General features: G+C 72.8%; 53 protein-coding genes (1 of these 53 only partly in view). 38 read left to right on the top strand and 15 right to left on the bottom strand.

Annotated elements, in window-relative coordinates; all coding sequences use genetic code 11:
* Positions 1-26: 26 nt before the first annotated feature.
* From V6V16_RS18600 to V6V16_RS18610, 3 genes are all read right to left on the bottom strand, one after another.
* Complete coding sequence (locus V6V16_RS18600; RefSeq protein WP_334563725.1) at positions 27-1,538, bottom strand: PH domain-containing protein; 1,512 nt, start codon at positions 1,536-1,538, stop codon at positions 27-29.
* Positions 1,539-1,606: 68 nt separating this feature from the next.
* The gene (locus tag V6V16_RS18605; protein WP_334563727.1) at positions 1,607-2,146 is read right to left on the bottom strand and encodes a PH domain-containing protein; all 540 of its coding nucleotides are present in this window, start codon (positions 2,144-2,146) and stop codon (positions 1,607-1,609) included.
* Between the two features lie 22 nt (positions 2,147-2,168).
* The gene (locus tag V6V16_RS18610) at positions 2,169-2,399 is read right to left on the bottom strand and encodes a hypothetical protein (protein WP_334563729.1); all 231 of its coding nucleotides are present in this window, start codon (positions 2,397-2,399) and stop codon (positions 2,169-2,171) included.
* A 277-nt stretch (positions 2,400-2,676) separates the two neighbouring features.
* Between V6V16_RS18610 and V6V16_RS18615 the strand changes: the two genes are divergently transcribed.
* The 5 genes from V6V16_RS18615 to fabI all read left to right on the top strand — a co-directional run bounded on the left by V6V16_RS18615 (position 2,677) and on the right by fabI (position 7,855).
* Positions 2,677-3,783 (top strand): AAA family ATPase, encoded by a 1,107-nt coding sequence (locus V6V16_RS18615; protein WP_334563732.1) that lies wholly within the window; start codon positions 2,677-2,679, stop codon positions 3,781-3,783.
* Positions 3,762-4,766: a DUF58 domain-containing protein gene (locus tag V6V16_RS18620; RefSeq protein WP_334563734.1), complete on the top strand. Its 1,005-nt coding sequence runs from the start codon at positions 3,762-3,764 to the stop codon at positions 4,764-4,766. Before V6V16_RS18615 ends, V6V16_RS18620 begins: the two co-directional genes overlap by 22 nt.
* Positions 4,763-5,713, top strand: coding sequence for a VWA domain-containing protein (locus V6V16_RS18625; RefSeq protein WP_334563736.1), 951 nt, complete (start codon positions 4,763-4,765; stop codon positions 5,711-5,713). Before V6V16_RS18620 ends, V6V16_RS18625 begins: the two co-directional genes overlap by 4 nt.
* Before the next feature lie 636 nt (positions 5,714-6,349).
* Positions 6,350-7,054: a 3-oxoacyl-ACP reductase FabG gene (gene fabG, locus V6V16_RS18630; protein ID WP_334563739.1), complete on the top strand. Its 705-nt coding sequence runs from the start codon at positions 6,350-6,352 to the stop codon at positions 7,052-7,054.
* A 33-nt stretch (positions 7,055-7,087) separates the two neighbouring features.
* Complete coding sequence (fabI, locus tag V6V16_RS18635; protein WP_334563741.1) at positions 7,088-7,855, top strand: enoyl-ACP reductase FabI; 768 nt, start codon at positions 7,088-7,090, stop codon at positions 7,853-7,855.
* A gap of 199 nt (positions 7,856-8,054) precedes the next feature.
* Here the strand turns inward: fabI and V6V16_RS18640 are convergent, their stop codons facing one another.
* The gene (locus V6V16_RS18640) at positions 8,055-9,293 is read right to left on the bottom strand and encodes an MFS transporter (RefSeq protein ID WP_334563743.1); all 1,239 of its coding nucleotides are present in this window, start codon (positions 9,291-9,293) and stop codon (positions 8,055-8,057) included.
* A 283-nt stretch (positions 9,294-9,576) separates the two neighbouring features.
* Here V6V16_RS18640 and V6V16_RS18645 point away from each other — a divergent pair, with 283 nt between their 5' ends.
* The 3 genes from V6V16_RS18645 (at position 9,577) to V6V16_RS18655 (ending at position 12,574) form a co-directional block, all read left to right on the top strand.
* Positions 9,577-10,539, top strand: a complete 963-nt coding sequence (locus V6V16_RS18645) for an ArsR/SmtB family transcription factor (RefSeq protein WP_334563745.1) — start codon at positions 9,577-9,579, stop codon at positions 10,537-10,539.
* A 144-nt stretch (positions 10,540-10,683) separates the two neighbouring features.
* Positions 10,684-11,745: a ferrochelatase gene (locus V6V16_RS18650; RefSeq protein ID WP_334563747.1), complete on the top strand. Its 1,062-nt coding sequence runs from the start codon at positions 10,684-10,686 to the stop codon at positions 11,743-11,745.
* 49 nt (positions 11,746-11,794) lie between these two features.
* On the top strand, positions 11,795-12,574 hold the full coding sequence (locus V6V16_RS18655) for an HAD-IIA family hydrolase (RefSeq protein WP_334563749.1): 780 nt from the start codon (positions 11,795-11,797) through the stop codon (positions 12,572-12,574).
* 7 nt (positions 12,575-12,581) lie between these two features.
* Here V6V16_RS18655 and V6V16_RS18660 read toward each other — a convergent pair whose 3' ends face one another.
* Complete coding sequence (locus V6V16_RS18660; protein WP_334563751.1) at positions 12,582-13,376, bottom strand: hypothetical protein; 795 nt, start codon at positions 13,374-13,376, stop codon at positions 12,582-12,584.
* Positions 13,377-13,599: 223 nt separating this feature from the next.
* On the opposite strand from V6V16_RS18660, the gene V6V16_RS18665 reads away from it, so the two are divergent.
* Positions 13,600-14,412 (top strand): DUF3097 domain-containing protein, encoded by an 813-nt coding sequence (locus V6V16_RS18665; RefSeq protein ID WP_334563753.1) that lies wholly within the window; start codon positions 13,600-13,602, stop codon positions 14,410-14,412.
* A gap of 64 nt (positions 14,413-14,476) precedes the next feature.
* Here V6V16_RS18665 and V6V16_RS18670 read toward each other — a convergent pair whose 3' ends face one another.
* Positions 14,477-15,793: a serine hydrolase domain-containing protein gene (locus V6V16_RS18670; protein WP_334563755.1), complete on the bottom strand. Its 1,317-nt coding sequence runs from the start codon at positions 15,791-15,793 to the stop codon at positions 14,477-14,479.
* Positions 15,794-15,905: 112 nt separating this feature from the next.
* Here V6V16_RS18670 and V6V16_RS18675 point away from each other — a divergent pair, with 112 nt between their 5' ends.
* The 6 genes from V6V16_RS18675 to argG all read left to right on the top strand — a co-directional run bounded on the left by V6V16_RS18675 (position 15,906) and on the right by argG (position 23,230).
* Positions 15,906-16,379 carry an NfeD family protein gene (locus V6V16_RS18675; RefSeq protein ID WP_334563757.1) on the top strand — a complete coding sequence of 158 codons (474 nt, stop codon included), beginning with the start codon at positions 15,906-15,908 and terminating at the stop codon, positions 16,377-16,379.
* A gap of 4 nt (positions 16,380-16,383) precedes the next feature.
* Positions 16,384-17,490, top strand: a complete 1,107-nt coding sequence (locus V6V16_RS18680; RefSeq protein ID WP_334563759.1) for an SPFH domain-containing protein — start codon at positions 16,384-16,386, stop codon at positions 17,488-17,490.
* A gap of 148 nt (positions 17,491-17,638) precedes the next feature.
* Positions 17,639-18,436, top strand: coding sequence for a hypothetical protein (locus tag V6V16_RS18685; RefSeq protein ID WP_334563761.1), 798 nt, complete (start codon positions 17,639-17,641; stop codon positions 18,434-18,436).
* Positions 18,437-18,586: 150 nt separating this feature from the next.
* Positions 18,587-20,803, top strand: a complete 2,217-nt coding sequence (locus V6V16_RS18690; RefSeq protein WP_334563763.1) for a transglycosylase domain-containing protein — start codon at positions 18,587-18,589, stop codon at positions 20,801-20,803.
* A 99-nt stretch (positions 20,804-20,902) separates the two neighbouring features.
* On the top strand, positions 20,903-21,715 hold the full coding sequence (locus V6V16_RS18695; RefSeq protein ID WP_334563765.1) for a TrmH family RNA methyltransferase: 813 nt from the start codon (positions 20,903-20,905) through the stop codon (positions 21,713-21,715).
* Positions 21,716-21,778: 63 nt separating this feature from the next.
* On the top strand, positions 21,779-23,230 hold the full coding sequence (gene argG / locus V6V16_RS18700) for an argininosuccinate synthase (RefSeq protein WP_334563767.1): 1,452 nt from the start codon (positions 21,779-21,781) through the stop codon (positions 23,228-23,230).
* A gap of 119 nt (positions 23,231-23,349) precedes the next feature.
* On the opposite strand, the gene V6V16_RS18705 is transcribed toward argG, so the two are convergent.
* Positions 23,350-24,345 (bottom strand): quinone oxidoreductase family protein, encoded by a 996-nt coding sequence (locus tag V6V16_RS18705; protein ID WP_334563769.1) that lies wholly within the window; start codon positions 24,343-24,345, stop codon positions 23,350-23,352.
* An 85-nt stretch (positions 24,346-24,430) separates the two neighbouring features.
* Between V6V16_RS18705 and V6V16_RS18710 the strand changes: the two genes are divergently transcribed.
* Together V6V16_RS18710 and V6V16_RS18715 are read left to right on the top strand one after the other, a co-directional pair.
* The gene (locus tag V6V16_RS18710; RefSeq protein ID WP_334563771.1) at positions 24,431-24,853 is read left to right on the top strand and encodes a MarR family winged helix-turn-helix transcriptional regulator; all 423 of its coding nucleotides are present in this window, start codon (positions 24,431-24,433) and stop codon (positions 24,851-24,853) included.
* A gap of 126 nt (positions 24,854-24,979) precedes the next feature.
* The gene (locus tag V6V16_RS18715) at positions 24,980-26,788 is read left to right on the top strand and encodes a PucR family transcriptional regulator (protein WP_442934107.1); all 1,809 of its coding nucleotides are present in this window, start codon (positions 24,980-24,982) and stop codon (positions 26,786-26,788) included.
* Positions 26,789-26,811: 23 nt separating this feature from the next.
* Here the strand turns inward: V6V16_RS18715 and V6V16_RS18720 are convergent, their stop codons facing one another.
* Positions 26,812-28,161 carry a hypothetical protein gene (locus V6V16_RS18720; protein WP_334563773.1) on the bottom strand — a complete coding sequence of 450 codons (1,350 nt, stop codon included), beginning with the start codon at positions 28,159-28,161 and terminating at the stop codon, positions 26,812-26,814.
* 89 nt (positions 28,162-28,250) lie between these two features.
* Here V6V16_RS18720 and murD point away from each other — a divergent pair, with 89 nt between their 5' ends.
* The gene (gene murD, locus V6V16_RS18725) at positions 28,251-29,597 is read left to right on the top strand and encodes a UDP-N-acetylmuramoyl-L-alanine--D-glutamate ligase (RefSeq protein WP_334563775.1); all 1,347 of its coding nucleotides are present in this window, start codon (positions 28,251-28,253) and stop codon (positions 29,595-29,597) included.
* Between the two features lie 26 nt (positions 29,598-29,623).
* Here the strand turns inward: murD and V6V16_RS18730 are convergent, their stop codons facing one another.
* Positions 29,624-30,598 carry a hypothetical protein gene (locus tag V6V16_RS18730; protein WP_334563776.1) on the bottom strand — a complete coding sequence of 325 codons (975 nt, stop codon included), beginning with the start codon at positions 30,596-30,598 and terminating at the stop codon, positions 29,624-29,626.
* 101 nt (positions 30,599-30,699) lie between these two features.
* On the opposite strand from V6V16_RS18730, the gene V6V16_RS18735 reads away from it, so the two are divergent.
* Together V6V16_RS18735 and V6V16_RS18740 are read left to right on the top strand one after the other, a co-directional pair.
* On the top strand, positions 30,700-31,569 hold the full coding sequence (locus tag V6V16_RS18735) for a hypothetical protein (RefSeq protein WP_334563778.1): 870 nt from the start codon (positions 30,700-30,702) through the stop codon (positions 31,567-31,569).
* A 31-nt stretch (positions 31,570-31,600) separates the two neighbouring features.
* Complete coding sequence (locus V6V16_RS18740) at positions 31,601-32,407, top strand: hypothetical protein (RefSeq protein ID WP_334563780.1); 807 nt, start codon at positions 31,601-31,603, stop codon at positions 32,405-32,407.
* A gap of 87 nt (positions 32,408-32,494) precedes the next feature.
* On the opposite strand, the gene V6V16_RS18745 is transcribed toward V6V16_RS18740, so the two are convergent.
* The gene (locus V6V16_RS18745; RefSeq protein WP_334563782.1) at positions 32,495-33,934 is read right to left on the bottom strand and encodes an acyltransferase family protein; all 1,440 of its coding nucleotides are present in this window, start codon (positions 33,932-33,934) and stop codon (positions 32,495-32,497) included.
* A 195-nt stretch (positions 33,935-34,129) separates the two neighbouring features.
* Here V6V16_RS18745 and ngcE (V6V16_RS18750) point away from each other — a divergent pair, with 195 nt between their 5' ends.
* The 13 genes from ngcE (V6V16_RS18750) (at position 34,130) to V6V16_RS18810 (ending at position 47,444) form a co-directional block, all read left to right on the top strand.
* Positions 34,130-35,545, top strand: a complete 1,416-nt coding sequence (gene ngcE, locus V6V16_RS18750) for an N-acetylglucosamine/diacetylchitobiose ABC transporter substrate-binding protein (protein WP_334563785.1) — start codon at positions 34,130-34,132, stop codon at positions 35,543-35,545.
* Positions 35,546-35,618: 73 nt separating this feature from the next.
* Positions 35,619-36,527, top strand: coding sequence for a carbohydrate ABC transporter permease (locus tag V6V16_RS18755; RefSeq protein ID WP_334563787.1), 909 nt, complete (start codon positions 35,619-35,621; stop codon positions 36,525-36,527).
* Positions 36,524-37,429: a carbohydrate ABC transporter permease gene (locus V6V16_RS18760; protein WP_442934108.1), complete on the top strand. Its 906-nt coding sequence runs from the start codon at positions 36,524-36,526 to the stop codon at positions 37,427-37,429. Before V6V16_RS18755 ends, V6V16_RS18760 begins: the two co-directional genes overlap by 4 nt.
* Positions 37,430-37,935: 506 nt before the next feature.
* The gene (locus V6V16_RS18765) at positions 37,936-38,076 is read left to right on the top strand and encodes a hypothetical protein (protein WP_192581290.1); all 141 of its coding nucleotides are present in this window, start codon (positions 37,936-37,938) and stop codon (positions 38,074-38,076) included.
* 78 nt (positions 38,077-38,154) lie between these two features.
* Positions 38,155-39,615: an MBL fold metallo-hydrolase gene (locus V6V16_RS18770; protein WP_334563789.1), complete on the top strand. Its 1,461-nt coding sequence runs from the start codon at positions 38,155-38,157 to the stop codon at positions 39,613-39,615.
* Positions 39,615-41,066, top strand: coding sequence for an MBL fold metallo-hydrolase (locus tag V6V16_RS18775; protein ID WP_334563790.1), 1,452 nt, complete (start codon positions 39,615-39,617; stop codon positions 41,064-41,066). The genes V6V16_RS18770 and V6V16_RS18775 overlap by 1 nt, the downstream gene beginning before the upstream one ends.
* The gene (locus V6V16_RS18780; protein ID WP_334563791.1) at positions 41,057-41,641 is read left to right on the top strand and encodes a hypothetical protein; all 585 of its coding nucleotides are present in this window, start codon (positions 41,057-41,059) and stop codon (positions 41,639-41,641) included. The genes V6V16_RS18775 and V6V16_RS18780 overlap by 10 nt, the downstream gene beginning before the upstream one ends.
* Positions 41,641-42,879 (top strand): MFS transporter, encoded by a 1,239-nt coding sequence (locus V6V16_RS18785; protein ID WP_334563792.1) that lies wholly within the window; start codon positions 41,641-41,643, stop codon positions 42,877-42,879. Before V6V16_RS18780 ends, V6V16_RS18785 begins: the two co-directional genes overlap by 1 nt.
* A complete protein-coding gene (locus V6V16_RS18790; RefSeq protein ID WP_334563794.1) occupies positions 42,876-43,106 on the top strand; it encodes a hypothetical protein in 231 nt (76 codons plus the stop codon). The genes V6V16_RS18785 and V6V16_RS18790 overlap by 4 nt, the downstream gene beginning before the upstream one ends.
* 62 nt (positions 43,107-43,168) lie before the next feature.
* Entirely contained in the window at positions 43,169-44,410 is a 1,242-nt protein-coding gene (locus V6V16_RS18795; protein ID WP_334563797.1) for a hypothetical protein, read from the top strand.
* Positions 44,407-44,826: a VOC family protein gene (locus V6V16_RS18800; RefSeq protein ID WP_334563798.1), complete on the top strand. Its 420-nt coding sequence runs from the start codon at positions 44,407-44,409 to the stop codon at positions 44,824-44,826. Before V6V16_RS18795 ends, V6V16_RS18800 begins: the two co-directional genes overlap by 4 nt.
* Positions 44,819-46,912 (top strand): prolyl oligopeptidase family serine peptidase, encoded by a 2,094-nt coding sequence (locus V6V16_RS18805; protein WP_334563799.1) that lies wholly within the window; start codon positions 44,819-44,821, stop codon positions 46,910-46,912. Before V6V16_RS18800 ends, V6V16_RS18805 begins: the two co-directional genes overlap by 8 nt.
* Before the next feature lie 25 nt (positions 46,913-46,937).
* On the top strand, positions 46,938-47,444 hold the full coding sequence (locus V6V16_RS18810) for a hypothetical protein (RefSeq protein WP_334563800.1): 507 nt from the start codon (positions 46,938-46,940) through the stop codon (positions 47,442-47,444).
* Here V6V16_RS18810 and V6V16_RS18815 read toward each other — a convergent pair whose 3' ends face one another.
* The 4 genes from V6V16_RS18815 to V6V16_RS18830 form a co-directional block, all read right to left on the bottom strand.
* Positions 47,445-48,371 (bottom strand): aldo/keto reductase, encoded by a 927-nt coding sequence (locus tag V6V16_RS18815; protein WP_334563801.1) that lies wholly within the window; start codon positions 48,369-48,371, stop codon positions 47,445-47,447. It abuts the gene before it with no gap.
* A gap of 10 nt (positions 48,372-48,381) precedes the next feature.
* A complete protein-coding gene (locus V6V16_RS18820; RefSeq protein WP_334563803.1) occupies positions 48,382-49,179 on the bottom strand; it encodes a Stf0 family sulfotransferase in 798 nt (265 codons plus the stop codon).
* A gap of 7 nt (positions 49,180-49,186) precedes the next feature.
* Complete coding sequence (locus V6V16_RS18825) at positions 49,187-49,807, bottom strand: class I SAM-dependent methyltransferase (RefSeq protein ID WP_334563804.1); 621 nt, start codon at positions 49,805-49,807, stop codon at positions 49,187-49,189.
* Between the two features lie 360 nt (positions 49,808-50,167).
* Complete coding sequence (locus V6V16_RS18830) at positions 50,168-51,154, bottom strand: N-acetylglucosamine kinase (RefSeq protein WP_334563805.1); 987 nt, start codon at positions 51,152-51,154, stop codon at positions 50,168-50,170.
* Positions 51,155-51,345: 191 nt separating this feature from the next.
* On the opposite strand from V6V16_RS18830, the gene V6V16_RS18835 reads away from it, so the two are divergent.
* From V6V16_RS18835 to V6V16_RS18855, 5 genes are read left to right on the top strand one after another with little or no spacing between them, the layout of a single operon-like run.
* Complete coding sequence (locus V6V16_RS18835) at positions 51,346-52,308, top strand: MurR/RpiR family transcriptional regulator (RefSeq protein WP_334563806.1); 963 nt, start codon at positions 51,346-51,348, stop codon at positions 52,306-52,308.
* Entirely contained in the window at positions 52,305-53,054 is a 750-nt protein-coding gene (locus tag V6V16_RS18840) for an SIS domain-containing protein (RefSeq protein WP_334563807.1), read from the top strand. The genes V6V16_RS18835 and V6V16_RS18840 overlap by 4 nt, the downstream gene beginning before the upstream one ends.
* Positions 53,055-53,080: 26 nt before the next feature.
* Positions 53,081-54,517 (top strand): N-acetylglucosamine/diacetylchitobiose ABC transporter substrate-binding protein, encoded by a 1,437-nt coding sequence (gene ngcE, locus V6V16_RS18845; RefSeq protein WP_334563808.1) that lies wholly within the window; start codon positions 53,081-53,083, stop codon positions 54,515-54,517.
* Positions 54,518-54,530: 13 nt separating this feature from the next.
* Complete coding sequence (locus tag V6V16_RS18850) at positions 54,531-55,439, top strand: carbohydrate ABC transporter permease (RefSeq protein WP_334563809.1); 909 nt, start codon at positions 54,531-54,533, stop codon at positions 55,437-55,439.
* Complete coding sequence (locus V6V16_RS18855) at positions 55,439-56,368, top strand: carbohydrate ABC transporter permease (protein ID WP_334563811.1); 930 nt, start codon at positions 55,439-55,441, stop codon at positions 56,366-56,368. Before V6V16_RS18850 ends, V6V16_RS18855 begins: the two co-directional genes overlap by 1 nt.
* 10 nt (positions 56,369-56,378) lie before the next feature.
* Here V6V16_RS18855 and V6V16_RS18860 read toward each other — a convergent pair whose 3' ends face one another.
* Positions 56,379-56,481, bottom strand: the end of a protein-coding gene (locus tag V6V16_RS18860) for an ABC transporter ATP-binding protein (protein WP_334563812.1). Its footprint extends 1,628 nt past the window's final position; 103 of the gene's 1,731 nt are visible here — the last part of the coding sequence; its start codon lies beyond the right edge, outside the window — the gene reads right to left on this strand; it ends in the stop codon at positions 56,379-56,381.

Genomic DNA, 56,481 nt, shown 5'->3' on the forward strand with positions numbered 1-56,481 from the left:
GGCCCGCTGACCGGCCCGGGGCGCGCTCAGCCCGCCCGGCGGGCGGCCTGCGCGCGGGCCGTCAGCTCCGCCGCCAGCACCCACGCCTCGGCCAGGTCGCGGTCCCGCGCGGCCGCGCCGGCGCCGCCGGCGGTGTCCGCGTGCACCGTCGCCAGCCCCAGCCGCCGCTGCACCGGCCCCTGCACCACCCGCACGCTCTGGATCCTCGCGTACGGCACGAGGGCCAGCCGCCGGGCGAGCAGGCCGGAGCGGACGGCGAAGACCCGGGGGTCGAGCCCGGCGCCGAGCACACCCCGGCTGAGCGGGTTGAGCCAGCGGGCCCGAGTCGGCGGCGCGCTCAGCGGCAGCGCGGCCAGCCGCACCCCGGGCAGCACCTCGGCGACGATCGCCTCGCCGGTCGGCAGGTCGCCCACGGGTAGCAGTCGGTCCGGCCGGTTGCGCTCGTCGGCCTCGCCGGCGGAGTAGCCGGCCACCTCCAGCCGCAGCCGCAGCCAGCCCTTGACCCGCCACAGCAGCGGCCAGGTGACGCCGACGGCCTGCACCCGGTCCAGCGGCACCGTCTGCGCGCGGGTCTCCAGCAGCCCGTTGCGGATCCGCAGCGTGCCCCCGTCCCGGGCGAGCCGGAAGTTCCAGTCGTCGAGCACCCGGCGCACCGGTTGCAGCAGCACGCCCGCCATGGCGGTGAGGGTGCTCGCCACCGCGACGAACGACCAGGAGTCCTCGGAGAGGAACTGTGCCACCACGAACGCCACGCCGAACGGGATCATGAACGCCTGCGGGGTCAGCAGCTGGCTGACCAGCAGGTCGTTGTTGCCGACGGTGTGCAGCGGCCGGCCGGGCGGCGGTTCCGGCGACTCCGCGGGGCCCGCGTCCACCCCGGCCGGCGACGGCGCGGTGACCTCGGCCGCCGTCCGCCCGGCGAGGGCGAGCAGCCGCCGGCGCAGCGCGGCGGCGTCGGCGACGCCGAGGTACGCCAGCGGCGCCTCGGTCTTGCCCCCGCCCACGACCTCCAGCCGCAGCTCGGCCAGACCGGTGAGCTGGGCGAGCAGTGGGCGGACCACCTCGACGGCCTGGAGCCGCTCCAACGGGATCGCCCGGGTACGCCGCCAGAGGAGGCCCTCGTACACCCGCAGCTCGCGGCCCACCACGTGGTAACCGGTGTAGTACCAGCTCACCACGGCCAGCACGGTGGCGCCCAGGGCGAGCACCGCCGCCATCACGGCGAACCAGCCGAAGCCGACCCGCGACAGCGTCGACCAGGAGAGGCCGGCGATGACCACGACCAGGGACTTGGCGCCGTGCAGGGCGGGGCTGAGCGGATGCAGCCGCTGGCGGGGCTCGACGCCCTGCGGGGCCGTCGACGCCGGCGATCCCGCCGCGCCGGCCGGGGCTGCCGTTCCCGCCGCACCGAGCGGGGCCACCGGTTCGACCGGGCCGGTGCGGGCGGTCGGCTCGACCGGGCCCGTGCCGGCGGTCGGTTCCGCCGGGCCGGTGCGGGCGGTCGGTAACGCCGAATCGGCTCCGGCGGTCGGTTCCATCGGGTCGGCTCGGAGGCCCTGCTCCGCCGGGGGCCCCGGTCGGTCCGGGGCCCGGCCGGCCGGGTCGCTCACAGTCCCTCCGCCCGGTCCTCGCCCAGGGCGGTGAGCCGGTCGCGCAGTCGGGACGCCTCCGCCGGGCGCAGCCCCGGCACCCGGGCGTCGCTCGCCGCCGCCGCCGTGTGCAACTGCACCGTGGCCAGCTTGAACGCGCGCTCCAGCGGCCCCGCGCTGACGTCCACGAACTGCATCCGGGAGTAGGGCACGATGGAGAGCCGCCGCACCAGCAGCCCGTGCCGGACCAGCAGGTCGTCCTCGCGCTCGGCGTAGCCCCAGGCGCGTACCGCGCGGACGATCGTCGCGACGCGCAGGGCGCCCAGCAGGAGCACCGCGCCGAGCGCCACGCCGAGCAGGCCGCTGCCGCTGAGCGCCCAGCCGACGCCCAGCCCGAGGGCGAGGACGCCCAGCACCATCGCCAGGCGGATCAGCTCCACCCAGATCAGGTCGGACGAGATCGACTGCCAGCGGACGGTGTCCGGCCACGGCTCCAGAGGGCCCGCCGGCGGGAGGGGTGGCGCCGGCGGCGGGCCGGCGGACCCGTCACCGCTCACCGGGGAAATCCGTTGTGCGCGCTCACCCTTCGAGCGTAGGCGATCCGGGCGCCGGTACGACCTCCCGGAGGAAGCCGCGGGCGTCGAGAAAGCTCCCCAGGGTCGAGCGGTGCTCGGCGCACGCGAGCCAGATCTTGCGCCGGTCGGCGTCGTGCAGCCGGGGATTGTTCCACCGCAGCGCCCACCGGGCGGGGGCGCGACATCCGCGGGACGAGCAGATCAACGGCTCGTCGGCGGGGAGGGGGGAGCTCATCGGCCCCAGTCTAGGGCGGGCGGCGCCGGAGGTTTGAGCGCCGGGCGGCCACGGGGGGAGCCGCCCGGCGACGGGGTGAATGGTACACGCGCCGCACCCGTCCCTGTCCAGCCGCGAGCGGCGATTTCGAGACGCGGCGCGGCGTGGCGGGTCCACGATCCGGCCCCCGGGGACGGCGCGGCGAAAATCGGCTTCTCCCCACCTCGGCACTCAGCCGGGCATGCGAGTCTTGATACGCATCACGCCGCGCGACACCCGATCATGCTGTGGAGGACCGGTGGCCCAGCCGACCACGCCCGACGCCCCGACCCCGAACGGGACGGGCCCGGAGACATCCGAGCCGGTGACCACACCGGCCGAGGACGCGACCCTGCTGGAGCGGGCGCTGTTCGAGATCAAGCGGGTGATCGTCGGGCAGGACCGGATGGTGGAGCGGATGTTCGTCGCGCTGCTCGCCCGGGGCCACTGCCTGCTGGAGGGCGTGCCGGGGGTGGCGAAGACCCTCGCGGTGGAGACGCTGGCGAAGGTGGTCGGCGGCTCCTTCGCCCGCGTGCAGTTCACCCCCGACCTGGTGCCGGCCGACATCATGGGCACCCGCATCTACCGGCAGTCGAGCGAGAAGTTCGACGTGGAGCTGGGCCCGGTCTTCGTCAACTTCCTGCTCGCCGACGAGATCAACCGGGCGCCTGCCAAGGTGCAGTCGGCGCTGCTGGAGGTGATGAGCGAGCGGCAGGTCTCCATCGGCGGCGAGAGCCACCGGGTGCCCGAGCCGTTCCTCGTGATGGCGACGCAGAACCCGATCGAGCAGGAGGGCGTCTACCCGCTGCCGGAGGCCCAGCGGGACCGCTTCCTCATGAAGATCGTCGTCGGCTACCCCACCGACGCCGAGGAGCGGGAGATCGTCTACCGGATGGGGGTCGCCCCGCCGGAACCGTCGCCGGTCTTCACCACTCCCGAGCTGATCGCCCTGCAACGCAAGGCCGACCAGGTCTTCGTGCACAACGCCCTGGTCGACTACGCGGTCCGGCTGGTGCTGGCCACCCGGGCCCCGGCGGAGCACGGGATGCCGGACGTCGCCCAGCTCATCCAGTACGGCGCCAGCCCGCGCGCCTCGCTCGGGCTGGTCCGGGCCACCCGCGCGCTGGCGTTGCTGCGCGGCCGGGACTACGCCCTGCCGCAGGACGTGCAGGACATCGCGCCGGACATCCTGCGCCACCGGCTGGTACTCAGCTACGACGCGCTCGCCGACGACGTGCCCGCCGACCACGTCGTGCACCGGGTGATGTCCACCATCCCGCTGCCCTCGGTCGCGCCCCGGCAGCAGGCCACCGCAACGCCGACCGCCGCGCCGCCCGGCGCCGGTTGGCCCGGGCACCGCCCGTGACCTCACCCGCCCGTCGGCCCGCCGACGTCCCCTCCGACCGTAACGAGGCCGTCCTGTCGCGGCTGCAACTGATGGTCACCCGCAAACTCGACGGCCTGCTCCAGGGCGACTACGCCGGCCTGCTGCCCGGGCCCGGCAGCGAGGCGGGGGAGTCCCGGGAGTACCGGCCCGGCGACGACGTACGCCGGATGGACTGGCCCGTCACCGCCCGCACGACGACGCCGCACGTCCGGCGTACGGTGGCCGACCGGGAACTGGAGACGTGGCTGGCGGTGGACCTCTCGGCCAGCCTGGACTTCGGCACCGGCCGGTGGCTCAAGCGCGACGTCGTGGTGGCGGCCGCGGCGGCGCTGGCCCACCTGACCGTCCGGGGCGGCAACCGGATCGGCGCGGTGATCGGCAGCGGCGGCGGCACGAGCGCGCCGGCCCGGCGGTGGCGCGCCGCGGCGCCGGTCGCCGGCCCGGACGTGTTCACCCGGCTGCCCGCGCGTTCCGGGCGCAAGGAGGCCCAGGGGCTGCTGCGGGCGATCGCCGGCACCGAGATCCGCCCCGGGCGCAGCGACCTCGGCACCCTGGTCGACATGCTCAACCGGCCGCCCCGGCGGCGCGGCGTGGCGGTGGTGATCTCCGACTTCCTCGCCCCCGCCGACGGGTGGGCCCGGCCGCTGCGCAAGCTGCGCGTGCGGCACGACGTGCTGGCGATCGAGGTGGTCGACCCCCGGGAACTGGAGCTGCCCGACGTCGGGGTGCTGCCGGTGGTCGACCCGGAGACCGGGGAGCTGCACGAGGTGCAGACCGCCGACCCGCGGCTGCGGCAGCGCTACGCCGAGGCGGCGGCCGCCCAGCGCGCGGAGATCTCCGCCGCGCTGCGCGGCGCGGGCGCGGCCCACCTGCGGCTGCGTACGGACCGAGACTGGCTGCTCGACATGGTGCGTTTCGTGGCCGCGCAGCGGCACGCCCGCACCAGGGGGACGACACGATGATCCGCTTCATGCAACCGTGGTGGCTGCTGGCCGTGCTGCCGGTGCTCGCCCTCGCCGCGCTCTACGTCTGGCGGCAGCTGCACCGCCGGGCGTACGCCGTGCGGTTCACCAACGTGGACCTGCTGCGCACCCTGGCGCCGAAGGGGCTGGGCTGGCGCCGGCACGTGCCGGCCACGGCGTTCCTGCTCTGCCTGCTGGTGCTGGCGACCGCGCTGGCCCGTCCGTCGATCGACACCCGGGAGCCGCTGGAGCGGGCCACCGTCATGCTCGCGATCGACGTGTCGCTCTCCATGCAGGCCGACGACGTGGCGCCGAACCGGCTGGAGGCGGCGCAGGAGGCCGCCAAGCAGTTCGTCGGGGAACTGCCGGAGAGCTACAACCTGGGGCTGGTCTCCTTCGCCAAGTCGGCGAACGTGCTGGTGCCGCCGGGCAAGGACCGGGCGGCGGTGACCAGCGCGATCGACGGGCTGGTGCTGGCCGAGGCGACGGCGACCGGGGAGGCGGTCTTCACCTGCCTGGAGGCGATCCGGTCGGTGCCGGCCGACGGCGCGGCGGGGATCCCGCCGGCCCGTATCGTGCTGCTCTCCGACGGCTACCGCACCTCGGGGCGTTCGGTGGAGGAGGCGGCCACGGCCGCGCAGGCGGCGAACGTGCCGGTCTCCACCATCGCGTTCGGCACCGACTCCGGCCAGGTGGACATCGGCGGCCAGCTGCAACGGGTGCCGGTGGACCGGCTGGCGCTGGCCGACCTGGCCGAGGCCACCGAGGGTTACTTCTACGAGGCGGCCTCGGTGACCGAGCTGAAGCAGGTCTACCAGGACATGGGCAGCTCGATCGGGTTCCGCACGGAGCCCCGCGAGGTCACCCACTGGTACGCGGGGGTCGCCCTGCTGCTGGCGCTCTGCGCGGGCGCGCTCAACCTGCTGTGGTCCTCGCGGATGCTCTGAGCCGCGGGGGGGGGGCGGGGCGGGCGGCGGCGGGCAGTGGGCGCCGCCGCCGGGGGGGACGAAGACGACGGCCACCCCGACGGCCGCGAGGGGGGAGGCCAGCCGGGCCACGGGGCGGCTCATGGGCGGCTCCGGGTGGCGGCTGGACGGTCCGCGTGCGGGGGGCGGACCGCAGGGGGTGGATCAGGACGCGCACACGAAGTCGTGACCGGGCGGCTCCCGGCGGGCCGCCCGGGCGGCGGGCGGCGCGGCCCGGTCACCCGGCGCGGGGGCCGGTCGACGGGGCGGAGGCGGGGAGCGGAGCTGGGTCAGCTCACCTGCTGAGTCGTGGCTCAGCGGGGCTGACGTTCGGCCCGGCCACGACTGGGAGGATCGCTATCTCGCACAGCGATCACCTCCTGCGGTCGGCGGGGCCCGGAGCGCGGGCCAGGGGGCCCGCGAACGCGGATCATCGTACACCCGCCGGTCGCCGCGGCCGCACTCGGCCGAGCGGTCGGACGGGCCTCCTCCGACGGGCGGGGCCGCCGCCGGCGGGCGGCGACACCCACCGGCCCGGTCCTGCCCGGCGTTAGCGCTTACCTGCCGGTAACGCCTAGGCTCCGACCGACCGGAGATCACTGATCAGAGGGGGAACCTGTGGCCCGTACCGTCCTGGTGACCGGCGGCAACCGGGGGATCGGCCTGGCCATCGCGCGGGCCTTCGCCGCGCAGGGCGACCGGGTGGCGGTGACCCACCGCGGCGGCGAGGCGCCCGAAGGGCTCTTCGGGGTCCGCTGCGACGTGACCGACACCGCGTCGGTCGACGCCGCGTTCACCGCGATCGAGGCCGAGCTGGGGCCGGTGGAGGTGCTGGTCGCCAACGCCGGGATCACCGACGACACGCTGCTGCTGCGGATGTCCGAGGAGCAGTTCACCCGGGTGCTCGACACCAACCTGACCGGCGCGTTCCGGTGTGCCAAGCGCGCCTCGGGCAAGATGCTCCGGGCGAAGTGGGGCCGGATGATCTTCATCTCCTCGGTGGTCGGCCTCTACGGGGGACCCGGCCAGGTCAACTACGCGGCGAGCAAGGCCGGCCTGGTGGGCGTGGCCCGCTCGATCACCCGCGAGCTGGGCAGCCGGAACATCACGGCCAACGTGGTGGCGCCGGGCTACGTGGAGACCGACATGACCGCCGGCCTGCCCGAGGACCGCAAGACCGAGTACCGCAAGGTCATCCCCGCCGGCCGGTTCGCCCAGCCGGACGAGGTCGCGGCCGCGGTCACCTGGCTGGCCGGGGAGACCGCCGGCTACGTCTCCGGCGCCGTCATCCCGGTCGACGGCGGCCTCGGCATGGGTCACTGACAAACGGTCACCGATATTACGGAGGAATCCCGCATGTCCGGACTGCTCGCTGGTAAGCGGTTGCTGGTCACCGGCGTCATCACCGACGCCTCGATCGCCTTCTCCGTGGCGAAGCTCGCCCAGGAGAACGGGGCGCAGGTCCTGCTCACCGGCTACGGCCGGCTCTCCCTGGTGGAGCGGATCGCCAGGCGGCTGCCCGAGCCCGCCCCGGTGATCGAGCTGGACGTGACCAGCGCCGAGCACCTCGCCGGGCTCGAAGGGCGCGTGCGCGAGCACGTGGACGGCCTGGACGGCGTCGTGCACTCGATCGGCTTCGCCCCGCAGAGCTGCCTCGGCGGCGGTTTCCTCGACGCCCCCTGGGAGGACGTGGCGACCGCGCTGCACGTCTCCACGTACTCCTACAAGTCGCTGGCCATGGCCGCGCTGCCGCTGATGTCCGCCGGCGGCGCGGTCGTCGGCCTGACCTTCGACGCCACCAAGGCGTGGCCCGTCTACGACTGGATGGGCGTGGCCAAGGCCGGGCTGGAGTCCGCCTCCCGGTACCTGGCGCTGCACCTGGGCGAGCGGGGCATCCGCAGCAACCTGGTCGCCGCCGGGCCGCTGCGCACCATGGCCGCCAAGTCGATCCCCGGCTTCGAGCAGTTCGAGCAGGCCTGGTCCGAGCGCGCGCCGCTGGGCTGGGACCTGACCGACCAGGAGCCGGCCGCACGGGCCTGCCTGGCGCTGCTCTCCGACTGGTTCCCGGCCACCACGGGCGAGATCGTGCACGTCGACGGCGGCTACCACGCCCTCGGCGCCTGATCCGCGGCGAGGGTCCCTGGCCGACACCTCCCGAGCGCCGGGGACCGTCGCGGCACCCGCCACCGCCGCGTCCGCGCCGGCCCTCGGCGGACCCGCGTAACAGCGACCGCGCGGATGAGCGGATCCTCTCCGGACGCCGCGTCACCGGCGGGTGGCCGCACCGCCCGGCCGCGGTCGTCCGTGCAGGCGGCGCGGCCCGCTACGAACGGATGTCCCGCGCCGCCTCGCCTGCCGGGTCGGCCCGGCCGGTCTGTACGGCGATCGCGCTCCGCTCGGCGGCGACCGGCACGAGCAGCGCCGCGACGAGGGGGAACGCGGCCACCACGGCGAAACTCGGTGCGAAGCCCGCCGTGCCGACCGCCAGGGCCAGAACCGGCGGAGTGGCGGCCGTCAGCACGTTCTGGCCGGTGGCCTGGACGCCGAGGGCGCGGCCGGCCCACGCGGATCCCGCGTACTCGGCCACGGCGGTGAAGGACAGGCCGTTGCTGCTCACCGCCACCACCCCCACGAACAGCAGGACGGGTACGGCCAGGCCCGACCCGGCCGCCGCGGCGGCGGCCAGCGCCAGCATCGCCGCACCGGTCGTGACCGCGATGATCCGCATGGGCCTCAGCCGGCTGTCGGTGCGATCAGACCAGTAGCCCGCCCCGAGGCGGCCGAGGGCGCCGCACAGCTGCGCGCCGGCCAGCAGGTGCCCGGCGGCGAGGGGAGCCCAGCCGCGGGCGTCGGTGAGAAACACCAGCGCGAAGGTGGTGATCGTGAACTGGGGGACCACGAGAAGCGCGCTGGCGGCGTGGATGCGCCACAGGCTGGAGGTGCGGTAGGGCGACGCCGAGGTCGACCGCTGGCCGCGTGCCTGTTGGCCGGTGGCGGACGCCCGCGGCTCCGGATCGCGTACGAACACGACTGCCGCGGTCGCCGCCACCAGGAACAACGCGGCGAGGAACGACAGTGGCCCGCCGATGCCACCGGCGGCGAGCGCGGGCAGCGTGGCCGCGGCGAGCGCGAGGCCCATCGGCTGCGCGCTCTGCCTGATCCCCATCGCCAGGGCGCGCTCGTGTCGGGCGAACCAGCCGAGGATCAACCGCCCGCTCGCCAGCACCGAGCCGCCCGCCGCACCGGCCAGCGCCAGGCAGACGGCCAGGCTCGCCGTGCCGTGCGCCCACTGGGCGGCGACGAGGATGAGACCGGCCGTCCCGAGGCCCGCGGACAGCACGACGCGCTCGCCCCACTGGTCGGCCGCGGCGCCCCAGGCGATGAGCGTGAGCATCACGCCGGCGGTGGGGCAGGCGACCAGGAGGCCGGTCTGTGCCAGGGAGAGGCCCTGATCCAGGAACGCCGGGATCAGGTAGGCGAGCCCGTACTGGAACGTGCTGCCGGCGATCATCGCCAGCATGCCGACGACCAGGATCAGCCAGCGCGTGCGCTCACTTCGCAACTGTGTCCCGTCCGATCTCGATGCCTGTCACCGACACCACCCGACCCCGAACCCGGGCGACGCCGAGCGTCAGGAGCAGCGGGCGTCCGAACCCACCGGTGCGCGGGACGCGACGGCGGATCCGGTGCCCGCGGCCGCGTTCGCGGAGGATGCGAGGAGCACCGGCGTGAACCGGGTGGTGAAGGGGTCTGGGTAGGTTGGCACGAGCGGCAGTCTGCTGCCGGCCGACGTGTCGGCGACAGCTTTTCGTCTCCACACGAAACGTCACACCGCGGGGGTACGGGTGGGAGTTTGGCTGGTCGGCGCCGACGTGCTGGCGTCGAGCCGGTTCACGGTCTCCCCGCTGATCGAGACCGTCGCGGCGATGAAGGCGTTCGCGGGCAGGGGCACGCATCCGGCGCAGCGTCCCTGGCTCGACCGCTACGCGCCCGTCTACCGGCGACGACTCCGCGAGGACCGGTTCGCCGCCGCGCTGACCGCCGCCACGCTGCGCCCGCGCTGGGTGGCCGACTTCCTCGTCACACCGCCGGACGACGGGGACGGCACCTTCGAGGGCGACCTGACCCGGCTGCGCGCCACCACGCCCGGCGACGCCCGAGCCCAGCTGCGGGTGGAGGGCGTACCGATTCCGGACGTGTTGCGCGGCCCGGACCTGATCGACCGCACGGCGGACCTGCTCACCTGGGTGTGGGAGCTGGCGGTGCGCCGGGACTGGCCGCACCGGCGACGGCTGCTGGAGGCGGACATCGTCGCCCGCTCCCACCAGCTCGCCACGGGCGGCTGGGCGGCCGCGCTCCCCGGCATGCGGCCGGACATGCGCTGGGCGGGTGAGGGAAGACTACAGGTCAACGCGTACGCGCACGCGCCCGTCGACCTGACCGGCGCGCGGCTCTCCTTCGTACCGACGCTGTCCCGCGACGGCTGGATCTGCCTGGACGCGCCGCACCGCTACGTGGTGGTCTACCCCTGCGCGGGCTTCCTCGCCGATCCGGCCGTCACGGTCGCACCGTCGGCGCTGAGCCGGCTGGTGGGGCCGGTGCGCGCGCTCGTGCTGACGCACCTCGACACCTCGAAGACCCCGAGCCAGCTCTGCGCCGTCACCGGGTACGGCCTCGGAACCGTCGGCGGTCACCTGCGGGTCCTGCTGGACGCGGGCCTGGTCCAGCGCCGCCGTACCGGCCGCACGGTCCTCTACTACCGCACCGCCCGAGGCGATGACCTCGCCACCAGGACCGACCAACTGTGAGACCCCGTGCCGGAGCACCGCGAGGCCGGCGAGCCGGCGGCGTCGACCGCCGGGATCCGCCCCTCCGGGCGGCGCGGGGCCCTTCCCGGCACCGGGACCGGGGGCCTCGCCCGGCGGGCGGGCCCACCGGGGGAGAATGGGGCCATGGCGTACGACGCGGTGGTGCTGGTGTCCTTCGGTGGCCCGGAGCGGCCCGAGGACGTGATGCCGTTCCTGCAGAACGTGACCCGGGGCCGGGGGGTGCCGCCGGAGCGGCTGGCGGAGGTGGCCGAGCACTACCAGCACTTCGGTGGCGTCTCGCCCATCAACCAGCAGTGCCGAGAGCTGCTCGCGGCCGTCCGGGAGGACTTCGCCGCCAACGGCGTGGAGCTGCCGGTCTACTGGGGCAACCGCAACTGGGACCCGATGCTCGCCGACACGGTGGCGCGGATGCGTGACGACGGCGTCACGCACGCCCTGGCGTTCGTGACCAGCGCCTTCGGCGGCTATTCCTCCTGCCGGCAGTACCAGGAGGACATCGCGGCCGCCCGCGCGGCCGTCGGCCCGGACGCCCCGCTGATCGACAAGCTCCGCCAGTTCTGGGATCATCCCGGCTTCGTCGAGCCGCACGCGGACGCGGTGCGGGCGGCGCTCGGCCGGCTCGACCCCGCGAGGCGGGACGGCGCCCGGCTGGTCTTCACCGCGCACTCCGTACCCAACTCGATGGCCGCGAGCGCCGGCCCGCACGGTGGCCGCTACGAGGCGCAGCTCGCGGAGGTCGCCCGGCTGGTGCACGCGGCGGCCGCCCCGGAGCTGCCCTGGGATCTTGTCTGGCAGAGCCGCTCCGGCCCGCCGCAGGTGCCGTGGCTGGAGCCGGACGTCAACGACCACCTCCGTACGCTGGCCGAGGCCGGCACCACCGCCGTGGTGGTCAGCCCGATCGGGTTCGTCTCCGACCACCTGGAGGTGGTGTGGGACCTGGACACCGAGGCGTCGGAGACGGCCCGGCAGCTCGGGCTGGACTTCGTCCGGGCCGGCACGCCCGGCACCGACCCCCGGTTCGTGGCGATGGTCCGCGAGCTGGTGCTGGAGCGCACCGGGCCCGACGGCGTCGCCCCGCGTCGCCGCCTCGGCGAGCTGCCGATGTGGGACACCTGCCCCACGGTGTGCTGCGTGCCGCCCCGCCGCCCCGCCGCCGCCCCGGCCACCGGGAACCCGGCCTCCTGACCGCCGTGCCGGCCCCGCCGGCGACCCGACACCCCCGGAACGAGTGACGATGCAGGACCGCAAGCCGGTGCAGAGCTGGCTGACCGACATGGACGGCGTGCTGGTGCACGAGGGAGAGCCCGTGCCCGGCGCGCCGGAGTTCGTCTCCCGGCTGCGCGCCTCCGGCAAGCCGTTCCTGGTGCTCACCAACAACTCGATCTACACGCCCCGGGACCTGCGGGCCCGGTTGGGCCGGATGGGCCTCGACGTGCCGGAGCAGGCGATCTGGTCCTCCGCGCTGGCCACCGCCCAGTTCCTCGCCGACCAGCGCCCGGGCGGCACCGCGTACGTGATCGGGGAGGCCGGGCTGACCACGGCGCTGCACGCGGCCGGCTACGTGCTGACCGACTTCGCCCCCGACTACGTGGTGCTGGGCGAGACCCGCACCTACAGCTTCGAGGCGATCACCAAGGCGGTCAGGCTGATCAACGACGGGGCCCGGTTCATCTGCACGAACCCCGACGTGACCGGCCCCTCGATGGAGGGCGCCCTGCCGGCCGCGGGCTCGGTCGCCGCGATGATCTCCAAGGCGACGGGGGTGGAGCCGTACTTCGTCGGCAAGCCCAACCCGATGATGATGCGTTCGGCGCTGAACACCATCAACGCCCACTCCGAGACGACCGCGATGATCGGCGACCGGATGGACACCGACATCCTCTGCGGGCTGGAGGCCGGGCTGGAGACGATCCTGGTGCTGACCGGGATCAGCAGCCGCGCCGAGGCGGAGCGCTACCCGTACCGCCCGTCGCGGATCGTCGACTCGGTCGCCGACCTGGTCGACGAGATCTGAACCGCGCTCAGGGACGCAGCGGGGCGTTGCAGGCGGCCACGAGGGCCTGCCGGCAGGCGGTGGTCAGCGGGCGCAGCGCGGCGTCGCGCTGCTGGGCCTCGTAGTTGTTGACGGCGCCCCCCGGCGCGGCGTGCCCGGCCAGCGCCAGCACCCGGTCGAGCACGGCGGCCCGGGCGAAGAGCCGCCGGGCCCGCGGGTCGAACCCGGGCGGCAGGTCGGTGGCGCCGTCCGGCCGGCGCAGCGCCTCCAGCGCCCCGGCCAGCTCGGGCCGCCACTGGGCGACGTCGAGACGGGTCAGCGCGGCGGTGGTGTCGTGCAGGGCCGCCGCCAGCTCGGCCTCGGCCTCGGCCGCGCCGGGCAGCGCGAGCGAGGCGGCCGGGGCGTCGGCCGGCAGCGGGTAGACCCGCCAGAGCACCGTCTCGAAGGTGTCGCCGGAGCCGGACGTGTGGGTGCGCACGTGCGGGATCAGGCCGAGGGACCCGGCGACGACCGCCTCGCCGGCGAGCAGCGCCGCGCCGGCGAAGTCGCCCGGCCCGGGCAGCCCGCGCGGGTCGCCGGGCGCGGGCAGCACCAGCCGGATCTCGTCGGGCGAGAGCTTCGCGAGGGTGGGCAGCGCCTGCGGCAGCGGGACGTCGGTCCAGGTGCCGGGCGCGTCGGCGACCAGGTGCTCCTCGTCGCCGGCGACGGCGTCGGCGACCTCGTCGAAGGGCACCAGCCCGGCGCGCCACGCGCGCACCCAGGCAACGAACCGGCTGGACCGGCGCGGTGTGAGTGTGGCCGCGCCCGCTGCGGGGGTGGACATGCCGAAAGGGTACGTGGTCATCGCCGCCCCTGTCTCGACTGCCGCCCCGCCCGTCCGCCGCCCCGCCGATCATGCTGGGGCGGTGCTCGGATCGTCGGTGCCCGCCCCTTTGCGGGCCGCCACGACCGCGTGGTCGCGCGGCGGGCCTGGGGCGCGGTGAAGGGAACGGGGCGCGGCGGCGTGTCGGATGCGGGGGTGCGGGCCGGCGGTTAGCTTGATCGGCATGGGGCGGCGGTATGGCGACGATGTGCTGGCGGGGGAGTGGCGGCGGCGGAAGGTCACCCCCGAGGTGGACGCCGAGCCGGATCTCGTGGTCGAGGACGCCGACTCCGGCTTCTGCGGGGCGGTGGTCGGCTTCGAGGCCGGGGCGGTGGTGCTGGAGGACCGGCACGGCCGGCGACGCAACTTCCCGCTGCTGCCGGCGGCGTTCCTGCTGGAGGGAGAGCCGGTGACGCTGCGCCGGCCGACCCGCGTCCCGGCGCCGGCGGCGCGCAGACGCACCGCCTCCGGCTCGATCGCCGTCGACGGCGTACGTGCCCGGGTCGCCAAGGCCAGCCGGATCTGGGTGGAGGGCATCCACGACGCCGCCCTGGTCGAGCGGATCTGGGGCGACGACCTGCGCGTCGAGGGCGTGGTGGTGGAGCCGCTGGACGGCATCGACGCGCTCGACGCCGAGGTGCGCGACTTCGCCCCCGGCCCCGGCCGCCGCCTCGGTGTGCTCGTCGACCACCTGGTCGCCGGCTCCAAGGAGAGCCGGATCGTCGCGAAGGTGACCTCCCCGCACGTGCTGGTCACCGGGCACCCGTACGTCGACGTCTGGCAGGCCGTGAAGCCGGCGGCGCTGGGCATCCCGGCGTGGCCCGTGGTGCCGCCGGGGCGACCGTGGAAGGAGGGCGTCTGCGCCGCGCTCGGCGTCGCCGAGCCGGCGGACATGTGGCGGCACATCCTCTCCCGGGTCGACAGCTTCGCCGACGTGGAGACCCCGCTGATCAACGCCATGGAGCGCCTGATCGACTTCGTCACCGAGCCGGCCTGAGCGCCGCCGCGGCGGGGCCGGCGCGCAGCCGGGGGCCGGGCCGCCCGGCCCGGCCCCCGGGCGCTCAGGGCTCCTGGTCGGGGGTGCGGGTGAAGACGAAGGTGGCGACGTCGAGCGCCGCCGCCCGTCCCGCCCCGTCGCGCAGCACCGACAGGATCTCGCCGTTCTCCGGGCCGGTGCGACCCCGCCAGCGGTCCGGCCCCTCCGGGACGAAGACGCTCACCCGCTCGCCGCGTACGTGAACGACCAGCTCGCCCTCGGTCGCGTCCCAGGTGACGTCGAGCGAGGCACCCATCCACCACCACCGGCCGGTGATCTCGGCGACCTCGGCGGGCGGGGCAGCGGCCGCCGGCCGCCAGGGCCGCGGGAACGCCGGCTCGGCGTCCAGCACGGTGTCGAGGATCCGTAGCGCGAGGCCGCCGATCCCACCGGTGCGGAAGCCGTACGAGTTGGCGAAGCCGATCACGCCGGTGCGGGACGGGCGGTGCACCGCCAGGGCGGCCACGTAGCCGGGCATCGAGCCGCCGTGCCCGACGTACACCCGCTCGCCCCGCCGGTAGAGCTCCAGCCCGAGGCCGTGCCCGCCGTTCCACGAGTCGAGGTCGCTGATCGCCACCGGAACGCACATCTCGGTCAGCGTCCCCGCCGCCAGCACCTCCGGCGCCGGGTCGGCCAGGAAGGCCGCCCAGCGGGCCAGGTCCTCGGCGGTGGACCAGAGCTGCCCGGCCGGGGCCATCGCCCCGGTGTCGGTACGCGGCTCCTCCCGCAGCGTGCCGTGCCAGGGGTGCACCACGTAGCCGCGGGCGAACGGCTCGGTCGCCGCGTACGTGGTACGCCGCATGCCGAGCGGCTCCAGCACGCGCTGGCGCAGCAGCTCGGCCCAACCGGTGCCGGTGAGTCGCTCCAGCACCCCGCCGAGCAGCCCGTACGCCAGGTTGGAGTAGTGGTAGGAGCGGTGTGCCGGGTAGGCGATCTTCTCGGCGCCGACCCCGGTCAGCAGGGTGGCCAGATCGGCGCCCTCGGCGCGCTCCCACCACGGGCCCTCGGGCTCGCGTTGCAGCCCGCTGGCGTGCCCGAGCAACTGCCGCAGGGTGAGCGCGCCCACGCCGGTGCCGGGCAGGTGCTTCTCCAGCGGGTCGTCCAGGGCCAGCCGGCCGGCGTCGCGTTCCTGCATGACCAGGGTGGCGGTCATGGTCTTGCTGATCGACCCGAGACGGTACTGGAGGTCGGCGTCGGGGCGTGGGTGCTCGCCGGCGGCGGCGAGGTGCGTCAGCGCGCCGTCGCGCACCACGCCGATCACCAGCGACGGCGTACGGCCGGCGGACTGCGCCTCGGCGACGAGGGCGTCGACCTGGCGGGCGGTCTCGGGCAACAGGGACACGGGCCCTCCTCGGGGGGATTCCGGCGCCGTCGGGGTGGGCCGCCGGCGTGCCGCCGAGCCTACTGATCTTCGCGAGTGGGCTCCACGTGCTCTGACGTGTCACGATCGGGGGGTGGACGCCGTGCTGTGGATCGTTTTGGGTGTCGTTCTGGCGGTCGCCGAGATCTTCACGACGACGCTGTTTCTGATCATGTTCGCGGTCGGGGCCCTGGCCGCCGCGGGAGCGGCGGCGCTCGGCGCCCCGGTCGAGGTGCAGGCGATCGTCTTCGCCGGGGTGTCGGCGCTGACGGTGCTGGGCGTACGACCCACGCTGCGCAGGCACCGCCGCTCCGCGCTTGAGAGCGGCGAGCGGCCCTTCGGCGTGGAGGCGATCGAGGGCAGCACGGCGCTGGTGCTGGAGCAGGTCGACGCCGGGCAGGGCATGGTGAAGATCGACGGCGAGCTGTGGCAGGCCCGCTCCTACGACGCGAGCCAGCACTTCGACCCGGGCGAACGGGTGCAGGTGATCCAGGTGCGGGGTGCTACCGCCCTGGTGTGGCGGGACGACATTTCCCCTTCCGGCGAGCTACCCGAAGCGAAAAGGTGAGTACATGGAACTTGTGATCCCGGTCCTGCTGATAGCCGTGGCGCTGATCGCGGTGATCACCCTGGCCAAGGCGGTGCGGATCGTGCCGCAGCAGCGCCAGGACGTGGTCGAGCGGCTCGGCAAGTACAAGCGCACCCTCAACCCGGGGCTGAACCTCCTGGTCCCGTTCGTCGACGCGGTGCGTACGAAGGTCGACATGCGTGAGCAGGTGGTCAGCTTCCCGCCCCAGCCGGTGATCACCTCCGACAACCTGGTCGTCTCGATCGACACGGTCCTCTACTTCAAGGTCGTCGACGCGGTCCGGGCCACCTACGAGATCTCGAACTTCCTCCAGGCGATCGAGCAGCTCACCGTCACCACGCTGCGTAACGTGATCGGGTCGCTGGACCTGGAGCGGGCGCTGACCAGCCGCGAGGAGATCAACCGGCACCTGTCCGGCGTGCTGGACGAGACGACCGGCCGGTGGGGCATCAAGGTCACCCGGGTCGAGATCAAGGCGATCGAGCCGCCGGCGAGCATCCGCGACTCGATGGAGAAGCAGATGCGCGCCGAGCGGGACCGCCGCGCGGCGATCCTCACCGCCGAGGGGCACAAGCAGTCGCAGATCCTCACCGCCGAGGGCGAGAAGCAGTCCGCGGTGCTGCGCGCCGACGGTGACCGGCAGGCCCGGATCCTCCAGGCCGAGGGTCAGGCGAAGGCGATCCGGACGGTGTTCGACGCGATCCACCAGGCGAACCCGAGCCAGAAGGTGCTCGCCTACCAGTACCTCCAGGCCCTGCCGCAGATCGCCAGCGGCACCGCGAACAAGGTCTGGATCGTGCCGGCCGAGCTGACCAAGGCGCTGGAGGGCATGGGCGGCGCGCTCGGCGGGTTGAGCCGGATGGTCGGCGACGAGCCGGCCCCGGAGGCGGCCGACAGCGCGAGCGCGGTGGAACGCGAGGCGGCCGAGGCCGCACGGGCCGCCGCGGCCGCCGCCCAGCAGATCCACGACGAGGTACGCGTCGCCGAGGCGCAGGCCTCCGGCGGCAAGCCGCAGGGGCTGCCGGCACCGGAGCCGGTCTCCCCGGCGAGCCTGCTCCGCGACCCGGCGAACCAGCGCGAACGGGGCTGACCGGCCCGGGCGCCGGCCGCCCGGAAATGCGAGAAACACTCATGGGGCGCTCCGTCGCCTGCCACCATCGGTCCTAGGACGGGCGGTGAGCAGGCATCGGGGCGCCCCGGCGCGTCCCGCACCGCTCGTCGGACGAGCGAGGTGACGCATGAACGATCCGGCGAAGCGGGCACGGTCCTCGGCCCCGGTCCCCGGTGCGCACGATCCTTCCGGACCGCTCGGCAGCCGGCGCACGGGCGGCGGGTTCGGGGTGCTGCCGTTCGTCGAGCCGACGCCGATCGGGCCGGCCACGAACGCCAGCTGGGCCTGGTCGCTGCGCCGGCTCGCCCGGGGCGCGGTGTGGCTGCTCCCCGCGTACGCCGTCCTCTACGCCCTGGTGGCGATGGCCAGCGACGGCGGGGTGGGCAACGACCCGTACCCGGCCGACGGCCGGCCCCTCTACCTGGTGGGCTGGGTGGCGGCCGTCTGGCTCGGCCTGCTCGCCCTGCTGGCGCTCACCGGGCTGCTGGCGGCGGCCCGCAGCCGCCGCGCGGCCGTCGCGGGCCTGCTCGTCTCCATCGCCGGAACGGTGCTCATGCTGCCGTTCGCGGGGCTGGCGGAGCAGACCCCGGTCTTCGGCACCACCGCCCGCACGCTCGTGCTTCTCGGCGCCGCCTGCTACAGCCTGGGCTGGCTGTCGACCGGCTGGGCGGTGGCCCGCTCCGGGATGTTCAGCATCGGCGACGGCGCGATGCTGATGATCGCGGCCCCGCTGCTGGGCCTGGGCGGCGCGCTGATCGGCTCGCTGCAGACCTTCGGCGCGATCTTCGTGCTGATCGCCGGCATCGGCATCGGCTACCGGTCGGGCCGACTGGTGCCCCGGGACATCGCCCGCGACGCCGCGAGCGCGAGCCTCGCGACCCCCGCCCCGGCCGCGCCCGGTCCGAACGGCCCTCTGCCCACCTGACCCGTCTCCGCGGGGCGGCCGGGGCTGCCGGGCCGGCCGGTGCCCGTGGGGCGACTGGGGTGAAGAACCCCTGGTAGTGGGCGGTGAAGTTGCTGACAACAGGGCCGCGGGGCTGGTCGTTCGGCCGCTCCCGTGGCAATCCTGGGGACCATGGCCCCACCCCGCCCGCCGCTGTCGCGGCTGTTCACCGTGCTGCTGGCCGGCGTGCTCGCCGGCCTGGTCCTGGCGGTGGCCGCGCTGCCGGGAAACCTGCTGCTCGGGTTCGCCGCCAAGGCCGCGGTCGGGTCGTACGCCGCGCTGCCCGAGGCGCTGCGCACCCCGGTCACGCCGCAACGCTCCTACCTCTACGCCAACGACGGCAGGACGCTGATCACCACGTTCTACGACGTCAACCGCACCGACGTGCCGCTCGACGAGATCGCCCCGGTGATGCGGCAGGCGATCGTGGCGGCCGAGGACCGGCGCTTCTACGACCACGGCGGCGCCGACCTGCGCGGCCTGCTGCGGGCGTTGGTGTCGAACGTCTCCGGCGGCGGCCAGCAGGGCGGCTCCACGTTGACCATGCAGTACGTCCGCAACGTGCTCAAGACCGATCCCGGCCGCACCGCCGAGGAGCGCGCCGCGGCCACCGAGCAGACCGTCGGGCGCAAGATCCAGGAGATCCGGTACGCCACGGCGCTGGAACAGCGCCTGAGCAAGGACGAGATCCTCAACCGGTACCTGAACATCGCGTACTTCGGCTCCGGGGCGTACGGCATCGCGGCGGCCAGCCAGCGCTACTTCGCCAAGTCCCCGGCGGACCTCACTCTCGGCGAGGCGGCCCTGCTCGCCGGCCTGGTGCAGTCGCCGGAGGCGTACAGCCCGATCGACGGCGACGCGGACGCGGCCCTGGAGCGGCGCGGCTACGTGCTCGACTCGATGGTCTCCACCGGCGCGATCGGCGCCGAGGAGGCCGCGCGGGTCCGGGCCGAGAAGCTGACGCTGCGCCCCACCGCGCAGCCCAACGGCTGCACCGCCGTCGCCGGGGGCCACGACGACTGGGGCTTCTTCTGCGACTACCTGCGGCAGTGGTGGCTCGCGCAGCCGGCGTTCGGCGCCACCGCCGAGGACCGCGAGCAGGCGCTGCGCCGCGGCGGCTACACCGTGGTGACCTCGCTGGACCCGCAGGTCCAGGCCACCGCGCAGAAGCAGGCCACCGGCGTCTACTCCTACGACGACGAGCGCGCCCTGCCGATCGCCGCCGTCGAGCCGGGCACCGGCCGGGTGCTGGCGATGGCGGTCAACCGGCACTACAGCCTCGACGCCAACCCCGACGGGCAGGCCAACCGCCCCAACACCGTCAACCCGCTGATCTCCGGCGGCGACAGCGTGGACGGCTACCAGGCCGGCTCGACGTTCAAGCTCTTCACCATGCTCGCCGCACTGGAGGCCGGCAGGCCGCTCGCCACCGGCTTCGACGCGCCCAGCCGGCTGCCCACCCGGTACGCCGCCGAGGGCGAGGGGAGCTGCGACGGCCGGTGGTGCCCGGCCAACGCCAACCCGGCCTGGATGGACGGCTACCGGATGATGTGGGACGGGTTCGGCCGCTCGGTGAACACCTACTTCGTCTGGCTGGCCGAGCAGGTCGGGCAGGAGAAGGTGGTCGAGATGGCGAAGCGCCTCGGCATCGCCTTCCGCGCCGACGCCGACGCCGCCTTCGCCGAGGACGACGCCGCCGACTGGGGCTCGTTCACGCTCGGCGTGACCGCCACCACCCCGCTCGACCTCGCCAACGCGTACGCCACAGTGGCTGCCGAGGGGACGTACTGCGCGCCGCTGCCGGTGGTCTCGGTGACCGCTCCGGACGGCGAGCGGGTGCCGGTCGGCGACCCGTCCTGCCGACGTGTGCTCGACGCCGACGTGGCCCGCGCCGCCACCGACGCGGCGCGCTGCCCGGTCGGTCAGCAGTCCGCGTCCGGGCAGTGCGACGGGGGCACGGCCACCTCCGTGAACCGGATCCTCGACGGTCGACCGGTGGCCGGCAAGACCGGCAGCTCGGAGCGGAACGCCACCGAGACGTTCGTCGGCTTCACCCCGCAGGTGGCGGTGGCCGGTATCGCCGCCAACCCGGACGACCCGACGGACCCGGTGGGCGCGGCGGTGCAGGCGCGGGTGATCGACGCGGTCGCCCGGGTCATCCGTACCGCCGTCGACGGCGAGCCGGAGCGGGCCTTCACGGCCCCGAGCCGCGAACTGGTCGGTGACCCGCGCCGCCCGGTGGAGCGCCCGCCGGTCGAACCACGCCGGCCGGCGGAGGAGCGACGGCCGGCGCCCTCGGACGATCAGCGCCTGTCCGACCTGCGACGCTGGCTGGAGCGCCGCGGCTGACGGCGGACGGCGCGCAGCGCGCGACCGGCCGCAAGACCCCGAGTCACGCCCGCCTCCGCCGGGCCGGGACGGCCGCGGCGCGTCCGGCAGAATCGACGGGTGCCCACCCACCAGATCACCGACCCCGACGACGACCGGATCGCCGACTACCGCGCGCTGACCGACGTCGAGCTGCGCACCCGCTGGGAGCCGCCGCACGGCCTGTTCATCGCCGAGGGCGAGCTGGTGCTGCGCCGGGCGCTGCGGGCCGGCTACCCGGCCCGGTCGTACCTGGTGGACGCCAAGCGCCTCGACCAGCTCGCCGACCTCGACACCGGCGACGTGCCGGTCTACGCCGCCACCCAGGACGTGCTTCAGCGGGCCACCGGCTTCCACGTGCACCGGGGCGTGCTTGCGTCGTTCCACCGCACGCCGCTGCCGACCGCCGCCGAGGTGCTGGCGGCGGCCCGGCGGGTGGTGATCCTGGAGGACGTGAACAACCACACCAACCTCGGGGCGGTGTTCCGGGGTGCCGCCGCGCTCGGCGTCGACGCGGTGCTCCTGTCGCCGTCCTGCGCCGACCCGCTGTACCGGCGCAGCGTGCGGGTCAGCATGGGGGAGGTCTTCGCGGTGCCGTACGCCAGGCTCGACCGGTGGCCCGCCGGCCTGGACGAGGTGCGGGCGGCGGGCTTCACCGTGCTCGCCATGACGCCGGCCCCGGACGCCGTACCGATGCAGCGCCTCACCGCGACGCAGCGCGACCGGGCGGCGCTGCTGCTCGGGGCCGAGGGGCCCGGCCTCACCGCGGCGGCCCAGTCGGCCAGCGACGTGCGCGTGGTCATCCCGATGCGGCGAGGAGTGGACAGCCTCAACGTGGCTGCCGCGGCCGCGGTCGCCTTCTGGGAGCTGGGCCGCGACGACCCGCTGCCCTGACCGGAGGCGCGCCTCTGCCGGCACAGTTTGCATGCCCATGCGAGCAGGTGCATAATCTTCCCTGTGTCCAAGGTTCTCACCTCCCTGCCCATCGGCGAACGTGTCGGCATCGCCTTCTCCGGCGGCCTCGACACCTCGGTCGCGGTCGCGTGGATGCGCGACAGGGGCGCGGTCCCCTGCGCCTACACGGCCGACATCGGCCAGTACGACGAGCCCGACATCGGCTCGGTACCGGGCCGCGCGCTCAGCTACGGCGCCGAGGTCGCCCGGCTGGTCGACTGCCGCGCCGCCCTGGTCGAGGAGGGGCTGGCGGCGCTGACCTGCGGGGCCTTCCACATCCGCTCGGGCGGGCGGGCGTACTTCAACACCACCCCGCTGGGCCGGGCCGTGACCGGCACCCTGCTGGTCCGGGCGATGATCTCCGACGACGTGCAGATCTGGGGCGACGGCTCGACGTTCAAGGGCAACGACATCGAGCGGTTCTACCGCTACGGCCTGCTGGCCAACCCGCAGCTGCGCATCTACAAGCCGTGGCTCGACAGCGACTTCGTCACCGAGCTGGGTGGGCGCAAGGAGATGTCGGAGTGGCTGCTCGCGCGCGGCCTGCCGTACCGGGACAGCACCGAGAAGGCGTACTCGACCGACGCCAACATCTGGGGCGCCACGCACGAGGCGAAGACCCTGGAGCACCTCGACACCGGCATCGAGACGGTCAACCCGATCATGGGAGTCCGGTTCTGGGACCCGTCGGTGGAGATCCCGACCGAGGACGTCACGATCGGCTTCGACCAGGGCCGCCCGGTGACGATCAACGGCAAGGAGTTCGGCAGCCCCGTCGACCTGGTGCTGGAGGCCAACGCCATCGGTGGCCGGCACGGCATGGGCATGTCGGACCAGATCGAGAACCGGATCATCGAGGCCAAGAGCCGGGGCATCTACGAGGCGCCCGGCATGGCGCTGCTGCACGCCGCGTACGAGCGGCTGGTCAACGCCATCCACAACGAGGACACCCTGGCGAACTACCACAACGAGGGGCGCCGCCTAGGCCGCCTGATGTACGAGGGGCGCTGGCTGGACCCGCAGGCGCTGATGCTGCGCGAGTCGTTGCAGCGCTGGGTCGGCACGGCGGTCACCGGCGAGGTGACGCTGCGGCTGCGCCGGGGCGAGGACTACTCGATCCTCGACACCACCGGCCCGGCGTTCAGCTACCACCCCGACAAGCTGTCGATGGAGCGCACCGAGGACTCGGCGTTCGGTCCGTCGGACCGGATCGGCCAGCTCACCATGCGCAACCTGGACATCGCCGACTCGCGGGCGAAGCTGGAGCAGTACGCGACCCTCGGCATGGTCGGCGGCGCGACCCCGCAGCGGATGGTCGGCGCCGCGCAGGCCGCCTCGACCGGGCTGATCGGCGCGATGCCGCAGGGCGGCGCGGAGGCCATCGCCTCCCGGGGCGTCTCCTCCGCCGACGACGCGGCGCTCGACCGCGCCGCGATGGAGTTCGGCGTCGACTGAGCGTCGCCGGACGTTCCCGAGGGCCCTCGGCGGGAGGGCCCCGCGACGCCGGCAGGTGGGCGTCACGCGGCCCGAGGGCCCCCTCGGTGGGAGAGCCCTCGGGCCGCGTCGCTCGCGTCCTACCCGACCCTGAGGGCCAGCTTCCCGACGTAGTGGTCGTTGAGGGCGCGATGCGCGTCCCCGGCCCGCTCCAACGGGAAGGTCCGGGCGACGTGGACCTCGAAGGAGCTCGCCTCGATGATCGCGTTCAGCCGATCGGTGGCGGTGCGGCTCCGATCCCCGTCGTAGTGGGACAGCGTCGCGCCCGGCAACGTCACGGGCGCGGGCGACACACCGTTCGGCCAGGCGATCCGTCCCGACTTCCTGATCGCGCGGAGAGATCGTTCGGCGACCTCGCCGCCCACGGTGACCAGAGCGGCGTCGAGCCCGCCCGGTGCGAACTCGAACGCCGCAGCCAACACGTCGTCTCTGCGACCGTCGACGGCGTCGTCGGCGCCCAGCCGCCGGGCCAGGGCGACCCCGTCGTCACCGGAGGCCACGGCCAGCACCCGGATGCCGCTGTGCCGCGCCAGCTGCACGGCCATGTGCCCGATGCCCCCGCTGGCCCCGAAGACCATGAGCGTCCCGCCCGGCCGCAGGTCGAGCAGATCGAGACCGCTCAGTGCGGTCAGGGCGTCCCAGGCCATCGCGCCGGCCTGTCCGGTCGGCAGCCGGTCGGGCACGCGAGCCACGAACTCCGCCTCGACGACGGCGTACTCGGCGTAGGAGCCACCACGCGGCACCGGCATCGTCGCGGCGTAGACCCGCTCGCCCACGCCGAACCGCGTGACGTCGCGGCCGACCGCGGCCACCGTGCCCGCCGCGTCCCAGCCGAGGACGTAGGGGAAGGTCGACGCGACACCGAAGACGCCGTCGTAGTTCCCCTCCCGCTCGTCCGCGTCCCAGGACCCGACCCCGGCGAACTCCACCCGGACGAGGACGTCGTCGTCGCCGACCCGCGGTAGCGGTATCCGGCGCGACGAGAGTTCGTCGACTCCGCCGAACCGGTCGAGGACGACCGCGTCCATCCGCGGCACGCCCGCGCCGCCCGTTGTGCGCTCGACTCTGCTCTCCATCGGCCCCCCTCGTTGCTTGAGTGCATCAAGGATCATTGGACCACAGGTATTTGAGTGAATCAAACAACTCGGCTAGGCTGCGGACATGGCGCTGCCGAACGGACCCGTGACCACCTCGTCCGAGGCCGAGGCCGTCCTGTTCGACCTGGTCGACGTGTACGACCGCGCCTACGAGGCGGCGGCAGCCGAGCTGTCGCTCAGCCCGGCGCAGGCATGTGTGCTCGGGCGGCTCGACGAGCGACGGGGCATGGGCGCCCTGGCCGAGGAACTGGGCTGCGATGCCTCCAACATCACCCAGATCGTCGTGCGTCTCGAAGCGCTCGGCCTCGTGGCCCGCGAGCCGGACCCCCGGGACCGCCGCGCCCGGCTCGTCGGGAGAACCCCCCGGGGAGACGAGGTCAACAAGCGGTTCGCCGCGGCCTTCACCTTCGCCCGCACGGCGGTCGGACGACTCTCACCCGACGAGCAGGACCAGTTGACGGCGCTGCTGCGCAAGGCGCTGGGCTGACCCCCGCCTCCGGCCGCACCCCGTCACGCTCTACCCGGCGCTTCACGCGGGCCGTGGCAGGCCGGTCGAATCTGGCCGAGCTGCCGCCCGTGCGGAAACGACGTCACGGACGGTAGCGTGTCGCCCGTGTTCCCTACCGTCCGTGAGGTTCTCGCGCTCGACCCGGTCCGCCACGGTGCTCCCCGCCTGGTCGCCGGGGACGTGGGGCTGGACCGTCCGGTGCGCTGGGTGCACGTGACCGAGGTGCCCGACATCGCCCCGCTGCTCGGCGGCGGCGAGCTGGTCCTCACGACGGGGATCGGGCTGCCCGCCGACGACGCGGGGGTGCGCGCCTTCATCGGCGACCTGGCGGACGTGGGCGTCTCCGGCCTGGTCGTCGAGCTGGGCCGACGCTACGTCAGCGGCGTGCCCCGGGTGATGGCCGCCGCCGCCGAGCGGCGCGGGCTGCCCCTGGTCGAGCTGCGGCGGGCCACCCCGTTCGTCCGGATCACCGAGGCCGTGCACGGTCTGATCGTGGACGCCCAGCTGGCCGAGCTGCGGGCGACGGAGGAGATCCACCAGCGCTTCACCGAGCTGTCGGTGGAGGGCGCCGGCCCCGGCGAGGTCGTGCGGCAGGCCGCCGAGCTCTCCGGCTGCCCGGTGGTGCTGGAGAACCTCTCCCGGCAGGTGCTCGCGTACGACCCGGCGGGGGAGAGCGCCGAGCTGCTGCTCGACGGTTGGGAGCAGTACTCGCGCCGGGTCCGGCCGGCCGGCCGGACCGCGTACGACGGGGACAACGGCTGGCTGGTGACCGCCGTCGGCGCCCGGGGGCAGGACTGGGGCCGGCTGCTGCTGCGCTGGCCGGCCGGGAGCGACCTGGCGGCCGGACGGCGGGTGCCCGGTCCGGCCGGGGAGGGCGGCACGGACGGCGCCGGCCCGCCCGTCGTCCCGCCCACCAGGCTGACCATCCTGGTCGAACGGGCCGCCTCCACGCTGGCCCTGGGCCGGCTGATCAGGCGCGACGCCGAGGGGCTGGAGCGGCAGCTGCACGGGACGCTGCTCACCGCACTGCTCGACCACTCGCGGCCGGTGGACGAGGTCGCCCTGCGGGCCCGGGCGCTCGGCGTGGTGCTGGAGCGGCGGCACCTGGTCGGGGTCGTGGTGCGGCACCGGGGCGACGAACCCGCGGGGGAGGGCGGCCCGGCCCCGGAGGCGGGGCACCCCGGCGACCCCGGCGCGGGCGGTGGCCCCGAGGCCGGCCCGGCGCGGCTGCGCGATCTCGCCGAGGCGGTCGGGCAGGCGTTGCACGAGGCGAAGCTGACCGGCCTGTCCAGCGCCGTCGACGACCACGCCGTCGGCGTGCTGCTCGCCCTGACCGAGCCGGCGGCCGAGGAACGGGCGCTGGCGGCGTTCGCGACCGCGCTGCGCCGGACCCGACCCGACGCCGGCGCCGACGCTCCGTCCCGGTCCAACGGGCGGACGAACGGGGTTACCCGGCCGGCGGGTGCGGCCGTGCTCATCGCGGCCGGCTCGGGGGTGGGCAGCCTGCGCGAGGCGCGCCGCTCGCTGATCGAGGCCCGACAGGTCGCCGACGCCGCCCGTCGCGACCGCCGGGACCTGCCGATCTTCCGGCTGCCGCACGTCGGGCTGGCGGGGCTGCTGCACCTGCTGCGCGACGAGCCCCGGTTGCAGACCTTCGTCGAGCGGGAACTCGGCGCGCTGCTCACCTACGACGCGCAGCACCCCCGGGAGCAGCTGCTGGGCACCCTGCGCGCGTACCTGGAGCAGGGCCGCAACAAGTCGGCGGCGGCCGGCGCGGCACACCTGTCGCGCCCGGCGTTCTACGAGCGGCTGGCCCGCATCCGCCGGGTCCTCGACGTGGACCTCGACTCGGTGGAGGCCTGCCTCTCCCTCCACGTCGCCCTGCTGGCCCTGGACTCCATCCGCGCCCGCTGAACCCGGTCCCGGACCGTGCCGGATCAGCTCAGGGCGGCGAGGGCCTTGGCGTAGGGCGGCGGGACGTGGTTCGGGCCGCCGGGGGTGAAGACGTCGGACGCGGCGGCGGCCGACCAGGCCGTCTCGGGCACCGCGTCGACGAGGGCGCGGACGACCGGGGCGTCGCGCCACTGGTCCTGCTCGGCGAGCAGGCTCAGCGCCACCACCGACTCCTCCACCTCGCCGACGCACTCGAACGGCTTGTGCCCGTCCACCCCGAGCAGCTCCCGGTAGCCGGGAACCTGCGCGGGGTCGGCGAGCAGGTCGCCGCCGAAGATGTGCACGATCCGCTCGCGGGACATGAACGGCGCCATGGCCAGGAAGACGAACCGGCACTTCGGGCAGTCGCGGCACCAGCGCTCGCTGGCGTCGCGGAGCCTGAACGCGGCGTTGCAGCTCGTCACCACGTCGTCGTAGCGGTCGATCCCGGCGAACAGCCGGGCGATGTGCAGCTCCGACAGCGAGCGCAGCAGCGAGAAGTACGGCTCGGTGAGCCCGGCGTGCTCCGCCAGCGCGGCCCGCAGCAGCCCCTCCGCCGCCACGCCCTTGGACCACTGGTGGTTGATCTCGTGGCCGTTCCAGACCAGGTTGGGGTCCGACGCCGACCGCTCGTTGGACATCACCACCGGGCCCAGGCCGTGCAGCACCGCCGTGGCGACCGCGATCAGCGAGTTGATCGCGGTGACCGGGATGTGGCCGTTGAGCGCCCCGGCGGCGTTCAGCTCGAACAGCACCGGGTCGATGCGCCGCCGGGCGGCGAGCGGGGTGAGCCCGGACGCCTCGTTCACCGACACGATCACGTGGTTCGGGTTGACCGAGAACGGCACCGGGTCGAGGCCGGCCCGGCGCAGCGCCTCGAGGCTGACGATGGAGTCCTTCCCGCCGCCCACCGCCGAGAGCGGGCGCCGGTCGGAGTCGTCGTACTCCCGCGCCGGGGAGACCGTGCCGGCCGGCACCTCCGGGCGCAGCTCCAGCACGTGCGGCAGCTGGTTGCGGTACGCGTACTCCGCGAGGCCCTCGGTGTAGACGGCCGTGACCAGCTCGGCGGCGGCCGTGCCCAGCGGCGCCGGCAGCACCAGGCGGCGCGGCGCGGCCGTCTTGTAGTAGCTGACGCCGGCGACCACGTGCAACAGCTCCAGCACCCGGCCGAGGGTGGCGACGGTCTCGTCCGACGGCGGCGCGTCCGGCAGCGGGAGGGTGACCACCTCGGTGAACCGCTGCTCGCCGCCCGGACCCGTGAGGGCGTAGTCGAGGAGCACCTCCCCGGTGGCGAGGTCGATCGAGTAGGACGGGAAGGTGAAGGCGTCCATCCGCCGCAGCTGCTCATTGGGCACACGCCATACTAGGCCCTGGTTCGTCCGGCCGTGTCCGGCTGCGTCGGACCCGCCCCCGCACCGCCGCCGAGCACCGCCGAGGAGAACCAGTGCGCCTGTCTGACCTGCGCGGACGTACCGTCGCCGTCTGGGGGGCCGGCCGGGAGGGGCGGGCCGCGGTGACCGCGATCGCCGCGCACGGCCCGGCCGACCTGGTCGCCGTCGACGACAGCGCCAACTTCCTCAGCCTGCCCTGGGAGGGGCCGCTGGCCGAGGCGGCGCCGCTGGTCACCGGCGAGGAGGGCTTCGCCCGGCTGGCCGCCGCCGACGTGGTGGTCCGCTCGCCCGGTGTGCCGCAGACCCACCCGTGGCTGGTCGAGCTGCGCCGACGCGGCGCGACCGTGACCCAGGGCACCGCGCTGTGGATGGCCGATCACGCCGCGCGTACCGTCGGCGTCACCGGCAGCAAGGGCAAGAGCACCACCTCCAGCCTGATCAGCCACCTACTCGCCGCCGTCGACCGGCCGAACGTCTTCGGCGGCAACATCGGCGTGCCGACGCTGGACCTGCCGGAGGCGGAGCTGTACGTGCTGGAGCTCTCCAGCTACCAGTGCAGCGACCTGACCGACTCGCCCCGGGTCGCGGTCGTCACCTCGCTCTTCCCCGAGCACCTCGACGCGCACGGCGGCGAGCGCGAGTACTACCGGGACAAGCTCAACCTGCTGGCGCACGGGCCGCGGACCGTGGTGGTCAACGGCGCCGACCCGAGGCTCGCCCTCGAACTGGGCGACCGCGCCGCGGTGCGCGCCGGCCTGCCCGACACCGCCCACGTGGCCGGCGGCGCGGACGGCACGCCCTGGTTCCACCTCGGCGACCGGCCGCTCTTCCCGCGCGCGGTGCTGCCGCTGGTCGGCCGGCACAACGAGGGCAACCTCTGCGTCGCCCTGGCCGTGCTCGACGCGCTCGGCGTGGACGTGGTGGCCCGCCGCGACACCCTGGCCGTGGCCGTCGCCGAGTTCCAGGGGCTGGCCCACCGGCTCACCGAGATCGCCGACCCGTCCGGCCTGACCTTCGTCGACGACACCCTCGCCACCAGCCCGTACGCGGCCATGCACGCCATCGACGCGTACGAGGGGCGGCCGTTGACGGTGATCGTCGGCGGCACCGACCGGGGTCTGGACTACGCGCCGCTGCGCGAGCACCTCGCGGAGCGCGAGCTGACCGTGCTCGGCATCCCCGACAGCGGCCCCCGCATCGTGGCGGCGCTCGCCGGTCTGCCGAAGGTGCGTACCGAGGTGGTCGACGACCTCGTCGACGCCGTCCGGCGGGCCCGCGAACTGACCCCGGCCGGCGGGGTGGTGCTGCTCTCCCCGGCGGCGCCCAGCTACGGGCGGTTCCGCAACTTCGAGCACCGCTCCGAGGTCTTCGCCCAGGCCGTCCGGGACACGGCCGGCTGACGCCGGCCGCCCGGGCCACGGCGGTCCTACGCCGTGGGCGGCAGGGCGGCGTGCAGGGCCCGCACGGACCGGATGGCCGAGCGGATCTCCTGGAGGTAGCGGCCCGGGGTGAGCGTCGGCTCGGGCAGCCCCGCCAGCTCGGGCAGGGCCGGGTCGACGCCGACGGTGTCGACCTCGCAGCCGTACGGCACGGCGAGGGTGCGCAACGCGTCGCAGTGCTGGAACGGCACGTAGATCGGGGCGGTCACCACCAGCACCGGCTCGCCGGCGCCCAGCCGGACGTGCTCGGCCCAGAACCGCTGGGTGTCGGCGGTGTGCGCGCGGCGGCGCGTCGGGTCGCCGGACGGGGCGGCGAGCACCCGGACCGGCGGGCCGCCCGCTGGCCGGTAGGTGCGCGAGGACCAGGAACGGTGCGGGTGGCCGGCGTCCCGGCCGTCCTGCTCGGCCGGGGCGGCCACCGCGAACTCGCGCCGCGCCGCCGCGTCCAGCGCCGCCACCTCCGTGTCGCAGGGCGGTACGCCGGCGGCGTCCAGGGCCGCGCACTCGGGCGGGGAGAGCGGGCGGAAGCTGCCCAGCACCGCCACCTCCCCGGTGACCCGGATGCCGGCGCGCAGCAGGTGCGCCGCGTACGCGACCCGGCGCTGGCAGGCGTGCGCCAGCCCGCCGAGCACGACCAGGTGGGCGTACCCGGGCCGGGGCGGCGCCGCCGGGCGGACCATGCCGAGCGCGGCGGCGGTGGCGAGCACGAGCCGGGCGGTGGCCGGATCGAGGACCGGTTCCCGGGCGTCCGGGCGTTCCCGGCCGCCCCGGAAGTCCCAGTGTCGGGCCGAGAAGTCGTCGAGGCCGGCGAGCACCGCCGCCAGGTCCCCGCCCGGCCAGTCGCCGCCGAAGCGGGCGACCAGGGCACGCAGCGGCGCCGAGCCCGCCCAGGCCCGTACGCCGGCCGCGAGCGCCCCGGTGCCCGCCGCGCCGGTCGGCAGCTCCACCTGACCGCTTCGCACCGCCGGATCGTACCGGCGGCGCGCAGCGGCGACGGTCGGGACGGACCGCCTTTGTGGAGCGGCAATACGCTGGGTGGCATCACCGACACCGGAGGTTGCCCATGGCAGGTGACGTGCTCCGCAGGCGGCCCCGGGGGCGGGCGGGCTCCGCCGGCGGGCTGGCCCGGCTGCTCGCGCACACCGACCCCGTGGCGCTGATCGGCATCGCGTTGTCGGTCTCGCTGTCGGTCACGCTCGACCTCACCAACGCCGCCACCGGCGTGGAGTCGCTGCTGGCCGGGCTGATGGGCATCACCATCTCGCTGCTGGTGGACTCGCTGGCCCGCGCGGAGCGCCGGTTCCACCTGCGTACGCTGCTGGAGGGGCCGCCGTGGCTGGTGCAGGCGGTCCCGTCGCTGGTCACCGCCGCCCGGGAGGCCGTGGAGGCGCACCCGGGCTCCCGGGTGGCCGAGGAGGCCCGCCGCCGCTTCGAGCGGTTCCGGGCCGAGACCGAGCAGCTGCGGGCCGGCCGGATCATCCGTCCGGGCGAGGACTACGAGGACCTCTTCGCCGGGCTGCGCGGGTGTGTCCGGTCGATGGACGCGGTGACCCACGTGGTGCCCCGGCCCCGCGGGGAGCTGAGCTGGTGGCGCGGCGACGTCGGCCGCGGCTACTGGGCGGCCAACCTGCGGGCGCTCGAACGGGGCGTGCGGATCACCCGCGTCTTCGTGCACGCGGGGATCTCCGACGAGCTCTCCGAGCTGGTCGAGACGCAGCGGCGGGCGGGGGTGCGGGTGGGCCTGCTGCGCTGGGGCGCGGTCCGGCCCGACCTGCACGTCAACCTGGCCCTCTGGGACGCGACCAGCGCCTGGGAGCCGACGATGAGCGCGCACGGCGAGATCAGCCTGAACCAGTTCTCCGTCAACGCCGGTGACCTGGAACGGCTGCGCGGTGCCTTCGCGGCCTGCGCGCGGGAGGCGACGTACCGGTGAGCGAGCGCGGTGGGCCGGGGGCGGGCCGGCGATGACGTGGGGTGCCGTCCTGCTCGTGACGGCGGTGGTCTGGACGGTCAGCCTGATCCGTTCGGTGCGGCTGCGCGCCCTCGTCTACAGCCTGCCGCTGCCGATGACACTCGCGCTGGCCACCACCGGCCACCGGGTGGACGGCGCCCAGCTGCTCGGCGTGCTCGGCCTCAACCTCTTCTTCGTCACCGTGGCGCTGACCCACCACCGGTGGGGCTGGCCGATCCTCCTCGCCGACCTGGCCGGCGTGGCCGCGTACGTCGGGCTGAGCGCGGGGCTGCTGGCCGTGCCGGTGCCGTTCGAACCGGCGCTGGCCGGCACGGTGCTGCTCTGGCTGGCGGCGATGGTGGCGCTGCGCCGCCGCGCGCGGCGCGTCGCGCCTCCCGCCGACGCGTCGGTCGACGCCCGCCGCGACGCCCTGCCCGCCCCGGCCAAGCTGGTGCTCATCCTGGGGGGCGCGCTGCTCACCGGGCTGCTCGGCCAGCTGCTGCGCGGGATGGTGGTGACGTTCCCCTACTCGGGCGTGCTGGTCGCCGTCGAGGCCCGGCGCCAGCTGGTCGAGTTCAGCCGGCACTTCGCCCGCAACAGCCTCGCCCTGGTCGGCTTCCTCACCTGCCACCACTACCTCCAGGGGCTGTCGCCGGTGGTCGCCCTGGCCGGCGGGTGGGCCGGGTTCGCCCTGCTCGCCGCCGCCCTGCACCTGCGCCCGCCGTGGCCGCGACCGGGGCTCACCCGGCCCCGGCCACCAGCTCCGCGATCCGGGCCAGTGGCTCGGCGTACCCGGGCCAGTCCAGGCCGTCCACGCTGAGCTCCGCGCGCCGGCGTACGCCGTCGACCGCGCCGGCGTGCAGCAGAGTGGTCACCAGCCGCTGGCCGGACCCCCGGCACGGCGGGGTCAACCTCGGCTTCCCCACCCAGACCTGAGCAGCCGCAGGGTGCCGGCGCCCGCCAGGTACGCCACCAGTGCCGGCGCCGGCACCCCCAGCGGCTCGGGTGCCGACCTCGGCGTCTCCGCGTTGACCACCAGGGCGTACACCACCGCGGCGAAACCGGCGGCGGTGAGCGCGGCGCGCCCGGTGGCCCGCCACCCGCGGCCGGCCGGCGCGCGGCCCGACGCGACCCCGTCGCCGGCCCGCCGGGCGTCCCCCTGGCGCCCGGCGCTGTCGCCGCGTTCGGCGCTGCCAGCGCGGCCGGTGCGGGCCTCGACGGGGCCGAAGACGGCGACCAGGGCGGCCAGCACCACGGTCAGCATCAGCACCCAGGGCACCCGCCAGGCCAGCCAGGCGGCCGAGCCCACCGGCGGGGTCGGCAGCTTCCCGGCCGCGTCCAGCGCTCCGACCAGCAGGATCGCGGCCGCCAGGTGCCAGAGGAAGACGGTGAGTACGACCGCGTTCACCGCGATCACCGCCTGCCAGGGGCCGGGGCGGCGCAGCCAGCGTTCGGCCGGTGCGCGCAGCAGCAGGACGGCGCCGAATTGCGCGACGGTCAGGCTCAGCAGGGCGAGGCTGGGCGGGGCGGCGTTGTCCAGGCGTTCGCCCGGCACGTTGAGCATGCTCACCGGGTACGGCCCGACGGTGGTCAGCAGCACGGTGGCGGCCAGGCCGCCCAGCAGCATCGCCGCGCCCGCGTGCCGGGACAGCGGCAGCGGGCGGGACCGGGGCCCGTGCGGGGCGGGCCGCCCGGCGTCGGCGTCGCGCCAGGCGAGGCCGAGCTGGTGCACGGCCAGCCAACCGAAGACGTAGTTCGGCAGCGCCAGTTCGGCCGGGCCCAGCGCCCGTCCCACGTCGCCGGCGACGACCAGCGCGGCCAGCGCCGCCGGGACGAGCAGGCCGAAGCGCCGGTGCAGGGCCTGCATCGCCGGGGTCAGCGGCACCACGATCAGGTAGGCGGCGAGGAACCAGAGCGGGATCGTGGCGAACCAGCCGACGGTACGCACCAGCGTCGCCTCGACGCCCGCCAGCGACGCGAGCGCGGCACCGACGGCGATCACCAGCAGCAGCGCGGTCGTGGGGCGCAGCAGCCGGGCGCCCCGGTCGAGCAGCCAGGTCGTGGCGTCGACGCCGGCGGCCCGGCGGGCGGCCAGCGAGGCGGCGTTGGCGTACCCGCCGACCAGGAAGAAGATCGGCATGACCTGGGCGACCCAGGTGAGCGGGTACGCCCAGGGCAGCTCCGGCAGCGCCGAGCGCCCCGTCGGGCGCCCGGTGGGATCCTCGCCGATCGCGGCGACCGCCCAGTGGCCGAGAACGACCATGCCGATGGCGAGCGCCCGGAGCAGGTCGACGTAACGTTGCCGACCAGCGGGGGTGCGCGCGGCGAGTTGCCGCAGGCGGCGCATGGCCCGAGGGTACGTCAGGCGTGGACTGGCCGGTGCTGATAACGGTTCGGTCCCCGGGGGTTGAAGTCCGCGCCCGGCTGCCGTAGAAATTCTTCAGCAACATATTGCGAACTGAAGACAAATTCCCCCTGTGCCTCGTGTGGCGGTCGCTTTCCCCCATCCGGCGGCCGCCCGGACATCATCCGAGGAGAGACCATGAACAGGCGTGACATCCTGCGGCGCAGCGCCGCCGCCGGTCTGCTGGCCACCCCCGCCGCCGGTCTGCTGGCCGGCTGCGCCACCGGCGGTGGCGACGACAAGGGCGATGCCGAGACCTACAAGGGCACCAAGAGCGAGCAGAACCCGCTCGGGGTCAAGGAGGACGCGCCTCTCGAGGTGGTGATCTTCAACGGCGGCTTCGGTGAGGAGTACGCGAAGGCCCACGAGGCCATGTACACCGAGAAGTACCCGAAGGCGAAGATCAACCACTCGGCGACGCAGGAGATCGCCAAGACCCTCCAGCCGCGCTTCGTCGACAACACCCCGCCGGACGTGGTCAACAACTCCGGTGCCAACCAGATCGACTTCAACGGCCTGGTGTCGCAGAACGCCATCGCGGACCTGGGCGAGCTGCTCGCCGCCCCGAGCCTCGACATTCCGGGCAAGACGGTCAAGGAGACCCTGCTGCCGGGCGCCGTCGAGGTCGGCTCGTACGACGGCAAGTTCCTGGTGATGAACTACACCTACACCGTCTACGGCATCTGGCACTCCACCAAGCTCTTCAGTGAGCGCAAGTGGGAGTACGCCAAGACCTGGGACGAGCACATCGCGCTGTGCAAGAAGATCAAGGCCGCCGGCATCGCCCCCTGGACGTACGCGGGCCTGCACCCGCGCTACATGAGCTGGCCGCTGATCTCCACCGCGATCAAGTTCGGCGGCCCCTCGGTCGCCACGGCGATCGACAACCTGGAGCCCAACGCCTGGAAGTCCGACGCGATGAAGACCGCGGCCGACGCCTGGCACCAGATCGTCAAGGACAAGTTCATCCTCGAGGGCTCGCCCGGCCTCGACCACAAGCAGTCGCAGACCGCGTGGTGCCAGGGCAAGGCGGCCTTCATCTCCTGTGGTTCCTGGCTGGAGAGCGAGCAGAAGGACGTCACCCCGGCCGGGTTCAACATGACCGTCCAGCCGACCCCGAGCCTGGGCAGCGGCGACAAGCTGCCGTTCGAGGCCGTCCGGGGCACCGCCGGCGAGCCGTTCATGGTCCCGGCGAAGGCCAAGAACCTCGCCGGCGGCCTGGAGTTCTTCCGGGTCATGCTCAGCAAGAAGGGCGCGCAGGACTTCACCAAGAAGGTCTCCAGCCTGACCGTGGTGGCCGGCGCCAGCGAGGGCGTCGAGTTGCCGTTCGGGCTGAACACGGTGGTGAAGGCGCTGGAGGCATCCGGCAGCAACGGCTTCAACTGGGTCTACAACAACTACTACCGCAAGCTGGAGCGCAACCTGGTCGACGCCGCGTGCGGCGAGTTCTTCAGCGGCCGGATCGGCCCGGCGGAGTTCCTCGACCAGTGCCAGAAGGGCGCGGACTCGATCGCCCAGGACAGCTCGATCAAGAAGTACAAGCGGGCCGCCTGACACCCCGGCCGGTGGGGGCGGGGTGGACCACCCCGCCCCCACCGGGCCGCCGCTGAAGAGGTAGGACCTCATCGTGAGACATGGCAAGTACCCGCTGATCGTCACCTTCCTGGTGCCGCCGGTGCTGCTCTACGTCATCTTCGTCGTGTCGCCGTACCTGCAGGCGTTCCAGATCTCCACCACCGACTGGCTCGGCTACTCGGCCGACGCCAACTCGGTGGGGCTGGCGAACTTCAAGGCGCTGTGGAACGACGACTACGTCTGGAACGCGTTGAAGAACAACGCGATCCTGCTGGCGCTGGTGCCGGTGCTGACGATCGTGCTCGGCCTCTTCTTCGCCGCCATGCTCAACATGGGCGGCCGCAAGGGCCGGGCGGGGGTCGGCGGGGTGCGCGGCTCGTCGTTCTACCGCACGGTCTACTTCTTCCCCCAGGTGCTCTCCGTCGTGATCATCGCGCTGCTGTGGAAGGAGGTCTACCACCCGAACAAGGGCCTGCTCACCAGCGCCCTGAACAGCGTCGGCCTCGCCGCGCCCACCTGGCTCGGCGATCCGCGGACCGCCTTCTGGTGCGTGCTCGCCGTGATGATCTGGAGCAACGTCGGCTTCTACGTGGTGCTCTTCGGCGCGGCCATGTCGGCCATCCCCAAGGAGATCTACGAGGCGGTCATGCTCGACGGCGCCTCCCGGCTGGCCACGCTGTGGAAGGTGACCATCCCGCTGCTCTGGGACACCGTTCAGGTGGCCTGGGTCTACCTGGCCATCTTCGCGCTGGACGGGTTCATCCTGGTGCAGCTGATGACCAACGGCGGCCCCAACTTCTCCACCGACGTCATCGGCGTGCGGATGTACGACACGGCGTTCGGCAGCGAGACCAAGTTCGGCTACGCCTCGGCGATCGGCGTGGTGATGTTCTTCCTGACCCTCACGGTGGCGGTGCTGGCGCTGCGGGCCAGCAAGCGAGACAGGATCGAGTACTCGTGACGACTCTGGACAAGCCCGCCCCGCTGGCGCTGCCCGCCGAGCCCTCCGGTCCCGCCGACCGCCCGGTACGCCGTGAGCTCGGCGTCGCCAACGTGCTGTCGCACGGCTTCCTGATGTTCTGGGGCGCGCTGACCGTACTGCCGCTGCTCTGGATGTTCATCAGCTCGTTCAAGAGCAACGCGGAGATCCTGGCCGACCCGTGGAGCCTGCCCGGCGCGTTGCGCTTCGACAACTGGGCCCGTGCCTGGAGCGGGGCGCACATCGGCCAGTACTTCCTCAACAGCCTGGTGGTGGTCGCCGGCTCGGTCACCCTGACCATGCTGATGGGCGCCACCGCCGCGTACGTCTTCGCCCGCTACGAGTTCCGGGGCAAGCAGGTCGTCTACTACCTGTTCGTCGGCGGGCTGATGTTCCCCGTCTTCCTCGCCCTCGTGCCGCTGTTCTTCGTGGTGCGCAACGCCGGCCTGTTCGGCACCTGGACCGGGCTGATACTGGTCTACGCGGCCTACTCGCTGCCGTTCACGGTGTTCTTCCTGACCGCCTTCTTCCGCACCCTGCCCACCGCCGTCGCGGAGGCGGCACTGGTCGACGGCTGCGGTCACTTCCGGCTCTTCTTCCAGGTGATGCTGCCGATGGCGCGGCCGGGACTGATCAGCGTCGCGATCTTCAACTTCCTCAGCCACTGGAACCAGTTCCTGCTGCCCCAGGTGCTCATGCAGGGCGACGAGTCCAAGTGGGTGCTCGCCCAGGGGCTCGCCGCGCTCTCGGTCAACCAGGGCTATGCCGGCGACTACGCGCAACTCTTCGCCGGCCTCACCATCGCGGTGGTCCCGGTGCTGCTGGTCTACATCCTCTTCCAGCGCCAGGTCCAGTCCGGCCTGACCGCCGGCCAGCTCAAGTAGCCGCGTCCGTCACCCATCAGCCCCGGTCGAGCGCGCCGACGGTCTCGCCCGCCTGAACCGCCAGGAGGGTCCGGCACCGCGGCTCGCTCTCGCGTCCTGTCGCCTGCCGCAGGGCGAGGGTGGTCCGGATCGTCGTCGGCGAGCGAGGTCGTACGTCTTCGACGGGACCGTACCTCCCGTACCACTGCGGACCGGCGCATGCGAGGCACCGCCGCGCCTTCCCGAGCGACGCGCTGGTCCGATCGCTCGCGGACAAGCGAGGATGCCCCGTGCTCGATTGATGAAACCCGCCGGGCCCGGCATCCCCAATGGACGCGGGGGCAGCGGCGTTCGTCGATCGATGGCACACTCACGCATGGACAGCCATGAGTCGGCGATGGTTTGTCGCGAGACCTCCATGGTCGCCTCCGGCTGCTCCGAGAAGGAACAGGCAGGTGCAGTTGCTCGGGTGAGGACCTGCGGGGCCGCATGGCAGAGCGCTGCCGATTCACGCACGGGAGGTGAACATGAAGAAGGAAGCGAAGCCCATCACCAAGGCCGACCTCGACGCGCTGAAGCAGGCCGTCGGCAAGGTCACGCCGAAGGCGACCACCGCCAAGGCGGGCGGATCCCGCGTGCACATGGGGACCGTTACCTACACCCGCTAGTGCCATGGCGGTGGGTGACGTCTGACGTCGCCCACCGCCCTGGTCGCTGTGCCCATCGCACCCCTTGGAAGAGGCGAGATGAAGATCGGTTTCCTTGGACACAACGGCTTCGCTCTCGGGGCCGAGGATTCACCGGTCCTCGTGGATCCGATCTTGTACCGCCGCTATGGCGAGGAGTACACCTCGAGCCCGGTCGAGATCTATCCGCCGAGACTGATAGACATCGACCGTATGCCGCGGCCTGCTGCCGTGATCATCAGTCACGAGCACTCCGACCATTTTCACCTGCCATCCCTGAACAAGCTCGACAAGTCGACGCCCATCATCGTCGGACCCACCATGATCGACACCGTTGTCGAATGCATCGAGTCGCTCGGCCTGACCGTCACCCGGTTGCCGTTCGGGGAGCCGGCCAGCTTCGGATCGGTCATCGTCACCCTCTTCCCCCCTGGCCCGGACACGGTGCTCTGGGAGAGCCGCGTGTCGCAGGTCTACGTGCTGGACGCGTCCGAGCCGGACCGGGGCGGCGTCTTCCTGGGAATCGACGCCGCCACGTCCACGGACTTGATCGACGCCGTCTCCTCGGGACGGCTGCCGGCTCCCGGCGTGGTGGCCATGAGCAACAACGCGCAGGTGACCCCGCCCGGCGTGTTCGGGTCCCTGGACTGCTACCGGCCCGCCGGGCAGACCGCCGTCCGCTACCGGGGTCAGGGCTTTCCGGGCCTGGACATCCTCGGGGAGGTTGTCGCGTCGGCGGTGGAGCAGTCGGAGATCTTCCGCGGGGCACACATCCTGCTCTGCGGCGGCGGATTCCTGAAGGACTACGAGCAGATGGGCCCGTTCCCGTTCTCGGAGCAGCAGGAGATGGCGCGCCTGGCCAGGCAGTTGGTGCGGCACATGGACGTGGTGGGCCCCGTTCCCGGCGATGTCGTCGAAGTGCGTGAGCACGGCATCGAGAAGGTCGGGGAGCTGTCGTGGCTCGGCGTCGACCAGGAACGCTTCGCCGAGCTGATCCACCGGCGGGAGAGCTTCCTGGCCAGGCGGGACAGCATCGCGATGCGCTGCATCGAGAACGCTGACGAGGAATCCGAGGACGCGGCGTTCGCCTGCATCGAACGCGAGCTGACGTATCTGAGCCGCGTCCTGCTGCTCAGTGACTTCGGCCGGCGGATGGCCGTTTCGCCGTCGGCATACCCGTTCGTCCTCAAGCTCAAGTATCTGACCCGTCCGGACCGCAGCTTCCGCTTCGATCTCGCCGCCGGGGCGTTCGAGGAGGCAGCGGATCTGCCGCTTGACGACTCCGTCGCCGCGTACCCCGAGGGAATCCTCATCCACGCCGTCGACCTCGCCGCCGTACTCCGTGGCGACCTGCAGTACTGGGATGTCGTCGGCATCGCGATGCGCACGTGGTTCGACGGAGACGCACTGTCCTCGCCGGTGGCGCTCTTCTACGACGCCCTCGGCGAGCAGGTACGCCCGGACCTGTCGTGCCGGGTCTACCAGCAGCAGCTCGAGTACCTCGAGAAGGAGAACGCCTGATGTCCCCCGCATCCCTGACGTTCCTGGGCCACCAGTCGTGGCTGGTGGAGATCGGGGATACCCGTGTCCTCGTCGATCCGGTGCTGACCGACTCGTTCGGCCACTCGGACAGGCTGCGTTTCGAGATCTATCCCGCGCGCCAGGTGGCGGTGGAGAAGATGCCGTCGCTGGATGCCGTGCTGGTCACCAACGAGCATCTGGACCACTTCCACCTCAACTCGCTGGACCTGCTGCCGCCGGAGACCCGCATCCTGATGCCGCGGATGATGCCGAAGGTGTGCGTTCGCGCCCTGGAGGATGCGGGCCGCCAGGTCGAGTTGGTCGAGCTCGGCGCGGTGCGGAGGATCGGCGCGGTCGACGTGGTGTTCGTCCCGGGCGGCCCGGACGCGCCGATGTGGGAGAACCGTGTCGCCAGCGTCTTCGTCCGGCATGCGGAGGAGAAGGTCGGCGGAGTCTTCATCCAGTCCGACACGTCGATCGCGGTTCCCTCGCTGGAAGGCGGATGCGATCCGGACATCGTCGTGGCCACCCACAACGGGCAGGTGCCGCCGGCGGGTCACCTCGGCGCGTTCGACAACATGCTGCCGGTCGGCAGCGCCGATTTCGCTGAGGTCACCGGCCTCCGCCTGCTGCACGGGGTGCTGTCCGACGTCGTGGCGAACTTCCCCTCGGTCCGGTACGTGACCTTCAGCGGGGGCGGCTACGTGCAGGTTCCCGCCAAGCACGGCGAGTTTCTGTGGGGAGACTTCGAGCAGCTGGCCGGTATCGCCAGCCGGCTCTCGCTGACCACCCGGGTGCTGGGAATGAGTCCCGGCCAGACCGTGGTGGTCGGCGACGGGGCGGAGGTGCGCTACTGCCAGGCGGAATGGATCGATCCTGCCGAGCCGTCGCGTCCCGTCGCCCCCAGTGACAAGGAGGCCGTTGCCGAGCCGGACCTGTCCGAGCCGCTGCTGCCCCTGTTCGACGAACAGCTCACGGGCGAGGACCGGGCTCTCGTCGAGTCGGAACTCCAGCTCATGGCTCCGCTGCTGATGCAGGCGAACCTCGGGCGGCATCTGATCACCCAGAACACCTATCTCGACAAGCCGGTCGGCCCGCACAGGTTCGCTGTCCACATGCGCGGCTTCGACGCCGCCGGTGAGGCGGACGACGGCTCACGAACCTTCGTGCTGAACTTCAACAACGGCCGCTTCGAGGAACAGCCGCTGGACCTCCGCGACTGCCTGTTCTCCGTGCCGTCCGGCATCGACGTCAACGCTGTGGACCTTGTCGCCGTGCTCCGGGGCAGGATCCACATCTGGGAACTCGCGGTCAGCCGCATGCGGCAGTGGTACCTGTGCGACAAGTTCGACAGCCCCGTGGGCTTCCTGTACGGCTACTACAGCGAGCAGGTGCGGCCGGAACTGGCCGCGGAGCTCTACCGCAACGTACGGGCCCTTGCGTGGCGATAGTGGTGGTGGGTCCACCTGCCGCGGGCAAGTCGACGGTCGCTGGTGTCCTGGCCGCTCGCCGGGGCCTGGAGGTCGCCTGCTTCGACGAGGATCCTCCGCGTTGGTACGGAAAGTTCGGTTACACCGAGCAGGCCGCCGATGACGCGTACGCCAGCGGTGGCCTCTCCGCTTGGCACGCCTATACCGCCCGCCACGAGGTGCGCGCACTGGCTGAGGCGGTCACGGCCACCGAGGGGGTGGTCGACACGGGCGGGGGCGTCGCCCTCCAGCGCGGCGGGTCGATCGAGGAACGTATGCTGCGTAGCGCCCTCGACCGGGCGGATTTCGCCGTCCTGGTCTGTCCTCATCCGGAGGATCCGGATCAGGCAGCAGATGTTCTGGCGCAACGTCTTCTGTCCCGCGAGCCGGGTGGCGTGCCGGGCGACTGGCACCAGCCAGACGGTGTCGCGCTGCTCCAAGGTCTGATCCGGGCTTCGCTGGCGCTGAAGGAGAGCGTGGACCTGCTGATCGACACGGCCAACGGCGAACTTCATGAGCGGCATCGGCTACGGCCCGCTACTTCCGAGGTAATTTGATGTTCAACGCGTCCCTGCTCACTCCGCTGCGGTTGCCGAAGTTCCGGCGGGTCTGGATCGGCCAGCTCACCAACGTCATCGGTGACGCCCTCTACACCGTGGCGGTCGCGCTGTTCCTGCTGCCACGCGAGGATGCCGCTCAGGCGGTGGGTCTGGTACTCGGGATGACGGCTCTGGGAGGCGTCGTCTCGCTGTTGATCGGCGGTGCCCTGGCGGACCGGCACCGCCGATCTCGAATGATCATCATTTCCGACCTGATCCGCGCCGCTGCGGTTCTGGGCATCATCCTCGTCGGCAACGACGCGCCGCTGGTGGTGCTCGGCGCGCTGTCCGCGGTGCTCGGTATCGGCAGCGGTTTCTACCGTCCCGCCTACGGGGCGATCCTGCCGTCGCTGGTGCCGGAGGAGATGTTGGCGAGCGCCAACGGCCTGCGGTCCCTGGTGAACCGCTTCGGTGTCATCGTCGGCGCCGCGCTCGGCGGGGCCGTGGCGGCGGCGTTCAGCCCGACCTGGGCGCTCGGAATCAACATCGTCACCTTCCTCGTCAGCATCGTCACACTGCTCCGACTGAATGAGCCGGCTCCCAGTCCGGAGGGCCAGGGCTCCTCGCTCGCAGCCGACATCAAGGACGGTTTCGCCTACGTCATCCGGGTGCCGTGGATGGCCGGTGTGATGCTGCAGGGCACGCTGCACATGGCGATGGTGGCGGCGCCCGTCGCGGTGATGCTGCCCATCCTGACCGGGCCCGAGGGCTGGTTCGGCTACATTTCGGCGGCTGAGGGGGGCGGGGCCTTCCTGGGCGCGATGCTGGCCTCGTCGATCCGTACGCGTTCGCCGGGCTGGGTGGCGACCTTCGTGCTGCTGCTCCAGCTTCCGCAGACCGTCCTGCTGGCGATGGACGGGCATCCGGCGTTGATCCTCGTCGCCTCCGCGCTGACCGGTTTCGGACTGGCCACGTTCGCGGTGCTGTGGACCACCGCGCTGCAGAGGACCGTCCCGCGTGGGCGGCTCGGGCGGGTGTTCTCCATCGATCAGCTGACCGTCTTCGGCCTGATGCCCGTGGGATACCTCCTGGCCGGCTGGCTCCTGGAAGGGCTGGGTCCCGCCACCCTGGGTTGGGTGGCGACGGTGATCCTGGTCGTGTCGACCCTGATGGTGCTTCCGCTGCCAGGGCTGCGCCGGCTGGGCATGGAGGAGGAACGGGTGCCCGATCTGGCGGTCGAGGGTGTGGGGCGATGAGTGAAACCGAGTGGCACCCGGAAGCCGGTCGTCTCCTCGGCCTGGAACCGGTGCTCTACAGGGACCTGCCGATGATGGTGGCGCCCGCCCCCGCCGATACGGAAATCGCCGTGTGGTGGCCCCAGCCGAACGAGATGCCCTCGCTCACCGCGTCCTGGAGGGATGCCACCGCCACCCGGCTGCTGCACGCCGTCTACCTGTCCGAGGCCGGCGGAGAACCGCGGTGAGGGCCATCTTCGAGGGTGGACGCAGCTGGCGCGTCCACTCCGCCGGCGGGGTCAGGGTGGCGGTGGACCCGGCCTGGCTCGATGACGTGGGATGGACCGACTCCTACCGCTACGTGTTCCACCCACCCAGACACATCGACCACAGCACGATGCCGCCGGTCGACGCTGTGGTCATCACCGGTGCCCGCCCGGAACAGCTGGACCTCCAGACGCTTCACCAGCTCGATCGGCAGGTGGTGGTCGTGGTGAGCCCGCTGCTGCCGGCGGTGGCCGCCGAAGCGATCGAGGTCCTGGGGTTCGTCGCGATCCGCGGGTACGTCGACCACGATGTGTCCGTCGGTGACCTTGCGCTGCGATTCGTGGCGCCGGCGCCGGTCAGTACCGCGGCCCTGCCGACCGCCGGGCTCATGGTCCGCGAGACCGGGTGCCCGTCGGCGTTCTACCTGCGCGGCGACGGTCCCCGCCGAGGCGATGAAGTGCCGTCGGACGAGGGCTCGGTGTTCGAGGTGCGTCACGGCGGGGCCGAGCGGGCGCCCTCGTCAGATGGCGACGGGCTGCACCTCGGCAGCGGCGTCCGGCACCCGGCGGTCGACCGGTCGGTGTTCGACGGTTGGGTGGCGCGGGGCTCCGAGTCCGGGGCTGCCGCACCGTGCGTGGTCCGTGCCGGTGACGCCTGGGACATCGACGTGCTCGTGAAGCCGGCAGCCCCCGCGGAGTGGGTCTCGCCCGGCCACGAACAGGAGCTGGGTGAGCTTCCGCTCCCCCTGTCCGCACGGCCGAGAAGCGACGGCGAAGGACGCCACCGCCACGAACTCGTGCTCGACGAGCTTCCGGGCCTGGCGAGGGAGCTGACGCTGTACCCGCCGGGCGGCCCACGGCGCGCGCACTGGGCGCAGGGCACCCACGACGGCCTCGGGCCCAAGACCTTCCTGCTCACCCTCATCGAAGGTCCGGCGGGTACCCGCTGCCAGTACGCGCTCGACGTCACGCGGTCCGGGTTCGTGCCGTTGCATGAAGCCGCCGAGACGGCCCAGGACCGGTTTCCGTGTGGACTCACCCTCTGCTTCGACGATTTCGTCGCCGTACTGCGAGGCGAGCTCTACGCCGCGGACGTGTTCGCGTCGTCCCACGTGTGGAGCCGTGACGCGGATCCCGAAGACGTTCGGCAGGCCCTGGCGGACCTGTTCAGCGTCGCCCGACCGCAGCTCTTCAGACGTGTGCTGATATCCCGGGCCAACGCGCTCGTGGCCGGGTGGGCGCCAGCGGCACTGCTCGAGGTGCGGGAACTGGACGTGACCCCGTGACGGTATCGATCAGCCGCGTCTCGTCCGTCGTCATCTTCTCCGAGGAGTGGCTTGCCGTCGCGCACTGGTGGGCCGGCCTCACGCGGCAACCGCTGGTCCGCTTCCCCCGTTCGGCGTCGATCGACCTGGCCGGGGTCGAGATCGTGTTCTCCCCGACGGACGAACGCAATCCTCCTGGCGGTTCGCCGCTGCCGTACCTGGAGGTCGCGGACTTCAACGACGCCCGCCGTGAACTCGCCAACCGGGGCTGCCTGGAGATCCACCGGCCGCTGGCCGTGCAGGGTGGCCGGCAGATCACCCAGTTCCGCGATCCCTTCGGCAACATCTTCGGCATCGAGGGCGCCCTGTCCGGGCCGGACGAGCTGTGGCCGGAGGTGGTGCAGGAGATGCGGGAGCTGAGGGAACTCTATGAGTGAACGCGCCCGCGTCGCGGCGACCTGGAGAACGGCCGGCGTCGACCCACCCGCGGCGCCGCCGAGGGAACACCTCGCCCGACACCACGGACAGACCCGCAGCGACCCGTGGCAGTGGATGGAGGACCTGTTCACCCCCGAGGTCTTCGCCGTCGTCCAGGCCAACAACGCCTACACCACGGCGATCCTGGAGTCGCTGGAGAGCACGGCCGCGGACGCCGAGGCGCAGATCAGGTCCTGGACACCGCAGGGCACCCGATCGGTGCCCGTCGCGAAGGGGCAGTGGCTCTACTACAGCCGTACGGCCGACGGATCCGCGGCGGTGCTCCGCTGCCGCAGCCTGGTCGGCCCCGACTCGGGCGAGGCCGTGCCGCAGACCGAGCAGATCGTGCTCGACGAGGCCGCGCTGTCAGCCGGGCAGCCGCACTTCGCGCTCGGGGTCTACGACGTCTCGCCGGACGGCCGGCTCCTGGCGTACGCCGTCGACCTCGTCGGCGACGAGCGGTTCCGCCTGCGTTTCCGGGACGTCGCCGCCGGCTCCGAGCTGCCCCTCGAAGTCGACGGGGTCACGTACGGAGGCGCCTGGGACGCCGCCGGCGAGCACTATTTTCACCTCGTCACGGACGCCAGCGGCCGGGCGTTCCAGGTATGGCGTCTCACCCTGGCGACGGGCGAGCGGACCCTGGTGTACGAGGAGCCGGACGAGTCGTCGTGGCTGACCGTCGAGCTGTCACGTAGTGAGAGGTACGTCTTCATCGAGTCGGACAGTCACGTCGGCAACCAGATCCTCGCGATCGACGCGCTGGCGTCACAGTCCGAACCGTTCCTCCTGGGGCCGGCACGACGTGCCGGCACGCGTATTCGGGCCGACCACCGGGAGGGGCAGTTCTGGATCCTGGCCAACTCCGGTGACGAGGCTTCCCGGCTGTGGCACTGCCCGGTCACGGCCACGGCGGAGCTGACCGAGGTGGTGTTCGGCGACGCGCGGGAGACGAAGCTGCTGACCGTCGACGCGTTCGCGGGGCACGTGGTCCTGCAGACGTACTCGCCCGGCCACCGGGGGATACGGGTCGTCGACGCCGGGCATGTCGTGACCGACCTGCCGCTGCCCGCCGCAACGACGTGGGTGAGTGTGAACGGCAATCCGGACCACCACTCGCGGCTGGTACGGTTCACGGCCTCCTCGGTCGTCTGCCCGCCGATCACCGCGGCGTACGACCCGCACAGCCGCAGCACCGACATCGTGCACAGGGCGGTGGTTGCCGGTTGGGATCCGGCCAGGTACGAACAACTCGACCTGGTGGCCCACGGTCGTGACGGGACGGCGGTGCCGTTGACCGTGGTGCGGCAACGCCGCAGCGCCGGTGCGCCACCACCACCGGGCGCGGTGCTCGAGGTCTACGGTGCCTACGGTGCCGTCGTACCGCTGGACTTCGATCCCGCGCGTCTGCCGATCCTCGCCCGTGGCGGCATCTACGCGTTCGCCCATGTTCGCGGTGGCGGGGAGGGCCCGCCGGGTTGGCACGAGGCGGGCCGTGGTGAGCACAAGGCGACCGGTGTGGACGACTATCTGGCCTGCGTGGAGGCACTGGTCCGCACCTGTGACCTACCCCCGGGGCGCGTCGTCGCCAGCGCCGCGTCCGCCGGTGCTCTCGTCGCGGCCGCCGCTGTCAACACCTCGCCGGAATCGTTTGCCGGGCTGGTGCTCGACGTTCCGTTCGTCGACCCGCTCGGCACCCTGCTCGACTCCGAGGCGGCGCTCACCACCGTCGACCGGGCGGAGTGGGGCAACCCGCTGACCGACGCGCGCGCGTACGCCGCCATCAGCGCCTACGCGCCGTACGACAACGTCTCCTCCCGCGAGTACCCGCCGGTGCTGGTGTTCGCCGCGCTGAACGACAGCAGGGTCGGGGCGCACGAAGCGCTCAAGTACGTGTCCCGCCTGCGCGATCAGGCCCACGGCGGGCCGTTCCTGCTGTCGACGGACCTGTCGGCCGGCCACTGCGGCAGCACCGACCGCGACGCACGTAAGCGAAAGGCGGCGCTCGTCTGCGCCTGGGCATTGAAGGCACTCGACCAGGTGCCGTGACGCTTCCTCCTGAAAGGACCCGATCGTGTCGAGACGACCTGTTCCACCTCCCGATCGCCTGCTCGCGGGGATGCACGGCGAGGCGGACCACCGAGGTTTCCTCGCCACGCACGTGGCCTTCCGGGACGAGACCGGAGCGCCCGTACTCAAACTCGTGGACACCGACAAGTCCGTGCTCTGCATGGTGGAGCGGCGGTGTCAGGCATGCGGGTTCGACATCGCCCGTAACGACCTGATCATTTTCGTCGGCTACAGCGAGGACGTGACCTTCAAGGAGCCGCCGCTGCACCTCGACTGCGGTGTCTACTCGCTGGGCATGTGCCCGGCCCTCATCACCCGTCATCGCCGCGAGCAGCTGCTCATCGTGGTCTGCCGGGACTACGAGTTCCTACCGAGAAGCGAAGGCAGACCGCCCCGGTGCCGGCCGCTGCCCGCGGCCGACGAACACGGCCGCGAGGTGCCGCCCGTCGAGTACACCGTCGAGGAACTCCACCGGATGCTCGCCGATCGGGCGTCGGGCCAGCACGAGTGATCATCCGATCGGCATCACCGAGCTGGTGAGCAGGTCGGCCACCTCCGCCGGCAGCTCCAGGTCGACGCTGTCGAGCTGGGCCCGCACCTGGTCGGCGTCACGTGCGCCGAGAAGCACACCGGCGACCCCAGGGCGGTCACGGACCCAGGCCAGCGCCACCTCGGCGCAGCTGCGGCCCAGCGCCCTCGCGACGAGGTCGAGTACCTCGATCGCCGGCGGCACCTCGGGAGCGGACAGAAAAGGCGCGATGAACGGGGAGTACCTGGGATCGGCGCCTCTGGTACCGGGCGGCACACCCCGGTGATACTTCCCCGTCAGGATCCCGCTGGCCAGTGGCGACCACGCCAGCACCCCCGCACCGTACTCACGGACACGCTCCGCGACGGCTTCGGCCGCCCGGACCAGCAGCGAGTACTGGAGCTGCACCCCGCTGATGGGCATGCCGATCCGCTCCGCGACCGCGAATGCCTCGTCCACCTGGCGGGGCGCGTAGTTACACAATCCCACCGCCCTGGCGCGGCCCGAATCACGTGCGACACGTAGCGCCTCGACGCTTGCCGACAGTGGTGTCGCGTCGCTCCAGGCGTGCAGCTGCCACAGGTCGACATGGTCCGTACCGAGACGCCGCAGCGACGCGTCGAGCTGGGCCAGCAGGGCATCGGGAGTGGTGTCCACGCCCTTCGCGGTCACGCCGGCCTTGGTGCCGACCAGGACGGCGTCACGCGGCACCGACGTGAGCAACCGGCCGAGGACGCGCTCGGCGTTACCGTCGGCATAGACGGCCGCGGTGTCGACGAGCGTGCCGCCCGCATCGAGGAAGCACCACAACTGCTCCCGTGCGGCGTCCTCGGCGGTCTCGTGGCCCCACGTCCACGTGCCCAGGCCGTAGGCGGAAACGGCCAACTCGCCAAGGGGCCTCAGCTGCATCCTCTGCCACTCACACCGGCACGCCGCAGCGGCGGCGCAGGTCAGCGGGGAGCGCGTCGACCACCCCGCTGCTCACCAGATCGGACCGGAACCGCTGTGCCAGGTCGTCATTGACGGCCGTCCGTTGCCGCAGCACCGGAGACGTCACCACGGACTGCCGGGGAAGGCCGAGGTACTCAAGGACACCGTTGACCGATCCCGCCAGATCGTCAACCAGCTCCTCGTAACTCAGGGTGTAGGACGCCGCGTCGCGCTCGGCGAAGAACGGGCTCCACCCATGCTCGATGACCGCCAACGCCTGCAGGATGTCCAACAGGACTTCGAAGTCGTAAGCCGGGGTCCCCGCCACGGCGTCGCGAAATTCGTCGTCGGTGTCGCCCGTCCCGGCCCAGCGCACGTAGACCTTGGTCACCGAGGCGAGATAGCTGGACACCGTCTGGAGGACCAGGTCGTCGCGGTAGAGGCGGATGAACCGAACATCCTGCCGGCCTTCGAGAACGGCGAGCGGATCGACACCGAGGTTGTCACGCGACCACTCGACCTGGTTCCAGTGCAGCTTGAGGGCGAGCACTCCGCCGCTGTCCGCCTCGGCGCGCACTCTGCGGAGATACGCTGACGGGTCCGTCAGCCGCGGCTCGTCCATCGTGGACTGCGGTGCGCGCAGGTTCCAGGTGCCGGCCAGGTGGTGGATGCGTGGACGGCCGAACCACTCCCGCGGTGAACCGGCGCCCGGAACACGCCCCAGGGCCTCGCAGAGGTAGGTGCTGCCGACGCGGGGAGTGGCGCAGACAACGTAGGTCAGCGGCACCGGCGACCTACTTGATCGCGATGATGGCAAGAAGAAAGCCCAGGCGGGCGAGCGCGTTGACGCCGGTCGTCCCCGGCTCCACGGGAACCCGCTCGATCACGATTCGCCGATAGTGGCTGTAGAGTTTTTCCTGTTGAACCTCGTCGATGGTCGGCAGGATCCAGAACAGCGCGACGGCGGCACCCGGCCTGAGGTGCGATGCGGCCTCGACGAGGAAGGAGACATTCTCGTCGACCAGGGCGGGCACATCCTCGGCATAGGTGTCGAAGAAGATCCCGTCGGCCTCCGCGAACAGGCCTGTCTGATTCTGCCAATAGTCGTGCACGGGCCGGATGTCAGCCTGGGGGCGCTCGGCCCGCCACTGCTGGAGGCGCTCGAACATCTCCGGGTGGGGTTCGATGATGGTGTGGCGCTCGATCTTCTGGTTCTGGAGAGCACCCGCGGAGATCCCCATGCCGAAGCCGACCTCGATGATGCGGGTCCGCTCCAGGTTTGCGAGCAGGATCTCTGCCATCCGTTGCATGAGCGGGGTCTCCCACCGCTTCATCACCTTGTAGTGGTCGTCGACGACGAGTTGATCGGCTTCAAGACGCGAGGGGAGGCGATGCCAGCCTGAATCGGGCTTCACGGCAGCCAAGTTAGCACCATCCGCGCCGTCGCGTGGGGCACCGAATCCGCCGCCGCGCGCAGGATCGGTGGGTGATGCCGGACAATTTTGGGAGCGCGTTCCGTCGGCGGGCGGCGATGATCGTAGAAGACGTGCCTCGATGTAGGACTTCTATCTCCAGTTCGTGTCGGGCCGGGCGCGGGTGTGGGCCGACCCGGTCGTGAGGGTGCGAAGAACGTCTCGGCGAGGGCGTTGTCGTGCCTGTCGGCGACCGAACCGGGATGCCGCGGGAACGTGGGGTGCGGCCGAATTCGAGCGACGTGTAACGGGTTCCGCGATCCGCATGGCGAACCGGCCGGGGAGTGGGCTCGACCGGTGGGCTCAGCGCGTCGGGACCAGCAGGGCGTGCAGGGTCTGCGGATCCGTCACCTCGGGCAGGTCGAGGGCGGCGAGCCAGGCCGCCGCGGCCGCACCGTCGCCGGCCGAGTGCAGCGGCGCGTCCGGCCACCGCCGGCCGACCTGCGCCCGTACCGCCGAGGCGAGCGGGGTGTCGCCGGTCAGCAGGCCGCCGCCGAGGACGATCGGGGAGGCGTCGCCGGCCGGCCGGATCCGCGCGGCGCTCTCCGCCAGGTGCGCGGCGGCCTCGCCGATCAGCCCGCGGGCGACCGGTTCGCCGTCGACGGCGGCGGCCACCACCAGGGGCGCCAGCCGGGCCAGTTCCACGGGGGGCCGCCGGGTCACCGCCTGGACCAGCGCGTCGACGGTGTCGCGGGGGCGGGCCGCCACCTCGGCGGAGCCGAGCAGTTCGGTGAGCACCGTGGCGGCCAGCCGGCCGGGCCGGTGCGCCCGGTCCAGGTCCGCCAGTAGCCGGCGGACGGCCTCCCGGCCCAGCCAGAAGCCCGAGCCGGCGTCGCCGAGCAGCCAGCCGTGGCCGTCGGCGACCCGGTCCAGCCGCAGCTCGCGGACCCCGGCGGCGATCGCCCCGGTGCCGGCGATCAGCACGGTGCCCTCGGGACTCGCGGTGCCCGAGGCGTACGCGACCAGCGCGTCGCCGTGCACGGTGCAGGGGCAGCGCAGGCCGGCGTCGCGCCAGGCCCGGTCGAAGGCGTCCCGGCCGGCGGGATCCGCGAGCAGGCGCCCCGCCCCGGCCAGCCCGATCGTGCCGGCCCGCACCCGGGCCGGGTCGACGTCGGCGAGCGCCTGCCGCAGGGCGGTCAGGAGTTCGCCGGCGGCCCGCTCGGCGCCGTGGCTGGTGGGGTTGCCGCCGCCCGCGCGGCCGCCGCCCAGCCGCCGTCCGTCCAGGGCGAGGGCGACCGCCCGGGTGGACGTACCCCCGACGTCGAGGCCGACCACGACGGTGTCGGACATCCGCATCCACCCCTCTGATCGACGCCGCGTTCATGCTGGTCGGCCCGGCGGCGGGGGGCAAGGGGCGAACCGCCTCCCGGAGTGTGCAGCAGGTAACAGTTTGAAAACTTCGCCCACGGTCTTGACACGGAGGGGCCTTCAGTAAGAACTTTTACCACTAACAGTTAACAGTCTTTTCGGAAAGGCGTCCCATGGTTGATCACGAGGTGGACACCTCCGCGGGGACCGCGGTGGTCGACGCCGGCGCGGTCGACCGGCGGGGCGCCCTCGGCGTCGCCTCCGACGGCGTGCTGGCGCGGGTCCGGGCCGGCGCGGGCGGCCTGACCGGCGCGCTGCGCCGCGTCGCCGAGCACGTGCTCAGCGACCCGGAGGCCGCCGCCCGGGCCACGATCGTGGAGCTGGCCGAGCGCAGCGGCACCTCCCCGGCGACGATCACCCGGTTCTGCCGGGCCATGGGCTTCGAGGGCTACGCCGACCTGCGGCTGGGCATCGCCGCGGAGACCGGCCGGGCCCGCTCGGCCGGCTGGACCGTCGACATCGGACGCGAGATCCAGCCCGGTGACCCCCTCTCCCGGGTCCTCGACCAGATCATGGCCGCCGACACCCGGGCCATGCACGACACCGCCGCACTGCTCGACCTCGCCGAGGTGGAACGGGCCGCCGTGGCCATCGCCGGGGCGTCCCGGGTGAACATCTTCGGCGCCAGCGGCAGCGCGCTGGTCGGCGAGGAGATGCAGTTCAGCCTGCACCGCATCGGGGTGGCCGCCTGGGCCTGGAACGACGTGCACGAGGGGCTCGCCAGCGCGGCGCTGCTGCGCCCGCGCGACGTGGCGCTCGGCATCTCGCACACCGGCCAGACCCGGGAGACCATCGAGATGCTCGCCGAGGCGGGCAGCCGGGGCGCGACCACCGTGGCGCTGACCGGATTCCCGCGCTCGCCGCTGGCCGAGCTGGCCGACATCGTCCTGCTCACCGCCAGCCAGGCCACCACCTTCCGCCCCGACGCGCTCTCCGCGCGGCACCCGCAGCTGGTCGTGCTCGACCTGCTCTACATCGCCGTCGCCCAGCGCACCCACGACCGCGCCCACGCGGCCTTCCGGCGTACCGCCCAGGCCGTCGACGGGCACAAGGCCGCGAAGGGGGCCAACGCATGATCAGTGCCCAGGGGTACGCCGACGCCGTCCGGCCGGTGCTCGACCGCCTGGTCGACGCCAGCGCCGACGGGATCGGCGCCGCCGCCGACCTGATCGCCACGAGCCTGCGCTCCGGCGGGGTGCTCCAGGCGTTCGGCGCCGGCCACTCGGAGGCGTTCGCCGCCGAGCTGGTCGCCCGGGCCGGTGGGCTGGTGCCCACCAACCGGCTCTCCCTGCACGACCTGGTGCTGCACGGCGACGCCCCGCGCGACGTGCTCGCCGACCCGAAGCTGGAGCGCGACCCGGCGGTCGCCCACCAGCTCTACGCGCTGGCGGCCCCGCAGCCTGAGGACGTGTTCGTGGTGGCGTCCCAGTCCGGCATCAACGGCTCGGTGGTCGAGCTGGCGGAGCTGGTCACCGAACGCGGTCACCCGCTGATCGCGGTCACCTCGGTCGCACACACCGCACGGGTCGCCCCACGGCACCCGTCCGGTCGGCGGCTCGCCGATCTCGCCGACGTCGTGCTGGACAACGGCGCGCCGTACGGCGACGCACTGCTGCCGCTCGAGGGCGGCGGCGCGGTCTGTGCGGTCTCCTCGGTCACCGCGGCGCTGCTGGCGCAGCTGCTGACCGCCGAGGTCGTACGACGGTTCCACCAGGCCGGAGAGGCGCCCCCCATCTACCTCTCCGCCAACGTCCCCGGCGGGGACGAGCACAACCACGCCCTCGAGTCGCGGTACGCCGGGCGTCTCCGGCGGACCGCCTGACCCGAACATCCCAAGGAGAGACGACGATGTCGAATACCCCCGACAGCCCGGCCGACCTGAGCCGCCGGACCGTGCTGCGCCGGGCCGCCGCGGTGGGCCTGCTCGCCACCCCGGCCGCCGGTCTGCTGAGCGCCTGCGCGACCAGCGGCGGCGACAAGGAGAACGAGCAGGTCGCGGGCGGCGCCAAGAGCGCCACCAACCCGCTCGGGGTGGCCGAGGACGCCCCGATCGAGGTGGTCATCTTCAACGGCGGCTACGGCGAGAAGTACGCCACCGACGTGCACCAGCCGCTCTACAAGAAGGCGTTCCCGAAGGCCGAGGTCAAGCACCAGTCGACCCAGGCCGTCTCCACCGTCCTCCAGCCCCGGTTCGCCTCGGGCAACCCGCCGGAGTTCGTGAACAACTCCGGCGAGAAGCTGATGGACTTCGGCGCACTGGTCGCCGACGGCCAGCTCCAGGACCTCACCGAGCTCTGGGACGCCCCGTCGGTCGACGACCCGAACAAGAAGGTCCGGGACACGGTCGTTCCGGGCACCGTCGACGCCGGTTCGTTCAACGGCAAGCCGTACGTCCTGTACTACGTCTCCACCGTCTTCGGCATCTGGTACTCGGGCAAGCTGTTCAAGGACAACGGCTGGGCGCCGGCGAAGGACTGGTCGGAGTTCACCGCCCTGCTCGACAAGATCAAGGCCAAGGGCATCACCCCGTACGGCTACGCCGGGGCGAACGCCGCGTACTACCAGTGGAACGTGATCCTCACCCACGCGGCGAAGATCGGCGGCACGGACGTGCTGAAGAACATCGACAACCTGGAGGACGGCGCCTGGCAGCAGGACGCGGTCAAGCAGGCCGCCGAGGCGTGGGCCGAGATCGGTGCCAAGTACACCGACAAGAGCTTCGAGGGGCTCAAGCACACCGACGTGCAGCTGCGGCAGAACCAGTACAAGCTGGCGTTCTACCCCAGCGGCGACTGGCTGGAGGGCGAGCAGAAGAAGGACACCCCGTCCGGCTTCGAGTACCAGCTGATGCCGGTGCCGAGCCTGTCCGCGTCGGACAAGCTGCCGGCCACGGCGCTGCGGGCGACCGCCGGTGAGGGCTACTTCGTCTCGGCCAAGAGCAAGAACCCCAAGGGCGGCCTGGAGTACATGCGCCAGATGCTCTCGGTGGCCGGCGCGAAGGGCTTCACCGAGGTGGTCAAGGCCCCGACCGTGGTCACCGCCGGCTCGGAGGGCTTCGCCTTCCCGCCCGGTGTGGCCAGCTCGCAGAGCGCGCTCAAGGCCGCCGGCCAGGACGTGTTCAACCTGTACTTCGACGGCTGGTACAAGGAGCTCGACACGGAGGCCCGCACGGCCACCAACGAGCTGATGTTCGGCCGGATCAAGGCGGACGCCTTCGTGGAGCGGATCCAGAAGCGTGCCGACGCGATCAAGAAGGACAGCTCCATCACCAAGTTCAAGCGCTGATCGGAGCGGGGTCATGCGGCACGGCAAGTATCCGTTCGTGATCGGGTTCCTCTTCGTCCCCGTCACGCTGTACGTCGTCTTCGTCATCGCGCCGTACGCGCAGGCGTTCCAGATCTCGATGACCAACTGGCGGGGGCTCTCGGCCCCGCAGTGGGTGGGCTTCGACAACTACCGGAGGTTGTTCGACGACGTCAACTTCTGGAAGGCGGTCCAGCACCACGGCGTACTGCTGCTTGCCCTGCCGCTGATCACCATTGCCATCGCGTTGTTCTTCTCCTTCCTGCTCAACGTGGGCGGAAAGAGCAGCGGCGGGCAACGCCAGGGGGTCTGGGGGTCGAAGTTCTACCGGGTGGTGTTCTTCTTCCCCCAGGTCCTGGCGGTGGCAATCATCGCGGTGCTGTTCCAGACGGTCTACCGGCCGAACGAGTCCGGCCTGATCAACGGCGTGCTGATGAAGCTCGGCTTCGACCCGGTGCTCTTCCTGGTCCGGCCGAACCTGGCGCTCTGGTCGATCATCGCGGTGCTGGTCTGGCAGGCGGTCGGCTTCTACGTGGTGCTCTTTTCGGCGGGCATGGCCTCCATCCCGGGCGAGATCTACGAGGCCGCCGAGATGGACGGGGCCAGCCGGGTGACGCTCTTCTTCCGGGTCACCCTGCCGCTGCTCTGGGACACCCTCCAGGTCGCCTGGGTCTATCTGGGCATCGCCGCGTTCGACGCGTTCGCCATCGTCTCGGTGCTCTCGGTCGACGGCGGCGGCCCGGACGGCGCCACCACCGTCCTGGCCATGGAGATCTACCGCAACGCCTTCGTCTACTCGAAGTACGGCTACGCCTCGGCCATGGGCGTGGCGCTGTTCTTCCTCACCCTCACGTTCGCGGCGTTGACGCTGCGGCTGACCAAGCGGGAAAGCGTGGAGTATTGATGAACCCGCAGACGACGCTGCCGCCGACACCGGCGGCGCTACCGCCGAAGACCGTGAAGCCGGGCGCCGCGGGTGGGCGCGGAGGCAGGAGCCGGCGCTCGGAGGTACGGCTCTTCGCCAACCTCGGGCACGTGGCGCTCGCGGTCTGGGCGGTGATCGTGATCGTGCCGATCCTCTGGACCTTCCTCGCCTCCTTCAAGAACACCACGGAGATCTTCAGCAGCCCGTGGACCCTGCCGGCCGAGCTGCGCTTCGAGAACTACGCCCGGGCGTGGAACAAGGCGAACGTCGGCCGGTACTTCCTGAACAGCGTGATCGTGGTGGCGTGCAGCACGTTCGGCACCATGCTGTTCGGCTCGATGGCCGCGTACGTGCTGGCCCGCTACAAGTTCTGGGGCAACCGGGCGATCTACTACCTGTTCGTCTCGGGGCTCGGGTTCCCGGTCTTCCTGGCCCTCGTGCCGCTCTTCTTCGTGGTGCGCAACCTGGGGCTGCTGGACACCCACACCGGCGTCGTCCTGGTCTACATCGCCTACTCGCTGCCGTTCACGGTCTTCTTCCTGGCCGCGTTCTTCAAGACGCTGCCGTCGTCGGTCGCCGAGGCGGGGATGATCGACGGCTGCTCGCACACCCGGCTGTTCTTCCAGGTGATGATGCCGATGGCGAAGCCGGGCCTGATCAGCGTCGGGATCTTCAACATCATCGGCCAGTGGGGGCAGTACCAGCTGCCGCTGGTGCTGCTCTCCAACGCCAAGGACAAGTGGGTGCTGACCCAGGGCATCGCCGACATCTCGGTGAACGCCGGCTACGAGGCCGACTGGTCGGGCCTCTTCGCGGCCCTGACCATCGCCATCCTCCCGATGATCCTCGTCTACGCGATCTTCCAGCGGCAGATCCAGTCCGGCCTGACCTCCGGCGCGGTGAAGTGATCCGGTCGGGTCACGGGTGCCAGGAACGCCACAGGGCCGCGTACGGGCCGCCGGCCCGGACCAGCTCGTCGTGACTGCCGAGCTCGGTGATCCGACCCTCCTCCAGGACCGCC

It is taken from the genome of Micromonospora sp. CPCC 205561, from assembly GCF_036906775.1.
Taxonomy (GTDB): domain Bacteria; phylum Actinomycetota; class Actinomycetes; order Mycobacteriales; family Micromonosporaceae; genus Micromonospora.

Excerpts from the sequence above, each read along its gene's own strand:
- V6V16_RS18600 (WP_334563725.1), bottom strand. The coding sequence starts at position 1,538 with ATGGAACCGACCGCCGGAGCCGATTCGGCGTTACCGACCGCCCGCACC.
- V6V16_RS18610 (WP_334563729.1), bottom strand. The coding sequence starts at position 2,399 with ATGAGCTCCCCCCTCCCCGCCGACGAGCCGTTGATCTGCTCGTCCCGC.
- V6V16_RS18625 (WP_334563736.1), top strand. The coding sequence starts at position 4,763 with ATGATCCGCTTCATGCAACCGTGGTGGCTGCTGGCCGTGCTGCCGGTG.
- fabI (WP_334563741.1), top strand. The coding sequence starts at position 7,088 with ATGTCCGGACTGCTCGCTGGTAAGCGGTTGCTGGTCACCGGCGTCATC.
- V6V16_RS18650 (WP_334563747.1), top strand. The coding sequence starts at position 10,684 with ATGGCGTACGACGCGGTGGTGCTGGTGTCCTTCGGTGGCCCGGAGCGG.
- V6V16_RS18655 (WP_334563749.1), top strand. The coding sequence starts at position 11,795 with ATGCAGGACCGCAAGCCGGTGCAGAGCTGGCTGACCGACATGGACGGC.
- V6V16_RS18660 (WP_334563751.1), bottom strand. The coding sequence starts at position 13,376 with ATGTCCACCCCCGCAGCGGGCGCGGCCACACTCACACCGCGCCGGTCC.
- V6V16_RS18665 (WP_334563753.1), top strand. The coding sequence starts at position 13,600 with ATGGGGCGGCGGTATGGCGACGATGTGCTGGCGGGGGAGTGGCGGCGG.
- V6V16_RS18680 (WP_334563759.1), top strand. The coding sequence starts at position 16,384 with ATGGAACTTGTGATCCCGGTCCTGCTGATAGCCGTGGCGCTGATCGCG.
- V6V16_RS18685 (WP_334563761.1), top strand. The coding sequence starts at position 17,639 with ATGAACGATCCGGCGAAGCGGGCACGGTCCTCGGCCCCGGTCCCCGGT.
- V6V16_RS18690 (WP_334563763.1), top strand. The coding sequence starts at position 18,587 with ATGGCCCCACCCCGCCCGCCGCTGTCGCGGCTGTTCACCGTGCTGCTG.
- V6V16_RS18705 (WP_334563769.1), bottom strand. The coding sequence starts at position 24,345 with ATGGAGAGCAGAGTCGAGCGCACAACGGGCGGCGCGGGCGTGCCGCGG.
- V6V16_RS18710 (WP_334563771.1), top strand. The coding sequence starts at position 24,431 with ATGGCGCTGCCGAACGGACCCGTGACCACCTCGTCCGAGGCCGAGGCC.
- V6V16_RS18735 (WP_334563778.1), top strand. The coding sequence starts at position 30,700 with ATGGCAGGTGACGTGCTCCGCAGGCGGCCCCGGGGGCGGGCGGGCTCC.
- V6V16_RS18740 (WP_334563780.1), top strand. The coding sequence starts at position 31,601 with ATGACGTGGGGTGCCGTCCTGCTCGTGACGGCGGTGGTCTGGACGGTC.
- V6V16_RS18745 (WP_334563782.1), bottom strand. The coding sequence starts at position 33,934 with ATGCGCCGCCTGCGGCAACTCGCCGCGCGCACCCCCGCTGGTCGGCAA.
- ngcE (WP_334563785.1), top strand. The coding sequence starts at position 34,130 with ATGAACAGGCGTGACATCCTGCGGCGCAGCGCCGCCGCCGGTCTGCTG.
- V6V16_RS18765 (WP_192581290.1), top strand. The coding sequence starts at position 37,936 with ATGAAGAAGGAAGCGAAGCCCATCACCAAGGCCGACCTCGACGCGCTG.
- V6V16_RS18770 (WP_334563789.1), top strand. The coding sequence starts at position 38,155 with ATGAAGATCGGTTTCCTTGGACACAACGGCTTCGCTCTCGGGGCCGAG.
- V6V16_RS18775 (WP_334563790.1), top strand. The coding sequence starts at position 39,615 with ATGTCCCCCGCATCCCTGACGTTCCTGGGCCACCAGTCGTGGCTGGTG.
- V6V16_RS18785 (WP_334563792.1), top strand. The coding sequence starts at position 41,641 with ATGTTCAACGCGTCCCTGCTCACTCCGCTGCGGTTGCCGAAGTTCCGG.
- V6V16_RS18790 (WP_334563794.1), top strand. The coding sequence starts at position 42,876 with ATGAGTGAAACCGAGTGGCACCCGGAAGCCGGTCGTCTCCTCGGCCTG.
- V6V16_RS18805 (WP_334563799.1), top strand. The coding sequence starts at position 44,819 with ATGAGTGAACGCGCCCGCGTCGCGGCGACCTGGAGAACGGCCGGCGTC.
- V6V16_RS18815 (WP_334563801.1), bottom strand. The coding sequence starts at position 48,371 with ATGCAGCTGAGGCCCCTTGGCGAGTTGGCCGTTTCCGCCTACGGCCTG.
- V6V16_RS18830 (WP_334563805.1), bottom strand. The coding sequence starts at position 51,154 with ATGTCCGACACCGTCGTGGTCGGCCTCGACGTCGGGGGTACGTCCACC.
- V6V16_RS18835 (WP_334563806.1), top strand. The coding sequence starts at position 51,346 with ATGGTTGATCACGAGGTGGACACCTCCGCGGGGACCGCGGTGGTCGAC.
- V6V16_RS18840 (WP_334563807.1), top strand. The coding sequence starts at position 52,305 with ATGATCAGTGCCCAGGGGTACGCCGACGCCGTCCGGCCGGTGCTCGAC.
- ngcE (WP_334563808.1), top strand. The coding sequence starts at position 53,081 with ATGTCGAATACCCCCGACAGCCCGGCCGACCTGAGCCGCCGGACCGTG.
- V6V16_RS18850 (WP_334563809.1), top strand. The coding sequence starts at position 54,531 with ATGCGGCACGGCAAGTATCCGTTCGTGATCGGGTTCCTCTTCGTCCCC.
- V6V16_RS18855 (WP_334563811.1), top strand. The coding sequence starts at position 55,439 with ATGAACCCGCAGACGACGCTGCCGCCGACACCGGCGGCGCTACCGCCG.